The following is a 55771-nucleotide window of genomic DNA, read 5'->3' as shown; positions in this document are numbered from 1 at the left end:
AAGGCGACCGGACGATCACCGAGTGCCCGGCCAGCTCGACCCCGCTCAGGGCGTCCTCGTAGTGCATGACCCGCACCAGCCGGTGCCGGTCCACGGTGTACACGCGTACGGCGGTCAGCGTGCCGGGCAGCTGCCTGAAGCCCAGGGTGAGGTCGTCGCGGCCGTCGCCGGTCAGGTCGCGGTAGTACGGCCGCAGCACCGGGCAGCGGCCCTTGCCGGGGCCGTCCGCGCAGTCCGCCATCCGCCGGGCCGTCTCCCGGAACTCGGCCTTCTCCCCGGAGTACTGCTCGGGTTCGCCCTCGATCTCGGCCCGCACGATCGCCACGGGGTCGACCTCGTGGATGCCGCCGGTCACCCGCACGCCCTTGATCACCTTCGTCTCCGCCTCGTCGAAGTCGAAGGCCGGCGACGAGGCCGGCGCCAGCTCGGGCCACAGCCGGGCCGGCCCGACCGCGGTCGGCGTCTCCCCGGCACCGCGCAGCCCACCGGCGTCGCCGCAGGCCGTGACCACCGCCAGCACGGCGACGGCCCAGACGGCGAGAACAGCCCGCGAGGGGCGACGAAGGGGCGACGGCACGGGACTCCTGCGGATCAGGCGGCGATGGGACGTTGCCGCGGGCCCCGTAACTTTATTAACGCGGAACCGGGGGGTTCGCATGCGGGAGGCCGCTGAGGGCGTGCGTGGTCCGGGCGGGATCCGGGCGAAGGCCGCCGGCCCGCCCCTCATTCGGCCAGTTCCTCCAGCAGGCGCGCCGTCGGCAGGCCCGCGCGCAGGTAGTCCTCGAAGAGCTCGTTGTGCAGCGCCCACGGCGAGCGGCGGGTGCGGATCAGGCGGATGGCGTCGTCCGCGGAGCGGCCGCGCCGGACGAGGGCGTGGGCGACGACCAGGCCGGAGCGGTTGTAGCCGTGGAAGCAGCGGACCAGGACCCGGCGGCCCGCGTCCAGCGCGTCGCACGCGGCTTCCGCCAGCCGGATCACCCCGGCGAGCTGCGTGCCGTCCAGCGGCCCGTCCGGGATGGGCCACACCTGGTGGTCGACGCCCGGATCGGGCCCGTACCCCGGCAGCCGCAGCAGCGTCTGCACGAGGTCGAACTCGTCGCGCACCACCACGGTCTCCACCTGGCCGGTACGGCCCCGGACCTCGTGCCCGCCCATCCACAGACCGGGCACGACCTCGTCCCACCGGCGTTCGGGAGCGGGTACGTCGGGTTGCTTCCTGCGGGTACGCAACGGCGCCTCCCCAACCCCGGGACCTGCCCAACTGCTCTCCAACGTAACCGGGTTCTTGCCCCCGGAGCACCCCGCCTGTTCCCATGGTCATGGGGTGATGGTGCATGAGCGGACTGCGCGTCGTACCGACCCGGCGGCACGGCCGTGAGCGGCTCTACGTCTGTCTCACCGACGGCCGGAACATCGCCTGGTACGACAGGGAGAGCGGCCGGGTGAACCTGCTCAGCGAGGAGAGCAGGGCCGACGTACTCGAAGCCCTGCATCCCTACCTCACGGGCCCCGTCACGGTCGGCCCGCCCCCGCCGCCGACCCCCGCCGAACTGGCCCGGCTCGCCCTGCACCCGGACGACGACCTGGCGCCCAACCGCCCCGGCGAGGCCCTCCAGATCGCCCTCGACCGCGACCCGGGCCCGGCCCACCGGCTGCGCGGCGACCCGCGGCGGCGGGCGCTGCTGGCCGAGCGGGAGGTGGGGGAGGCACTGGACCGGCTGGACGGCGCAGGCTGGCACGCGCTGCACTCCCTCCCGCTGCCCGGCGGCGACCGCGTCCACCATCTGCTGATCGGCCCCGGCGGCCTGTTCGCCGTGCACACCGTCTACGCCCGCAGGCTGCGCGTCCTGATCGCCGACCCGATGGTGACCATCGGCCGCGCCGAGGCGACCCCGCTGCTGCGCCGCGTGCGCGCCACCGCCGACCGCGCCTCCTACGCGCTGACCGCCGAGGTCCGTCCCGTCCTCGCCCTGGCGGGCCCGACCGGCCGCGTCACCGTCACCGCCGAGCCCCGCGAGGTCCGCGTCCTGGAGCACTCCGAGCTCGACGGCCTCGCCCGGCTGGGCGGCGTACTCAAACCGGCGGACGTGGAGGCCCTGCACGCGATGGCGCGCGACCGGCACACCTGGGCCCGGGTCTGACCTCGTAGGGCAGCGGGGGTCACGGCAGCTCGCCGGCGTGGCCGGCGTCGAGCAGCGGCGCCAGCAGATCGCCGTAGTCCTGCAGCCGGGGCGCGAGGTCCGAGGGGCCGAAGGCCAGCTGGTCGGGGGCCCGGCACTGCTCGATCTCCGCCCAGGTCACCGGCGCGGACACGAACGGCCGCTGCCGGGCCCGCAGCGTGTAGGGCGTGGCCGTGGTCTTGCGCGCGGCGTTCTGGCTCCAGTCGACGAACACCTTGCCCGGCCGCAGGCTGCGCGTCATCCGGTGCAGCACCAGCCGGGGCATGGCCCGCTCCGCCTCCACCGCCAGCTCCTTGGCGTACTCCGACACCCGTTCGGAGGAGGCCCCGCGCACCGCCGCGAGCAGATGCAGCCCCTTGGAGCCGGAGGTCTTGGCGTACGCCTCGACACCGTCCGCGGCGAGCCGTTCGCGCAGCCACAGCGCGACCTCGCAGCACTCCACGATCGTGGCGGGCGGCCCGGGGTCGAGGTCGAAGACCAGCCGGTCGGCCTCGCCGGGGTCGTCGACGAGCCACTGATGCGTATGGAACTCGGTGACCAGGTTGGCGGCCCACATCAGCGACGGCAGATCCTGGATCACCACCATGCGGGCCGGGCCCTCGGAGCGGGGCACCGCGGCGGTGGTGACCCACTCGGGCGTACCCGGCGGGACGTTCTTGGTGAAGAACACCTGCCCGTCGGGCCCGTCCGGGTAGCGCAGGAAGGACACCGCCCGGTCGCGCAGATGGGGCAGCAGCGCGTCGGCGGTGGTCGCGTAGTAGTGCAGCACCTCGCCCTTGGTGAACCCGGTCGCCGGGTACAGCACCTTCTCCAGATTGCTGAGCGCGAGCCGCCGCCCCTCCACCTCTGTGATGGGCGTCATACGATGAGAATCACACGAAACCGGGTCAAACCACCGCGAAAGGTATGCGCACGTGCGATCCATATGGAACGGAGCCATCTCGTTCGGCCTGGTCAGCATCCCCATCAAGCTGGTGAACGCCACCGAGAGCCACTCGATCTCCTTCCGCCAGATCCACACCGAGGACGGCGGCCGCATCCGCTACCGCAAGGTCTGCGAGCTGGAGGACCGCGAGGTCAGCCAGGCGGAGATCGGCAAGGGCTACGAGGACGCGGACGGCTCGATCATCCCGATCACCGACGAGGACCTGTCCCACCTGCCGCTCCCGACGGCCCGGACCATCGAGATCGTGGCGTTCGTGCCGGCCGACCGGATCGACCCGCTCCAGATGGACGCCGCGTACTACCTCGCGGCGGGCGGCGCCCCCGCGGCGAAGCCGTACACCCTGCTGCGCGAGGCCCTCAAGCGCAGCAACAAGGTCGCCATCGCGAAGTACGCCCTGCGCGGCCGCGAACGCCTCGGCATGCTCCGGGTCGTCGGCGACGCCATCGCCATGCACGGCCTGCTGTGGCCGGACGAGGTGCGTGCCCCCGAGGGCGTCGCCCCCGACGCCTCCGTCACGGTCCGCGACAAGGAACTGGACCTCGCCGACGCCCTGATGGACACCCTCGGCGAGGTCGACCTCGACGACCTCCACGACGAGTACCGCGAGGCCGTGGAGGAGGTCATCGCCGCGAAGGCCGCCGGCGAGGCGCCCCCCGAGGCCCCCGAACCCGCCGCAGGCGGCAAGGTCCTCGACCTCATGGCCGCCCTGGAGAACAGCGTCCGCGCCGCCAAGGAGTCCCGCGGCGAGGCCCCGGCCGAGGTCACCCACCTCCCCCGGCGCGAAGCGGCCCGCGGCCGGCCGAAGGAACCGGCGGGCAAGAAGTCGACCGCGAAGAAGACGGCGGCGTCCAAGAAGGCGGCGGAGCCGAAGAAGACGACCGCAGCCGCGAAGAAGACGACGGCAGCGGCGAAGAAGACCTCCGCGACCAAGTCCACGGCGAAGTCGGCCACGAAGTCCACGGCGTCCGCCAAGAAGACCCCGGCGAAGAAGACCGCGGCCCGCAAACGCACCGCGTGACGACCCGGCGGATCAGCGCGCGTAGGGCCCCGCGGCAGCGTCCGGCTCCGGAACCCGCGCCCCCGGAACGAACGCCCGCGAGCCGGGCGGCCCAGGCTCCCGCGGCGCAGGCTTTCGAGGCGCAGGCGGCTCACCACCGGCCCGCACCTGAGCGAAGGCGGAGGTCAGGGAACGCTTCAACCGCCGGGACGCGGGCCGCTCCACCCACCGGTGCACCAGATGGGCCAGCACCAGCATGCCCACGACCGTCACACCGAGCAGCACCCACTGGTCGGCCGAGCCCTGGAAACGGTGGAAGATCTCCCAGCCGATGGACTCGTGCAGCAGATACAGCGGATACGTGAGCGCCCCCGCCGCGGGCAGCCACCGCCAGTCCACCCGCCGGAACCAGCCCAGCGAGACACCGGCCATCACGACGTAGAAGACGGTGATGAGCACGGCGACACCCCAGCCGGGGACGTTGTCGCCGACGCGGTCCAGCGTCCGCCGCCACGTCTGCATGACGGTCTGCTGCCCCATGACGAACGAGAGGCCGACGATGCCCCACAGCAGCAGGTTCGACCCGAAGCGGTGGATGAGGAAGAAGCCCAGCCCGGCGATGAAGAACCAGCAGTGCGGTACGACCAGCAGATGGTCGAGGGCACCCAGGTCGTAGCCGGTGGCCAGCAGCGCGGCGGTCGCCCACACACAACAGAAGGCGACCACCCGCCGGTACGTCACCCCGCGCCACACCACGAGCGCGAAGAGCAGGTAGAACCGCAGCTCGGCCCAGAGCGTCCAGTACACCCCGTCGACATGCTCGACCCCCATCGGCCACTGCAGCATGGTCAGGTTGACCAGCACGTCCCGCCAGGCCAGCGGATCGATCCCACCCGGCATCAGGGCGACCACCGCCGTCGTGGCGATCACCGCCAGCCAGTACGCGGGGAACAGCCGGATCACCCGGGAGACGAAGAACTCCGGGACGGTACGCCCCCAGCAGCTCATGCAGATGACAAAGCCGCTGATCATGAAGAACAGCTCGACACCCAGCCACCCGTAGGCGGACGGCCGGAACACCACGGGGAACAGCGGCGCCTGCGACCCTTCCCAGCCCTCCCCGAACGCCACGTAGTGATACGCGACGACCATCAACGCGGCCACAAGCCGCAACCCGTCGAGGACGACGACCCGCTCGCCGCCACCCCCCGACCGAACACCGGCCACCCTTTGACGGGCAGCCCTCTTGCCTATGCGCACTCAAGCACTCCAGGGACGCGATCACCGCCGGCCCTCGAGCACGGCCCGGTCATCCTAGATGCACACCACACCGTTCGAGCCTGGCCGGGCAGGGTCTACTGGCAATTGCCGAACACACTTGCCGAGCCGTCGTCGGCCGACCTGGGACTGGGGGCGGGCGTTCTCGGGCCGGGGGCCTGAGGGCGTTCTCGGGTCGGGGGCGCCGACCGGCGAGGGCCCGAGGGGGGGGAGGGGGCTGGGCTGGCCAGGCGAGGGCCCGAGGGGGGCGGGGGGCTGGGTCGGCCAGGCGAGGCCCCGAGGGGGAGGCGCCGGGCCGGCCAGGCGAGGCGGTGTCCGGCTGAGTCCGCCCCCACATACGCGAAGACCCCGGCCTCAGCGTTTCCGCTGGTGACGGGGTCTTTGGGCACCAAATCCAAGGTGCCCCCGGCAGGATTCGAACCTGCGCACACGGCTCCGGAGGGCGACTGCTTGTCTCGCATCTGCGCAGGTCAAACGCCTTGCGTCGGCAGCTTGGAGCATCTTGGTCCGCAGATAGTCCGCAGATCAGCTGACGAAGCCGCCCAAGATCCCCTAGCGTGCTGTGGTGCGTTGCCCAGCATCGCATAATCTGAGCTGCAGATGTCTGAAATGGTTGAGAATGTCTACAGATGGTTTTTTTGAGCTCGAACCGCTCCTGGCTTCCGCGAGTGGTGTCTCCCCGTGGAAGGGAGGGACATACTGCGCCGATACAGAGCTTCTGGAGCAGATGATTGGTATTCCGATTGGCCAGGGTGCTGATTCGCAGAGCGGCCGGCTCGCTAAGGCCTTGGATGCTTGGATAGCCCACGAGCTGAGGCGGGCTGGATTCGCTCCTGACGAAGTATGGCCTAGGCAAGAGGCGCCACGAGTTCTACCACACGAGGTCGCGACCTTCCTTAGTAATCTCCCTAAGGCGATGCAGGTCGAGCTGTACAAGCGTCTTTTGAAGGACAAAAAAACAGCGCCGAGTAGCGCCAAAGTGCTAGGTAGAGCATATGTAAAACAGGTCGACGTCGTGGTCGCGCAATGGGCGCGGGGTCCTGAAATCATGATCTCCACGAAGACGATGGGCTCTTCGTTCGGCAACAACATGGCAAATCGATTCGAGGAGTCTTATGGTGACGCCAAGAACCTGCGGGGGCGCCACCCTCTAGCGGCAATCGGGTTCGTTTTTCTTTTGAACTCTTCCATTCACTCGCATGAGTCCGCTTCTTACGAGCGTGCTGTCGACATGATGCGCAAACTCAAGGCAGAGTTTGACGTATATGACGCGACGGCCCTAATTATCGCTGACTGGACTCAAGGTAGCGCGGAAGGCATCAAGGCACGCCCTGACCTGGTCCCCGAAGACCTGTCGATAGACAAATTCTTTGAGGACATCGTAAGTGCTGTCCTGTCACGAACGCCGATCGATATGCATGTGGTGGTCCGGGAAAAGAGGGAGGCCAGGGAGATTCCCGTTCCGGAACAAGATCCGGCTGTCGATTCATCGCTTAGCGGACTGGAAGGCGGCTGATCCCGTAAGCGCGTAGTGCTGCCTGGGTGGCTCCATCTACGTCACGTAGCCTAAATGCTTCCACCAGATCTTTCTCGACCGCAGGATCCAAGGTCCCGGGTCGTGGTACGCGAATCCTCCTCAAGTACTGCGCTTGAAACCTAAGTGTCCCTCCGCGCATTCTTACTGCGTAAGCCTCAACGAACATTTGAGCCAAGCGTGAAAGGAGGATCCCGCCCAGAACTTCGAGGTCCCAGCAATCGGAGACCATATAGTAAAGGTTATGGTGCGGGTAGTAACCGCCGAGCTCCAGGGTCGGATGGATGTTGAGCTTCATATCCGGAAAAAGGAGCTTGGGTCGGTCTGTCAGGGCAGAATCGACTTTGTCGATGGTGCGATACCAGCGCTGCGGATTCTTCCTAGCAACATGCCGGCTCTGGAGGGTCGCTCGATTGCTCTCGAAATACGAGTTCAATCGTGGATAAGCCCTTAGGTCGACGAGATCTCCATCCTTAGTCCATGGGTTTACTAGATAGTGTCCCGTCCATTCGTAGCTACCCGTTTTTGCGTCTTTGACCATGGATAGAGGAAGCAGGCGGTCTTCCTCTACTAGATCATCACGCTTAGTCAAGAAAACGGAGTCCGCTCCCGTTGCTACTCCGATCCCTACCTTCACGCCCGATTCCTCGAGTGTTGGGTATCGGTCACTGAGGTCTTCTAGTAGAGCAAGGCGCTCAGGGCTGCCCATGGGCCACGAATCAGTGCCCTGGAACCAATGAGGAAGGCGCGCCGCTCGAAAAGCGACGTGCTCCTTGCTTGAACTCTCCGGATGCTTAATCCAAGAGACAAGTTCCTCGGAATGGCGCTGTTTAAGGGCCTTAGAAGTGTCTACGACTGCGGCACTGCGCTGGGGGCCATTACGGATGACGGTGATGGCTGGGTATGCCGCGACTTTGTCTTCGAATGCATCAACGTCATGCATGACGACCAGTGAGTCGACTGCATAGTTCTCAGAGATTAGCTTCCGCAGTTCACGACCGTACTGGTTACGCATCCACCGGTCAGCACAAATGAAACCCAGCTTTCCATCGGGTTTCAATGCCTTCAATCCTTGCTCATAAAATCCAATATAGACGTCAGACCTGCCGGTCATGGTTCTATTCCTGAGCCGGTATAGATCCATTCGGGACGCGGGAACCTCTTCGATGCGGATATAAGGAGGATTGCCCACTACCAGATCCGTAGGCACGTGCTGGTCCTGCAGTAGATAGTCTCCCGACTTGACCCATTGAGCCGCCAAACTTTGTGCCGTAAGACGTCCCCAACCCTCATCAACAAGCGTTGCTTCGATCTTGCGCCGGCTGGTCTCCACGTTACGTTCGAGGATGTCGAAAGCTTGGATGCCCGCCGCAGGAAGCTCACAGTCGAACTTGCGGCAAGACTGACTGAGTCGTTCGGCAATCGCGACGAGGAAAGCCCCGCTTCCGCAGGCGGGATCCGTGATGGTCAGGCCGGCAAGGTGGTGATCCGGTGTGTAGCCGACGAGATCGAGGATCATGTCAACGACCCAACGCTGTGTGTACACCTCGCCGTGGTTGACGGAGCCTGCGGGGATCTCACCGGCGGATGGCGTTTGCAGCGTCTGCGATGTCACGGTAGGAGCCTATCTTGGCAAGCTCGGGATCCACTGGGCGGATGGGTTACCGAGGCAGGCGCCGAGTCGGTGGAGTGCCATGACTGGCTCGGCGGAGTGGGAACGTCCTGGTCGGTGGCCTTTTATCCTACCCCGGCCCAAAGCCGCGCCTTGAACTGTGGAGAGGGCAGCGGTGTCGGCAACCGATGGGAAGCAGCGCTCATCTGTGAGCGTTGCCTCCCATCAGCCGGCGGCTTCTGCAAGTGCAGTGGTTTGTGGCATTGACGGTGAACCACTGCACGACGCGGTGCATGGGGGGCGAAGATCTCCCGCTAACCGGTCAGCGCTGCAGCTTGACTGTCGTCAGGGGCTCCACAAGCGACCGCTCGTCAAGGAATTCATAGCTGTTTCGACTTCTTCTGCCCGCGCACTGATGAATGCCTCGTAGTCGTTTTCCCTAAGTGGTTTCTCAGGAATGGCGTGTGTCTTGAGGCGAAAAACAATTTCATCATCACCGAGACTGCTTGCTTCCGCGCGATCTCGCATATAGACGAGCGGCTCTTTGTTGTGGATGGTCCTGTTCGTCTTCCAGGTAATGAGGGCGCAGTTGAGGGCCAGGTTTGAGGGTAGGGCTACCTTATGGTCCTTAAGATAGCCGTCCGGGAAGATGTGATGATATTCGCGACTGGTCGCGTTGAGCGTAGTAATGGCCTCGCCCTCGGCGAGATCAGTGGCTCCTCCTTGAAGGCTAACCAGGAGGATTGCCCGTGCAAGGCGGTCTTTTTTCTTGGGCCATCCCGCCTCTTGTAGATCTTCGAGGCTTGGGAGGTCTTCACTAAAAATGGGTGGCTTTGGATCAGGAGCCCCATCCCTGATGGCCTTGGTCAACTCTCGTACATCCTGAATCACTGCTGTGTGTGCGCTACTTTCATAGCGCTCCGTAAAGAATGCACGCCACATGAACTTACGTAGCAGCGTACGTGCTTCTCCTAGCCTGTCGGGACTCAGGTCGGTAGCGTGCGACCAAAGGCTTATCAGGGCGGGCACGGCCGTGAAAATCGGCAGCCTGGCAGAGTCTATTACCTTTTCAGCCTCCAAAAATTCCACTGCCTTTTCGGCTCCGGCGACCAGGCGAGGCCAAGTGGTAACAACCACATCCCAGTCCAAGTTGAGGATGCTAGGTCGGTCTGGCGTCTTGTCCTGCATTAGGGCCGCAGTCCGGAGAACGATGTCTTGAACGTCTCCATACCGAGACAACCCCGGAACACGGCCGTTCAGGTTTTCGAGTAGATCGTGTAGTGACTCTCCGACTGCTTGCTCAATGTCGGCAGTGATGATGTCGAAAATGGACAGCGGCGTCGACCCCGTATTGATTCGCGTGAAGACCTCCAGAACTTGAGCGGCGCTTGTATCTTTAGGTAGAGACAGGAAGGGAATGTTGAAGGCAGAAACTGTGGATCGCCATCCGTTGACCTTCTTTATGAGCTTAATGACATTGGCGTGATCATCGCCGCACGCCGTCTGGATCCATTCAATCGCCGCGTCGTTGGCGCCCTCCCCGGGTAGAAGTAGCCGCACAGGGACAAGGTCGCGCTCGAGCAATTTAGCGGGATCGTCTACCCAAAGAGGGTAGCGTTTACCGTCCCGCTCGCTAATCTTGATGCTTTTTACCGCAGTGCCAGCATAGTCTGTTTTCTCGATCATGCTGACAAAGAATTCGCGCTCGGGGTAACCTCCATGCAAACTCTTCCAAAGGGCCGTAACGCGCTGTTGGCCATCGAGCAGGAGTTCGCTGACCTTACCTTCCGCGGGAGCACTGTTGATGGGACGGGGATGAAAAGGGGGATTTCCTTCCACCTCGAGCAGAAACATAGCGCCGATGGGAAGGTCATTCAGTACGCTCTCAAGCAGGCCCTGAACTTGTGAGTAGCTCCAGGCCTCAAATCTCTGGAAGCGGGGAAGTTTCACTTGGCCGGACCTCACCGCAGAAAGCCACTCGCTCAAGCTTCGGTTCCTTGCTTCCATAGCCCCTCCCAGTTCAGCTCTGATGTCTGCAGGACGAAGGTACATGCTGGGGCTAGGGCATGACCGGTGAATGAGACCTCGCCTTCTGCCAACCCTGCACCGACTATCTCAGGTCGGCGGAGCGGCTTTGGGCTGGAGCTGCTTTGGCGCGAGTGATCATGGCCCCGTAAGCTTCCGGCGCGTCGGGCAGTCTGTGGACCTGCCCGGAGAAGCACGACGTTGGGGCCATGATCTTCGAGGCTCGCGCCAAAGTGGCTGCCTAAAGCCGTGGAGCCGACCGCCCCAGCCACAGCGGGGTTGTCCCCTCTCTCATGGCCTTGCCCGCCGTCCGGCCGGCGGGCTGGGTGCGTGGATCAGCGGGCCGTACGAACGCCCGCGCATCTGGCTGCGTCGGCCCGCAAGCCGCCGCCACCACGATCCGGCCTCTTTTGGTGACACAAAGCGTCTTTGACCTGCACCGTTGGGGATCACCGTTTGTCCCCGTGCCCGTGTCGGAATGTGGCCGCTGCGTGCGGCGACGGACGGGCGGCGACGTGCGGCCGGTGGCGAAGACAGTGAGGCGGCGCGGCGGCGACCGGCCGGCGCCGCCGCGCTTGGCGCGGCCCTCGGGTCTTGATCCGACCTACCGGAAGTAGGCAACCGGGTGGAAAGGGGTACGCGGTGGCCCCGGTAGCGGGTCGTTGGGGTGGAGCTGCTGTTGCGTCTTTCCCTTCCTGAGGCCGGATCGTGGTGGCGGTGGCGTGGGGGCCGGGCGTAGTCGTTGATGCGCTTGGGTGGAGTGTGCGGCGGTCGGGTTGGCGATGATCCGAGAGCGCCGTTGACCGCCGGACCAGCGAGCGAAGCGAGCCTTGATGAAGTAGGGAAAGTTTTACCGCGCCCATGATCGAACACGCTCGCTCGCGGCCTGTCGGCTCATCGCCCGTCTCGGCTACCGTTCCAACCATGCCTCTTGCACTGGACACGCCCCAGGGAGCGGCCGAACTCGCCGAGTCTCTGCTCCCCCAGCTCGGGAACCGCTGGCTGCACACTCAGGCGGTGGCTGCTCGGGCTCGCGAGGCTGCTGCGGCTGTGTCGGAGGCTGAGCGGGATCTCCTCGTCGCCGCTGCGTGGCTGCACGACATCGGGTACGCCCCCGAGCTGCGTGACACCGGATTCCATCCCCTCGATGGGGCCCGGTACCTGGAAACCCTGGGCGCGCCGGCGCGGTTGGTGCGGCTGGTCGCCCACCACTCCGGGGCCGTGTACGAAGCGGAACAGCGCGGCCTTTCGGCAGAGCTGGCCGTCTACGAGCGGGAAGACTCGCCCGTCCTTGACGCCCTGATCTTCGCCGACATGACGACCGGCCCCGCTGGACAGTCCTTCGCCTTTGACGCCCGGATCGACGAGATCCTGGTCCGGTACGAGCCGGGCAGCGAGGTGCACAACGCGATCAGCAAGGCGCGCCCGTACCTCCAGGCCGCCGTGGAGCGAACCCTCGACCGCATGGCCGCTCAGCCGATGTAGGGCTCTGCCCGGCCGGCCAACCCGTGCTCGATCCGCATCCGCATCGACGGGTGGATGTTCAGCTCGTCCAGCCTGCTCGGATCGACGAACGCCACTTCCTTGCTCTCGCTGCTCGTGCGCAGCTGGCCGCCGACGATGCGGGCGTGGAAGCAGATGGAGAACTGCTGGCGGACTTCGCCGTCGTCGTACGCCATCACATGCCCGGGGTTCGTGTAGATCCCGACCAGGCCGGTCACCTCGACGTCGAACCCGGTCTCCTCCTTGGTCTCGCGTACAGCCGCGTCGGGGGCTGACTCGCCAAGGTCGATGCCGCCTCCGGGCAGGGCCCACAGGTCGTTGTCGGTCTTGTGGATCAGCAGGACCTCTCCGGCCTCGTTGCGGGCAACGGCGGTCACGGAAGGAACGAGGCTGTTCGCCTTCGGGGCGTTCGGATCGTTGAAGTAGTCCACGCGTGCCATGCGTTCAGCGTCGCACGTCGGCAGGCGTTCACGCCGCCCTGCCCTGCTCCCATGCGTAGTCGAAGCTCCGCATGTAGTGCCGGAACGTCCGCGCTCCTGGCAGGTACTTGAAGTGCATCACCGGGTTCTGTCCGGCGGGAGCTCCCAGCACGTGAGGGTTCACCAGTACGTCCTCGTCGAACCGGTAGATCGAGTTGTAGAGGATCGTGTCGTGCAGCCGGATCTCGACGCCCGGCGTCGACATGGCGGGTTGCAAGTACCGGCGGGTGATCCGCGCTCGCGCGGCCAGGTCGTCGCCGATGCCTTCCTCCTCGCCGCGCTGGCGCACAGCCTCGGACTCCGGGTCGCCCAGGAGGATGCGGACCTGGGCGCCGGCCTTCGCCTTCTCGGCCAACTGGTCCGGGAGGTCTGGGTGACTGTCGAAGAGGAACAGCCCCGCGTAGACCAGGATGTCGACCTGGTCCGTGGCCCCTTCGATCAGGGAAGACCACAGCGGGGCAGGGACCGCACCACGGTGCGGGTAGTACGTGATCAGCTCCGACGCACTCGCCTTCTCGGCCTGCTTCTCGACCGACGGCCAGACGTAGACCTCGTCGACCCCAAGGAAGCTCGCAGCCTTCCAGCGGTGCCCCCGGTGCGGAGTCCGGTTCGTCGTGATCCAGCGCTCGACGCTCTTGGGATCGACCCCGACGTGCTCGGCAACGGACTGGATCGTCTCGCCCTTCGCCGAAATCGCTGCACGCAGACGCTCGTTCGCCATCGTGTTCCCTTCTCGGGACCCGTAGGGACGTTTTGACGGTAGCTCAGACGTCCCTAAACGTCCATACGGGCCGTGATGCGTCCACGCCCTCTCGCGGTCTCCTGGTCTCACCGTCGGGACGTCGGTCAAGAACCCACCACAGCAGGAGACAAGACGATGCGTCAGATTCCCGTGGACACCTCCGCCGCAACCGTGATGGTCGCCAAGACCCCCCAGCCCAAGGTCAAGGACCGTCGTACCGGCGAGATCGCCATGGACGCCGAGACGGGCGCGAAGCTGATGACGGTCGACGTGATGTTCGCGGCGAACGAAGAGGTGGAGATCCTCTCGATCACCGTGCCGGAACCCGGCATCTCCGGTGAGCTGACCATGGGCACGCCGGTCGCCCTCACGGGCCTGATCGCCCGGCCGTGGGAGAACGACTTCAATGGCCAGAAGCGGCACGGCATCGCCTTCCGTGCCGTCGCGGTCACGTCCCTCGTCGCCGCTTCCGCGAGCTCCAAGGCGGCCTGATCATGACCGCCCTCACGGTCGCGCTGGTGCTGGTCGTCGCCGCTGCGGGTCTCCTGCGGTGGCGGCGCCCCGCCTGGTACTGGCTGACCTTCGGTGTCACCTTCGCCGTACTGCGGGTCCTCGTCCGCTACGCCTCCGTCATGGAAGCCTGCGGTCTGACGGTCCCACCCTCGCGCTGGCGCCTGACCCTGGCCCGCGTCACCAACCGGCCCACGCCGAACCCACGCCCGCCGCGCATCCTGCGGCTCCGACCGACCCGAACGGGGCTGATTCTGCGGCTGGGTCTGCGGCCCGGACAGGACGCCTTCGACGTCGCCGCCGCCTCGGACCGACTGCGGCACTCGTTCTCGATGTACGGCGTCACCTCGCGCGAGCTGCGGTCCGGGGTCGTGGAAGTGCGGATGACCGGTTACGACGTCCTTGCGCGGGTGCAGATGCCGGCCAAGCTCGACACCCGCCCGATGCGGGTGCCGGTCGCCCTGCGGGAGGACGGCTCGGTGCACTACCGCGACTACCGCGCCGTCCCGCACGCCCTCACCCTTGGCGCCACGGAGTCGGGCAAGTCCGTCTACCAGCGCAACCTGGTCGCCGGGCTCGCCCCGATGGATGTCGCCCTGGTCGGCATCGACTGCAAGCAAGGGGTGGAGCTGTTCCCGCTGGCCCGCCGCTTCTCCGCGCTCGCCGACAACCCTGACACCGCCGCCGAGCTGCTCGATGCGCTCGTGTCCCGCATGGAAGGCGTCTACCAGCTCATCCGCGCCGAGCAGCGCATCTCCTCGGCCGTCCCGGACGCGGAGATAGCCGCCGACATCTGGGACCTGCCCGAGCACGTTCGGCCGGTGCCGGTCGTGGTCCTGGTCGACGAGGTTGCCGAACTGGCCCTCTACGCCAGCAAGGAGGAAGAGAAGCGGCGGGACCGGATCATCACCGCGCTGGTCCGCCTCGCCCAGCTCGGCCGCGCGGCCGGCATCTACCTGGAGATCTGCGGACAGCGCTTCGGCTCCGAACTCGGCAAGGGCATCACCATGCTCCGCGCCCAGCTCACCGGCCGCACCGCCCACCGCGTCAACGACGAGACCTCGGCAAACGTGGCCTTCGGCGACATCTCCCCGGACGCCGTCCTCGCGGCCATCCAGATCCCCGCCGAGACACGCGGACTCGCCATCGCCGGGGACTCCACCGGGGGCTGGCACCGCATCCGGGCACCGCACACCTCGCTGCGCCAAGCCGTGAACACCTGCAACCGATACGCCGACCGCACCCCGGCCCTGCCCGAACTGGCCCCCTTCCGGCCTGAGCTGACCGACGCCTCCGGGGTCCCGGTGCCGCTGAAGAAGGCCACTCCCGTCACGGCCTGACTGCCCCGTCCCACGGGTCGACGCGACCGCCCTTCGCGCCAGGTCCCTACCCCCCTCCATGCCTTCTGAAGGGAGAACCCCGCCATGTGCCCCGACTGCGAGGACTTCGCCCGCACCGTCCTGCTCCTGGGCCAGCTCGCCCTCTACGCCGACACCAACGGCGCAGACCTCGACTTCGTCGAAGCCGTCAGCCCATCCCTGGCCGTCTCGCTTCCGCAGCCACCGAACGGTGAGGAGTCCTGATGGCCGCCCGTCACGGCCTGCGCGTCGATGCCGTCCTGGTCCAGGCAGTCATCGCAGGAGCCCTGTCCTTCGCCCACCTTCACGACCTGGCCGCCGCTGCCGGACAGGACGGCTGGAAGGCGTGGGCCTACCCGGTGAGTGTCGACCTGCTTCTGGTCGCCGCCTGGCGACGACTGCGGAGCGAGGGCCCGTCCCGGCTCGCCTGGTGCTGGTTCCTCATCGCCCTGTTCGCCTCCCTCGGCGCGAACGTGGCCACTGCCGGTTTCCTCGACCTGGCCGACCCGCCCGCTCTGCTGCGCCTGGGCATCGCCGGATGGCCCGCGCTCGCCTTCCTCGGCGGCACCCTCCTCGCCCACTCCGCCGGCCACCGCACATCGACTGCGCCGACACCCGTCCCGGCCCCGAAGTCCGACACCGACTACGACCAGATACAGGCCCCCGAGCCCGTGCCCGCCCCGGCCTCGACCCCGGCAGAGGAATCGCCAGCGCTTCCGCCCGCCGACCAGGCCCCCGCAGCGCCCGCGGTCCCGGCCGCGCTCGTCGACCACGCCCGCAAGGTCGCCGAAGCCCACCGCGCCCGCACCGGCGCCCCGATCGACACCGACACCCTGCGCGCTCGTCTCGGCGTCCCGCCCCACCTCGCTGACGCGATCGCCGCCCAACTCGTCTGACTGGCAAGGAGACAAGTCATGCCCGCCCGCGACCACTTCCACTCCGTGATGCGCATCGGCCCCGTGCAGATCGGCACCCACCGCGACCGCCACGGCCAGACCAAACACGCCGCCGTCTGCACCGCCGACCGCTGCGGCTGGTCCGCCGACTACTCCAGCCAGTCCGCCGCCCAGCTCGCCGCTCGCACCCACCGCTGCCGCGTCCGCTAGGAGACACCGCCATGCAGGTCCCCCTCTGGTTCGCCCTCGCGGTCGTCGGCTACCTCGGCTGCAAGCTCTTCCGCCCGCCGCTCTGGCTGGTCCTGGTGCTGCTCCTCGGCGGCTACCTCATCGCCGACAGCCTGCTCGCCCCGGTCATCGACACCGCCCTCACCAAGTAGCCACGAAGGGAGAGCCGCCATGCTCCGCCCGAAGGTCCCCACCATGCCCGCCCCCACAGGCCTCGTCGCCCCGCCCACCGTCGTCGAGCCGACCGCCGTGATTCAGCACGCGCCCGCCCCGGTGCCAGCCCCGCAGGTCCCCGCCCGGCCCACCGTCCAGCTCACTCCGGGCGCCGTCCTCGCCCTCGTCGGCGGGGGCACGGCCGTGGTCCTGGTCGTCGGTGCCGTCCTCGTCTCCATGCTCCTGGCCGTCGCCATCACCGGCGCCTCAGTCGCCGTCTGCGCCGTCGTCCTGCGCTCCCTGCTCGCCTCGGACGCCAAGCGCCGCTGAACGGTCCTCGCGGGCGACGCACAAGCCGCCAAGCACGCCGCCGCCCCGCAGACCGCGCTCCGCCAGCCAACCGCCATCGTCAAGGAGAAGCACATGGACCTGCACATAGCCGCCAGCCTCATGCCCTTAGTCGGCTGGGCCGTGCACGGCGGCATCCTCGCCCGCCGTCTCGCCTCCGCCCGCCGCGACCCGCTCACCGGTCTGCACACCCGCGCCGGATGGACCGCCCGCGCCGAACACTGCATCCGCCGGCACCCCGACGCGGCCGTGCTCCTGGTCGACCTCGACCACTTCAAGACCCTCAACGACACCCACGGTCACGCCGCCGGGGACGCCGCCCTCATCGCCATCGCCGAACGGCTGGGTGCCTGGTGCGGCCGCAAGGGCATCGCTGGCCGCCTGGGCGGGGACGAATTCGTCGCCGTGGTCCAGGACCTGGCCGCCGCTGAGCTCGAAGCGCTCACCGCGGCACTGCACCGGCCGCTGCCCTACGCCGGAACATCGCTGCCCCTGGCCGCCTCGGTCGGCGTCTGCCACATCGCCGAGCTTCCCGTGCCCGTCCTCACCGACGCGCTCACCGCCGCCGACGCCGCCATGTACGCGGTCAAGGGCCGCACCCGCCGGGGCTCCCGCACCCCTCGCTGAAAGGCCGCCGGGTGGCGCACAAGCCGCCAAGCACGCCGCCACCCGGGGCCGTTCCTTCCAACCGCAATCGAAAGGAACCACCATCATGGCCCAGCCCACCCCGCCCCCGCCTAGGATCTGCCCGGCCTGCGACGGCTTCGCCTCCGTCGCCGTCACCCTCGGCGGCCGCGACCACCGTGGCCACCTGCGCACCATCACCGCCCACTGCCCGGCCTGCCAGGGCACCGGCACCATGCGCCCCACCCGCCGACAGGGGGTGAACGCCTGATGCCCCGCCGCTGGAGCCTCGGAGTCGACCGCATCCTGTCCGACGACCTGGACGGCGACTACGACCGCCTGAAGAAGACCGCCAAAGCCCACCAGCTGCACGACACCGACCGGGCCACCAAGCCCAACCGCCACGGCCGCACCTCCAACGCCGCCGCGAGCGAAGACGCCAACACCCCGCAGAAGCGAGGCTGGCGCCGTTGACCCCGAAAGCCCTGCTCGACCCGACCACCCTCGGCGACCTGCTGAGGGTGGCTTCGGCCCCCGACTACACCCGCTGGGCAGACCAGGTCCGCCGAACCGGCGGCTGCGCCGACCCCATCCACCTGACCGGCTGGACCCTTACCAAAGACAAGACCACCGGCGAGACCCTGCACCACTACTCCACCGAGGGCGAACCGGGCGGACGGCTCCGCCTCGCTTGCGGCAACCGCCGGGCCTCCCGCTGCCCCTCCTGCGCCTGGACGTACGCGGGCGACACCTACCACCTCATCCGGGCCGGGCTCGCCGGGGACGACCGCCGCGACATCCCCACCAGCGTCCGGGATCACCCCCGCGTCTTCGCCACACCCACCGCCCCCCCCGCTCGGCCGCGTCCACAACCGGCCCGACCATGGCGTCTGCCGCTGCGGCACCCGCCACGCCGCCGACGACCCCGCCCTCGGCACCGCCCTCGACCCGGACACGTACGACTACGCGGGCGCGGTGCTGTTCAACAACCACGCCGGACAGCTCTGGCAGCGCTTCACCAACCGGCTCCGCCGCGAGATCGCCGCCCGCGCCGGCCTCTCCCAGCGGGAGCTGAAGGAAGCGGCCCGGCTCTCCTACGGCAAGGTCGCGGAGTTCCAGAAGCGGGGCGCCCTGCACTTCCACGCGGTCATCCGTCTCGACGGGCCGGACGGCCCCGGCACCCCGCCGCCGGCCTGGGCCACGGTCGGCCTCCTCACCGACGCGATCCGGGCCGCCGCCGGGCATTCCTACACTTCGGTCTCCGTCCCGGCCGCCTCAGACCAACCCGCCCGGACCTTCCGCTGGGGCACCCAGCTCGACGTCCGCCCGGTCAAGGCCTTCGGGGACGGCTCCGAGATCACCGAACAGGCCGTCGCCTCCTACGTTGCCAAGTACGCCACCAAAGCCGCCGAGAACACCGGCACCCTCGACCGCCGCATAGGTGAGCTGTCCGAACTCGACCACCACGGCGTGCCCGACCACACCCGTCGCCTGATCGAAGCCTGCAAGCTGCTCGACCCGCTGTATCCGGACCGGCGCCTCTGGGCCTGGGCGCACATGCTCGGCTTCCGCGGCCACTTCTCCTCCAAGTCCCGCCGCTACTCCACCACCCTCGGCGCTCTCCGTCAGGCCCGCGCCGACTACCGAGCCGCCCAGGAACAAGCCGCTCTCGGGCTCGACGACCAGGAGCCGGACACCGTCCTGGTCCTGGCCGACTGGCAGTACGCCGGCCACGGCCACACCCCCGGCGAATCGGTCCTGGCCGCCACCATCGCCCGCGGCCTCCAACTCAACCGCGAAACCGTTCGCGAGGAACTCCCAGCCCGGAAAGGAGATTGAGGTGAAGGACGAGCTGATGACGGTCCCGCAAATTCTCGATGAGCTCGGTGGCGTTTCTAGGCGGACGTTCTATCGGTGGCGCGAGCTGGGACACGGACCCGACGCTTTCAAGCTCCCCAACGGTGAACTGAGGGTCTGGCGTAGCGACTTTAGGACGTGGCTGCGTCAGCTGGAGGAAGCCGCGTGAAGTCTCTCGATGTGAAGGTTTGGGGTGTCCGTAAGCGAGACACGAAAACACCGTCCTACGGGGTTCGCTGGTCTGTTGCGGGCAACGTCTTCTCGGAATCTTTCCGAACCAAGGCGCTTGCCGACCACTACCGCACGAAGCTCATGCGCGCGATGCGCGACGGCGAGGAATTCGACACGGCGTCGGGCCTTCCGGCCTCGATGCTAGAGAAGAAGTCGGCCGTGTCGTGGTACGCCTTTGCCCTCAGGTACCTCGCCATGAAATGGCCCCATGCCGCCCCCAACACACGGGACGGCATCAACGAAGCCCTCACCAGCGTGACGCTGGAACTCCTCGACGACCGCGCCGGACGGCCGTCCGACGAGACGATCCGCAAAGCGCTGCGCACCTGGGCCTTCGTGCTTCCGGGGCCCGATGACCGGGAAGTTCCGGAGGACGTGCGGAACGTTCTTCACTGGGTGTCCAAGGCGTCCCGGCCGCTCGCCGATCTCGCTGAACCGGCCACGGCTCGCGCGGTCCTCGACTCGCTGAAGCTCAAGCTCGACGGCACGGCGGCAGCGGCCGAAACGGTGCGGCGTAAGCGTCGGACGCTCGTCAATGCCGCGAATTACGCCGTTGACCTGGGGGAGCTGCGGGAGAACCCGATCACAGCTGTCCGCTGGCAGAAGCCGAAGGTGTCCAACCAGATCGATCCGCGGGTTGTCGCCAACCCGGAGCAGGCAAGGAACCTGCTGGCGGCGGTTTCCTATGTGGGCGGATACCGGCGTGCCCGGGGTCGCCGCCTCGTGGGTCTGTTCGCCGCCATGTACTTCGGCGGTCTCCGGCCGGCGGAAGCGGTCGGCCTCGTCGAGACGGACTTGAACCTTCCCGAGCAGGGCTGGGGCTCGGCACTGCTCCACCGGACTCGTCCGTCTGTCGGAAAGCAATGGACGGACTCGGGGGAGACCCACGACGATCGCGGGCTGAAGAACCGGCCGACCGAGGATGTCCGACGGGTGCCCACCCCGCCCCACCTCGTCGCGGTTCTCCGGGAGCACCTGGCCACCTTCGGCACGGCGGACGACGGGCGGTTGTTCTTCAGTGAGAAGGGCTCGGTCGTCCCGTCCTCGACCTACTACCGCGTGTGGCAGGAGGCCCGGCTCCTCGCGCTTCCGCCGGCCGTCGCGGCCTCGCCGCTCGCGAGTCGGCCGTACGACCTCCGGCACTCGGCGCTGTCCACGTGGCTCAACGCCGGTGTCGACCCCACCGAGGTGGCCGAGCGAGCCGGAAACAGCGTTGAGGTCCTGCTGACCCGCTACGCGAAGTGCCTCGACGGGCGCCAGGACGTCGCCAACCGGCGCATCGAGGAACTGTTACGAGAGTACGAGTGACGCTTTCCGCGCCACGCTGAGGCCCTGGACATCTGTCCGGGGCCCTTCTCGTGTTGAGGCCAACTCGCTGCGATGCTGCGAGCCAGAAGCAGAGGGGGCCTCGTGGATCTGAATGTCACGCGCTGGAAGCGGTACGGGCATGATCGCCTGTATGCCAATCTGCCCGACGGCACCGCGGTTGGTTGGGCGGACGTGAAGACGGGGGAGATCACGGTTCTACGTGCTGAGTATCGCGACGACGTGATCGCCGTACTGACCGAGCACTTACAGAGCCGCGAGCCAGCAGGCATCCCGGGGGAGACACCCCAGACGGAAGTGCGTCCGCTGCTGCCGCCGCTGACACCGGCCGACGATCTGGCCGGCACCCCTCCCGGTGACTCGCTCCGCGAGCTGCTTGATGGCTCGGGTCCAAGTTTGGCGGAGCGAGTCATCGCGCGACTCCTGCGGCGCCGCACGGAGTGGGACTCCTGGCGGAAAGGGCTGGCGGGGGAGAAGCGAGTCGGGGCCGAGCTGAACCGCTTGGCACGCCACGGTTGGCATGCCCTGCACTCCATCCGACTGGCGAACAATGTGGATGTTGATCACCTGCTCATCGGGCCCGGGGGAGTATTCAGCATTAATACGAAGCACCACCACAATCGGGCTGTGTGGGTTGGCGACGATTCCGTAAAAGTCGATCACGGCAAGCCAGCGCCCTACGCGCGCAAGAGCCGTGCGGAGGCAAAGCGGGTAGGCCGAGTGCTTGAGCGCTACTGTCCCTTTCCCGTACCTGTGGAGCCAGTCCTCGTCTTCGTCGGCGTCACCGATCTGAAGGTCGTGGCCACACAGCTCAGCGTGCGGGTGTACCGGGAGCGCGAAGTGGCAGCACTGGCGCCGCTCACGGGGGTGCTGACGGCCGCCCAGGTCGAGCAGGTGTACAGCATTGCCCGCCATCGGCAGGCTTGGATCCGGGCCTGAGCCTGGCCGTCTCGGCGATCCGCCGGCCGTTCCGGGCCTGTGTCGATTCCTGGATCTCACCTGCGGCGATTGCTCAAGATCCCGTCCACGCCTCGTCCACAGACCCAGGCATACGGCCGCTTCGGGCGGCACATGCCTGCACATACGCGAAGACCCCGGCCTCAGCGTTTCCGCTGGTGACGGGGTCTTTGGGCACCAAATCCAAGGTGCCCCCGGCAGGATTCGAACCTGCGCACACGGCTCCGGAGGCCGTTGCTCTATCCCCTGAGCTACGGGGGCGTGTCGGTGTGGAGCGTGTTGCTCGCGGCGACGGGTAGAACACTACCAGCTCTGACGGGGTGGTCAGGAACGGGTTTTGGGAGGTCCGCGGGGGCGTGTGTCCCCCGCAGGGGGCGGAAGTGGGGAAAAGCCGGACGGGATGGCCGGTCCGGACCTACTCTCAAGTTGTGCCAGGCGCGTCGGGCCGGGTGCTTGTTGTGGACGACAACAAGGTCATCCGGCAGCTGATCAGGGTCAATCTCGAGCTGGAGGGCCTCGAGGTCGTGACCGCGGCCGATGGTGTCGAGTGTCTGGATGTCATCCATCAGGTGCGGCCCGATGTCGTGACGCTCGATGTCGTCATGCCGCGCCTCGACGGACTGCGGACCGTCGCGCGGCTGCGGGCCGACCCGCGGACCCGGGATCTGCCCGTCGCCATCGTCAGCGCCTGCAACCAGTACGAGGTCGAGACCGGCCTCGACATCGGCGTCGACGCCTTCCTCGCCAAGCCCTTCGAGCCCACCGAGCTGGTCCGGCTGGTACGGCAGCTGATCGAGCGGCGCGAGGGCGGCGCGCCGGAGGACGGCGACCGGGGGGCGGCCGAGAACGGGGAACAGGCCCCCGCCTTCAGGGGCGCCTGGGGCGCTCCCGGGGGCACCCTCGGGGGCGGCGGCACGTAGCCCGCCCGCCCCGTGGGCCGCCCGGGCTCGTGCACATCCCGGACCGTCCCCGGGCACCCTCGGGGGCGGCGGCACGTAGCCCGCCCGCCCCGTGGGCCGCCCGGGCTCGTCCACATCCCGGACCGTCCCCGGGCACCCTCGGGGGCGGCGGCACGTAGCCCGCCCGCCCCGTGGGCCGCCCGGGCTCGTCCACATCCCGGACCGTCCCCGGGCACCCTCGGGGGCGGCGGCACGTAGCCCGCCCGCCGCGCGGGCCGCCCGGGCTCGTGCACATCCCGGACCGTCCCCGGGCACCCTCGGGGGCAGCGGCACGTAGCCCGCCCGCCGCGCGGGCCGCCCGGGCTCGTGCACATCCCGGACCATCCCCGGGCACCCTCGGGGGCGGCGACACGTAGCCCGCCCGCCCCCGCGGGCGACCCGGGTTCGTCCACATCCCGGACCATCCCCCAAACCGGCTCGCATACCCACCCCCCTCCTCCCATACGCTTGTCCCGTGACCCCCGTCGAGCTCTCCCGTACCGTCCTGCACGCGGTTCGCCGTGCCGTGGACGGCGGCGAGCTGAGCGTGGCCGTGCCCGAGAGGGTCGTGGTCGCGCCGCCGGGGCCCGGGGGGTGCGGGGACTACGCCACCAACGTGGCGCTGCAGCTGGCCCGCCCGGCCGGACGGCCCCCTCGGCAGGTCGCCGAGGTGCTGCTGCCCCATCTGGTACGGGCCGAGGGCGTCACCGACGTGGCCATCACCGGGCCCGGGTTCCTCAACATCAGCCTCGACCGGGACGCCGGCGCCGAGCTCGTACGCAAGGTGCTGCGGGAGGGCGCGCGGTACGGGCACTCCGACGCCCTCGCCGGGCAGGTGACCGAGCTGCGGGTGCCGTACGAGGTGCGGGCCGAGGTCGTCGCGGACGCCGTCGCGCGGATCGCCGCCTCCCAGGGCGGGCGCACGGAGGTCTCCCACGGCGAGCCCGCCGACCTGCGTCCGGTGCCCGCCCCCGAGGACCCCATGCCCCTCGGGCCCGACGCCGCCCGCTGGGCGCTGCTGCATCCCGCGCCGCACGACCGGCCCCGGATCACCGCCGATCACCTCGTGCAGCGGGAGAGCAACCCCCTCTTCCGCGTCCGCTACGCCCACGCCCGCACGCGGGCGCTCAGCCGCAACGCCGCCGATCTCGGCTTCGCCGCCGAGCCCGGTCCCGTCGGCGGCCACGACGTCGTGGCCCTTCTCGCCGACCACCCCCGCATCCTCGCCGCGTCCGCCGCCCACCGCGCTCCGGACCGGCTCGCGCGGCATCTCGTCACCGTCGCCGATGCCGTCCTCGCCCTGCTGCCCGGCGTGCTGCCCCGCGGTGAGGAGAAACCCTCGGCCGCCCACCGCGCCCGGCTCGCCCTCGCCGAAGCCGCCGGGACGGTGCTGGCCGGTGGCCTGTCCCTGCTCGGCATCGACGCACCCGACCATCTTTGAAAGAGCCACGATGAGCCGTTCCGCCCACCCCGCCGGGCCCCGTCACGCCGATGTCCTGCCCGAGGGCCACTACAGCGCCCCGCCCGCCGATCTGAACTCCCTCGACCCGAAGGTGTGGGCGCAGACCGTGGACCGGGACACCGACGGTGTGCTCACCGTCGGCGGCATCCCCGTCACCCGGCTCGCCGAGGAGTTCGGCACGCCCGCCTACATCCTCGACGAGACCGACTTCCGGGCACGGGCCCGGGCCTGGCGCACCGCCTTCGGGCCCGACGCCGACGTCTTCTACGCCGGCAAGGCGTTCCTGTCCCGGGCCGTCGTGCGCTGGCTGCACGAGGAGGGGCTCAACCTCGACGTGTGCTCCGGCGGTGAGCTCGCCACCGCGCTGTCCGCCGGGATGCCCGCCGACCGGATCGCCTTCCACGGCAACAACAAGTCCCCGCAGGAGATCCGCCGCGCGATCACCGAAGGGGTCGGCCGTATCGTCCTCGACTCCTTCCAGGAGATCGTGCGCGTCGCCCACATCGCCCAGGAACTCGGCAAGCGGCAGCGGGTGCAGATCCGTATCACCGTCGGCGTCGAGGCGCACACCCACGAGTTCATCGCCACCGCCCACGAGGACCAGAAGTTCGGCATCCCGCTGGCGGGCGGGCAGGCCGCCGAGGCCGTACGGCGGGCCCTGCAGCTCGACGGCCTGGAGCTGATCGGCATCCACTCGCACATCGGGTCGCAGATCTTCGACATGTCCGGCTTCGAGGTCGCCGCCCACCGGGTGGTCGGCCTGCTGAAGGACATCCGCGACGAGCACGGCGTCGAGCTGCCCGAGATCGACCTCGGCGGCGGCCTCGGCATCGCCTACACCAGCGACGACGACCCCCGCGAGCCCCACGAGATCGCCAAGGCGCTGAGCGAGATCGTCACCCGCGAGTGCGAGGCCGCCAGGCTGCGCACGCCCCGCATCTCCGTCGAGCCCGGCCGCGCCGTCGTCGGCCCGACCGCCTTCACGCTCTACGAGGTCGGCACCGTCAAGCCGCTGGACGGGCTGCGCACCTACGTCTCCGTCGACGGCGGCATGTCGGACAACATCCGCACCGCGCTGTACGACGCCGAGTACAGCGTCGCCCTCGTCTCGCGCACGAGTGACGCCGAGCCCATGCTCTCCCGGGTGGTCGGCAAGCACTGCGAGAGCGGTGACATCGTGGTGCGGGACGCGTTCCTGCCCGCCGACCTGGCGCCGGGCGACCTGATCGCCGTCCCCGCGACGGGTGCCTACTGCCGGTCCATGGCCAGCAACTACAACCACGTCCTGAGGCCCCCGGTCGTGGCCGTGAAGGACGGGGAGGCCCGCGTCATCGTCCGCCGTGAGACCGAGGAGGACCTCCTCCGGCTCGACGTCGGGTGACCGAGGGAAACCGCAGGTGGAAGATCTTCGGTCCGCCACCCCCGCATAAATGAAATAGATGTCTCACGATCCGGACCAGGGGCAGAAACTCCGGTCCGGTGAGTGAGACTGGACCAACCGAGACGGTATGAGGAAACGAGGTCGGATGATGCGTACGCGTCCGCTGAAGGTGGCGCTGCTGGGCTGTGGAGTGGTCGGCTCAGAGGTGGCGCGCATCATGACGACGCACGCCGACGACCTCGCCGCCCGCATCGGGGCCCCCGTCGAGCTCGCCGGTGTCGCCGTACGACGGCCCGACCGGGTCCGCGAGGGCATCGCGCGGGAGCTGATCACCACCGACGCCACCGCCCTGGTCAAACGCGGCGACATCGACGTCGTGGTCGAGGTCATCGGCGGTATCGAGCCCGCCCGCACCCTCATCACCACCGCCTTCGAACACGGCGCGTCCGTCGTCTCCGCCAACAAGGCGCTGCTCGCCCAGGACGGCGCCGCCCTGCACGCGGCCGCCGAGGAGCACGGCAAGGACCTCTACTACGAGGCCGCCGTCGCAGGCGCCATCCCGCTGATCCGCCCGCTGCGCGAGTCGCTGGCCGGCGACAAGGTCAACCGGGTGCTCGGCATCGTCAACGGCACCACCAACTTCATCCTCGACAAGATGGACTCGACGGGGGCCGGCTACCAGGAGGCCCTGGACGAGGCCACCGCGCTGGGCTACGCCGAGGCCGACCCGACCGCCGACGTCGAGGGCTTCGACGCCGCCGCCAAGGCCGCCATCCTCGCCGGGATCGCCTTCCACACGCGTGTGCGCCTCGACGACGTCTACCGCGAGGGCATGACCGAGGTGACCGCCGCCGACTTCGCCTCCGCGAAGGAGATGGGCTGCACCATCAAGCTGCTCGCCATCTGCGAGCGCGCCGAGGACGGGGCCTCCGTCACCGCGCGCGTGCACCCCGCGATGATCCCGCTGACCCACCCGCTGGCCTCGGTGCGCGGCGCCTACAACGCCGTGTTCGTGGAGTCGGACGCCTCCGGGCAGCTCATGTTCTACGGCCCCGGCGCGGGTGGCTCGCCCACCGCCTCGGCCGTGCTCGGCGACCTGGTCGCCGTGTGCCGCAACCGGCTCAGCGGGGCGACGGGGCCCGGCGAGTCGGCGTACGCCGCCCTGACCGTCTCGCCCATGGGCGAGGTCGTCACGCGCTACCACATCAGCCTCGACGTGGCGGACAAGCCGGGTGTGCTCGCCCAGGTCGCGACCGTCTTCGCCGAGCACGGGGTGTCCATCGACACCGTGCGCCAGCAGGGCAAGGACGGCGAGGCCTCCCTCGTCGTCGTCACCCACCGCGCGTCCGACGCCGCCCTCACCGGGACCGTCGAGGCGCTGCGCAAGCTCGACACCGTGCGCGGTGTCGCCAGCATCATGCGGGTTGAAGGAGAGTAACCAGCAATGACCCACCAGTGGCGCGGAATCATCGAGGAGTACCGGGACAGGCTGCCGGTGTCGGACACCACGCCGGTCGTCACCCTCCGCGAGGGCGGTACGCCGCTCGTGCCCGCGCAGGTGCTCTCCGAGCGCACGGGCTGCGAGGTCCACCTCAAGGTCGAGGGTGCCAACCCGACGGGGTCCTTCAAGGACCGCGGTATGACGATGGCCATCACCCGGGCCAAGGAGGAGGGCGCCAAGGCGGTCATCTGCGCCTCCACCGGCAACACGTCCGCCTCCGCCGCCGCGTACGCGGTGCGCGCGGGCATGGTCTCCGCCGTGCTCGTCCCGCAGGGCAAGATCGCGCTCGGCAAGATGGGCCAGGCCCTCGTGCACGGCGCGAAGATCCTCCAGGTGGACGGCAACTTCGACGACTGCCTCACCCTCGCCCGCGGTCTGAGCGAGAACTACCCGGTGGCACTGGTCAATTCGGTCAACCCGGTACGTATCGAGGGCCAGAAGACGGCCGCGTTCGAAATCGTGGACATGCTGGGCGACGCGCCCGACATCCACGTCCTGCCGGTCGGCAACGCGGGCAACATCACCGCCTACTGGAAGGGCTACACCGAGTACGCCGCCGACGGCGTCGCCTCCAGGACCCCCCGGATGTGGGGCTTCCAGGCCTCCGGCAGTGCCCCGATCGTGCGCGGCGAGGTCGTCAAGGACCCGTCCACCATCGCCACCGCCATCCGCATCGGCAACCCGGCGTCCTGGCAGTACGCGCTGGCCGCGCGTGACGAATCGGGCGGTCTCATCGACGAGGTGACGGACCGTGAGATTCTGCGCGCCTACCGTCTGTTGGCCGCGCAGGAGGGCGTCTTCGTCGAGCCCGCCTCCGCCGCGTCGGTCGCCGGTCTGCTGAAGGCCGCCGAGCAGGGCAAGGTCGACCCGGGCCAGCGCATCGTCTGCACCGTCACCGGCAACGGTCTGAAGGACCCCGACTGGGCCGTCGCCGGCGCCCCGCAGCCGGTCACCGTCCCGGTCGACGCGGCCACCGCGGCCGAGCGCCTCGGCCTGGCCTGACCCGACCCCGGGGTCCGCACGGGTAATCCCGGCAGGAACGGGTAATCCCGGTAAGGGATGCACAGGGGGCTCGCGACACGCATCGTGCGCCTCCTGTGCGCCCTATGTCGCCACAGAACCTTCCTTCGATAGGCTGTACCGAACCCGCCTGCCGCATATGCCCGAGCGTTGCGCGCGGCGCCGCGCCTCCGCCGCGGCCCGAGGGGTTCCTCGCACGTCGTCGAATGTCTGTCGAGCGACTTCCGACAGTCACCGCAGCTCAAGGAGAGTCATCGAGCGATGGCCGGTCCAGCCTTCCGCGCCGCCGCCGTCAGGGTGCGCGTCCCCGCCACCAGCGCCAACCTCGGCCCGGGCTTCGACGCCCTCGGCCTCGCGCTGGGGCTGTACGACGACGTCGTCGTCCGGGTGGCCGACTCCGGGCTGCACATCGACATCGCGGGCGAGGGCAGCGAAACGCTCCCCCGCGACGAGAAGCACCTCCTCGTCCGCTCCATGCGCACCGCCTTCGACGTGCTCGGCGGGCAGCCGCGCGGCCTGGAGATCGTGTGCGCCAACCGCATCCCGCACGGCCGCGGCCTCGGCTCCTCCTCCGCCGCCATCTGCGCCGGCATCGTCGCCGCCCGGGCCGTGACCATAGGCGGCGAGTCCAAGCTGGACGACGCGGGCCTGCTGGAGCTGGCCACCGAGATCGAGGGCCATCCCGACAACGTGGCGCCCTGTCTGCTCGGCGGGTTCACCATCGCCTGGATGGAGTCCGGCGCCGCCCGGGCGATCCGGCTCGAACCCAAGGATTCCATCGTTCCGGTGGTTTTCGTGCCCGGTAAGCCGGTGCTGACCGAGACCGCCCGCGGCCTGCTCCCGCGCTCCGTGCCGCACGTCGACGCCGCCGTCAACGCGGGCCGTGCCGCGCTGCTCGTCGAGGCCCTCACCCGGCGCCCCGAGCTGCTGCTGCCGGCCACCGAGGACCGGCTCCACCAGGAGTACCGCGCCCCGGCCATGCCGGAGAGCGCCGCACTGGTGGAGCGGCTGCGCGCCGACGGCGTACCCGCCGTGATCTCCGGCGCCGGGCCCACCGTGATGGCCCTGGCCGACGCCGGGACCGCCGACAAGGTCGAGGCCCTGGCCGGTCCGGAATGGGCCGCCAACCGGCTGCCCCTGGACCTGCGGGGAGCGAGCGTCCTGCCGCTCGCATCGGCCGGGGAGTAGGGCACGCGGTTGCCGGATTTGGAGAGGGGGAATGTTTGTTGGATCCGGTAGTGTTAATCTCAAGTCTGCACCCGACCCCACCATGGCGAGGTGCCTCGTGTCCCCGTCCGGGACAGACATTCTTCCGGGAGCCCCCCAAGCCGCACTGTGTTCCGTACGTCATACGCGGGCAGTACGCCGTATGCGGACACTGAGCGGTCCGCCGGGCACGCTCCGGAATCGGTGCGACCACGCCACGTGACACTGGGTGCCACGGCTCGAGGAAGCGCCATCACCAGATATCTCTTCCGCCGCTCCGGCGGATTACCGCCCCGGCCGGTCCACAGCAAGGACCGAAGCCGGACAGCACAACCGGTCGCCGAGCCAGACAGGCCGACGTCCGCTCCAGGGAAGGACCCTTCGTGAGCGACACCACCGATCTGATGGGCGCACGTGTCGAGGAGACCGCTGCCGCGCCCGCCACGGACGCCTCCGCGCCTGCCACCGGTGCCGGCTCCCGGCGGCGCCGCGGTACCGGCCTCGAGGGCATGGTGCTGGCCGAGCTGCAGCAGGTCGCCTCCGGCCTCGGCATCAGGGGCACCGCGCGGATGCGCAAGAGCCAGCTGATCGAGGTCATCAAGGAGGCGCAGGCGGGTGGGGGTGCGCCGGCCGCGAAGGCCGAGGCCGCCACCGAGACCAAGCCCAAGCGCCGCGCCACCTCCAAGGCTCGTACGGGTGACGACACCGCCGCGAAGAAGGCGGACGCCAAGGCCGAGGCCCCCGCCGAGAAGGCCGTGGCCCAGCAGCAGATCGAGATCCCGGGCCAGCCCGCCTCCGACGACGCGCCCACCGAGCGCCGCCGTCGCCGTGCCACCGCCGAGGCCGGCAGCCCCGAGACGGTCGCCGTCGAGGCCAAGAGCGAGCCCAAGGCCGAGACGCCCGCCCCGCAGGGTGACGCCAAGTCCGACGCGGACGGCGGCGAGGGCCGCCGCCGCGACCGCCGTGAGCGCGGCCGGGACCGCGACCGGGGCGACCGCGACCGTGGTGAGCGCGGCGACCGTGGTGACCGCCGCAAGGGCGACGACCAGCAGGGCGGCCAGCGCGGCCAGCAGCAGGGCCAGTCCCAGGGCGGCGGCCGTCAGGACCGCGACCGGGACCGCCAGCAGCAGGACGACGACGACTTCGAGGGCGGCCGGCGTGGCCGTCGCGGCCGCTACCGCGACCGCCGTGGCCGTCGCGGCCGCGACGAGATGGGCGCCACCGAGCCGCAGATCGCCGAGGACGACGTCCTGATCCCCGTCGCGGGCATCCTGGACATCCTCGACAACTACGCCTTCATCCGTACGTCGGGCTACCTCCCGGGCCCGAACGACGTGTACGTCTCCCTCGCCCAGGTCCGCAAGAACGGCCTGCGCAAGGGCGACCACATCACCGGCGCGGTCCGCCAGCCCAAGGAAGGCGAGCGGCGCGAGAAGTTCAACGCGCTGGTCCGCCTGGACTCCGTCAACGGCATGGCGCCCGAACACGGCCGCGGCCGCCCGGAGTTCAACAAGCTGACCCCGCTGTACCCGCAGGACCGCCTGCGCCTGGAGACCGACCCGGGCGTGCTGACCACCCGCATCATCGACCTCGTGTCGCCGATCGGCAAGGGCCAGCGCGGTCTGATCGTGGCCCCGCCGAAGACCGGCAAGACCATGATCATGCAGGCGATCGCCAACGCGATCACCCACAACAACCCCGAGTGCCACCTGATGGTCGTCCTGGTCGACGAGCGTCCGGAAGAGGTCACCGACATGCAGCGGTCGGTCAAGGGCGAGGTCATCTCCTCGACCTTCGACCGTCCGGCCGAGGACCACACCACGGTCGCCGAGCTCGCCATCGAGCGCGCCAAGCGTCTCGTCGAGCTGGGTCACGACGTGGTCGTCCTGCTGGACTCGATCACCCGTCTGGGCCGCGCCTACAACCTGGCCGCCCCGGCCTCGGGCCGCATCCTGTCCGGTGGTGTCGACTCCACGGCCCTGTACCCGCCGAAGCGCTTCTTCGGTGCGGCCCGCAACATCGAGGACGGCGGCTCGCTGACCATCCTCGCCACCGCCCTGGTGGACACCGGGTCCCGCATGGACGAGGTGATCTTCGAGGAGTTCAAGGGCACCGGCAACATGGAGCTCAAGCTCGACCGCAAGCTCGCCGACAAGCGCATCTTCCCGGCGGTGGACGTCGACGCGTCCGGCACCCGCAAGGAAGAGATCCTGCTCGGCAACGAGGAGCTCGCCGTCGTCTGGAAGCTGCGCCGGGTGCTGCACGCCCTCGACCAGCAGCAGGCGATCGAGCTGCTCCTCGACAAGATGAAGCAGACGAAGTCGAACGTCGAGTTCCTGATGCAGATCCAGAAGACGACGCCGACGCCGGGCAACGGCGACTGACGGTTGTTCGTCCGCAAGGTCTGAAGGGGCCGCCCCTTTCACCGGGGGCGGCCCTCTTCTTGTACAGCTTTCACCCCTGAGGGGACTGGAGTGGAGAAGTCCACGTCCGAGGGTCGCAGGCGCCGCATGCGGATCGCCCTGCCCGTCGCCGCGGCCGCGGTCGCAGCCGCCGTCGCCGCCGCGGTGTTCACGCGCGTCGCGGGGGCCGCGCCCGCCGTGCCCGAGCCGACGCTGACGCCGCCCGGGTACACCACCGTGGCCTCCGGCGAGCTGGAGCGGCGCGTGGCGGGCGCGCTCGGCGACTCCGCCTCCCCGAGCACCGGCGCCGAGAACGGCACCGACGGCAGCGCCCCCTGGCTGGCCCAGCTCTGGTACCACGACGACCGCGGCACCGCCGCCCCGGGCGACGACGTGCGCTTCTCCTGCGCCGGCACCGTCGTCGCGCCGACGAAGGTCCTCACCGCCGCGCACTGCGTCAAGGGCTACAACTGGTACGTGTTCGGCGCCGTCGTCACCGGCACCGCCGACCTCCCCACCCCCGGCAGCGGTGGCGCCGACCTGCACGGCGGCACCGCCTCGCTGCCGCTGCGCCAGTTCTACGACCCGGCGTACGACCCGGACACCGCCGACAACGACATCGCGGTCCTCACCCTGGACGCCCCCGTACGGGTCCCCCCGATCCGTCTGACGACGTCCACGGACACCGCCTCCTACGCGCCCGGCACCGAGGCCAGGACCTACGGCTGGGCCCGCAGCCGCGCGGCCACGCTGTTGATCCGGCCGGACGCCGACTGCGCGCGGCAGCAGGGCTTCGTCCCCGGCCACATGGTGTGCACCGGTGCCGCCCGGCCCGACCCGGGCGCCCCGCTCGTCGTCGGCGACCGTGTCGTCGGGGTCGCCGCCGAGAACGGCCGGTTCCTCGACGTCCGGCACTACCTCGGCCCGGTCACGGCGCGCATCGACGACACCAACTTCAGCCGCGACCACCGGGCCGATGTGTTCGTCCGCCTCTCCGAGGACGGCATGGGCTTCGTCAAGTCGTCCAAGGGCAGCACCCTCGACAACCGCGACGAGATCGGCGACTGGCGAGCGGCGGACCTGCTGCTGCAGACGGACCTGGACCGCGACGGCTTCCAGGACCTCATCTGGCGCCGCGCCGACGACCGCGCGGTCTTCGAGGCGCACTACGTGCCCGCCGAGCAGGCCTGGCGGACCACGGAACTCCCCGGCGACTGGACCTCGCGCACCCACCTCGTCGCCCCCGGTGACGTCACCGGCGACGACCTGCCCGACCTGCTGTCCGTCGACGGCGCCGGTGTGCTGTGGATCCACCCCGGCGACGGCGACGGCACCTTCACCGCGCCCGTGAAGACCGGGCCCGGCTGGGGCCGGTACGACGCCGTCGTGGGGCACGGCGACTTCACCGACGACGGCAAGCCCGACCTGATCACCCGGAGTGAGGGCGACCACCACCTCTACCTCCACCCGGGAACCGGCACGGCGGGCCCGGACGCCTTCGCCCCGCGCGTGAAGGTGCGCACCTGGCCCGACTACGACCTCCTCGACGCGGTCGGCGACGTCAACGGCGACAGCAGGGCCGACCTGCTCGCCCGCGACCACGACGGCACGCTCTGGCTGTACAAGGGCACCGGCAAGGCGTCGCCGGAGATCTTCGCCACACGCGTCCCGGCGGCCCCGGACTTCGACCAGTACGACCTCCTCGGCTGAACCGCTGGTGAGCGCGGGCAGCTCGGCGACCTCGGTCACAGTGGGTGACGGACCGGCCCACAGGGTGGCCACAGAACACCGTGCAACCCTGTCCCCGGTTCCCCCGTCCGGCCGTTTGGAGTGACGATGGAGCGGTGCGGGTCGAAATGACCTGGCCTGTCCGCCGACCCAGGGGGTAACCGACCGGACGAGAGCCGAGGAGCACATGTCTGCCGACAGCACGCCGGGACCCGGCATACCGGGCACACCCGGTTCCAGCGCCCCGCGCGGCCGCGCCAGGGGCCGCCGCCGCAAGCCCGGCGGCAGACGCCGCACGGGCCTGACGATCGCGGCCTGGACCGCGGCGGGCGTCGTCGTCCTCGGCGGCACCGGGGCCGGCTACGTGTACTTCAAGCTCAACGGCAACCTCGACAGCATCGACATCAACGAGGCGCTGGGCACCGACCGCCCCACCAAGGCCGACAACGGCTCCGAGAACATCCTGGTGCTCGGCTCGGACACCCGCTCCGGCGGCAACCGCGAGCTCGGCGGCGGCACGGACGACGGCAGCGCCCGCTCCGACACGGCGATGATCGTCCACGTGTACCGCGGCCACAAGAAGGCCAGTGTCGTCTCCATCCCGCGCGACACCCTCATCGACCGCCCCGAGTGCACCGACACCGACGGCGTCACCCATGACGCGGCGAGCGGCGTCATGTTCAACTCGGCCTATTCCACGGGCGGCGCGGCCTGCGCCGTGCGGACCGTCGAGTCGATCACCGATCTGCGCATGGACCACTACCTCGAGGTCGACTTCGCCGGCTTCCGCGAGCTCGTCGACGAACTGGGCGGCGTCGAGGTCACGACCCATAAGGACATCAAGGACGCCGAGAGCCATCTGAACCTCGCGGCCGGCACCCACCAGCTGACCGGCGAACAGGCCCTCGGCCTGGTCCGCACCCGGCACGGCGTCGGCGACGGCTCGGACCTCGGCCGCATCCAGCTCCAGCAGGCCTTCATGAAGGCCCTGGTCGCCCAGCTCAAGGACGTGGGCGTGTTCACCAGCCCCAAGAAGCTCTACGACCTCGCCGACACGGCCACCAAGACCGTCACGACCGACTCCGACCTCGGCTCGGTCAACTCCCTGCTGTCCTGGGCCAACGGCCTCAAGGGCATCAGCCCCTCCCACATGACCATGATCACCATGCCGGTCCAGTACGACCCGGCGGACATGAACCGCGTACTGCTGGACGAGGACAAGGCGCAGATGGTCTGGACGGCCCTGAAGAACGACCGGCCGATCCCGAAGGCGGCGACGACAGGTACCGCCACAGGCCAGGCGAAGTCGGTCGTGAGCTGACCCGGGGGCGCGCCGCGTCGGCGCGAGAAGCGACCACGGTCCGCACGGAATAGATGACAGCAGGCCCCGGTTTTGGGAGATGGCCCCAGTCCTGGCAGACTGGTACGTCGGCTCCGGTTCACGTCCCCGCACCCCGCGGCGGACGACCCGGCGCCCTCCCGAAACCTAGGAGACACCTTGAAGCGCGACATCCACCCCGAGTACGTCGAGACGCAGGTCAGCTGCACCTGTGGCGCGTCGTTCACCACCCGCAGCACGATCGAGAGCGGCACCATCCGCGCCGAGGTCTGCTCCGAGTGCCACCCGTTCTACACGGGCAAGCAGAAGATCCTCGACACCGGTGGCCGTGTGGCCCGCTTCGAGGCCCGCTTCGGCAAGGCTGCCGCCGGCTCCAAGAAGTAGCGAGCCCCATATCGCCGGTCCACGGTCGCTCCCTCCCGGGGGTGCGCCCGGGACCGGCGTTTTTGGTCGCCCGCCCTTCACCCCGTACACCCCCACAGGAGCCCAAGATGTTCGAGGCCGTCGAGGAACTGGTCACCGAGCACGCCGATCTGGAGACGAAGCTTTCGGACCCCTCGGTCCACGCCGACCAGGCCAACGCGCGCAAGCTGAACAAGCGCTACGCCGAGCTCACTCCGATCGTCTCGACGTACCGCTCCTGGAAGCAGCTCGGCGACGACATCGACACCGCGCGTGAGTTCGCCGCCGACGACCCCGACTTCGCCGCCGAGGTCAAGGACCTCACCGCGCAGCGCGAGGAGCTCACCGAGAAGCTGCGCCTCCTGCTGGTCCCGCGCGACCCGAGTGACGACAAGGACGTCATTCTGGAGATCAAGGCCGGTGCCGGCGGCGACGAGTCCGCCCTGTTCGCGGGCGACCTGCTGCGCATGTACCTGCGCTACGCCGAGCGCGTCGGCTGGAAGACCGAGATCATCGACGCCACCGAGTCCGAGCTGGGCGGCTACAAGGACGTCCAGGTCGCCGTGAAGACCAAGGGCGGCAACGGCGCGACCGAGCCCGGGCAGGGCGTGTGGGCGCGGCTGAAGTACGAGGGCGGTGTGCACCGCGTGCAGCGCGTGCCGGCGACCGAGTCGCAGGGCCGTATCCACACCTCCGCCGCCGGTGTGCTCGTCACGCCCGAGGCCGAGGAGGTCGACGTCGAGATCAACCCGAACGACCTGCGCATCGACGTCTACCGGTCCTCCGGCCCCGGCGGCCAGTCCGTCAACACCACCGACTCGGCCGTGCGCATCACGCACATTCCGACCGGAGTCGTCGCCTCCTGCCAGAACGAGAAGAGCCAGCTGCAGAACAAGGAGCAGGCGATGCGTATCCTGCGCTCCAGGCTGCTCGCCGCGGCGCAGGAGGAGGCGGAGAGGGAGGCCGCCGACGCCCGCCGCAGCCAGGTCCGTACCGTCGACCGCTCCGAGAAGATCCGTACGTACAACTTCCCGGAGAACCGCATCTCGGACCACCGTGTCGGTTTCAAGGCGTACAACCTCGACCAGGTCCTGGACGGCGACCTCGACGCGGTGATCCAGGCCTGCGTCGACGCCGACTCGGCCGCCAAGCTCGCAGCCGCGTAAAGCCCGGGACGTACGAGTACCACCCACGGAGGACGAGCGTGAACCTGCTGCTCGCAGAGGTGGCCCAGGCCACTCAGCGGCTGGCCGACGCCGGCGTGCCCTCGCCGCGCACCGACGCGGAGGAGCTGGCCGCGTTCGTGCACGGCGTCAAGCGCGGCGAACTCCACTCCGTGAAGGACTCCGACTTCGACGCCCGCTACTGGGAGGTCGTCGCCCGGCGCGAGGCGCGTGAGCCGCTCCAGCACATCACCGGGCGGGCCTTCTTCCGCTACCTGGAACTCCAGGTCGGACCCGGCGTGTTCGTGCCGCGGCCGGAGACGGAGTCCGTGGTCGGCTGGGCCATAGACGCCGTACGCGCGATGGACGTCGTCGAGCCGTGCATCGTCGACCTGTGCACGGGCTCCGGCGCGATCGCGCTCGCCCTCGCCCAGGAGGTCCCGCGCTCGCGGGTGCACGCCGTGGAGCTGAGCGAGGACGCGCTGGTGTGGACCCGCAAGAACATGGAGGGCTCGCGCGTCGACCTGCGCCAGGGCAACGCGCTGGACGCCTTCCCCGACCTCGACGGCCAGGTCGACCTGGTGATCTCGAACCCGCCGTACATCCCGCTCACCGAGTGGGAGTACGTCGCCCCCGAGGCCCGCGACTACGACCCGCAGATGGCGCTGTTCTCCGGCGAGGACGGCCTGGACCTGATCCGCGGCATCGAGCGCACCGCGCACCGGCTGCTGCGCCCGGGCGGTGTCGTCGTGATCGAGCACGCCGACACCCAGGGCGGCCAGGTCCCGTGGATCTTCGCCGAGGAGCGGGGCTGGGCGGACGCCGCCGACCACCCGGACCTCAACAACCGCCCCCGCTTCGCGACCGCCCGCAAGGCGCTGCCGTGAGCACGCGCCACACTTCACCCCTGAGTTACGTGCCCGAGGAGGACCGCTAGACATGGCCCGGCGATACGACACCAACGACGCGACCGACCGCGTGACCGGTCTGCGTGAGGCCGCGTCCGCCGTCCGCCGTGGTGAGCTGGTGGTCCTGCCCACCGACACGGTGTACGGCATCGGCGCCGACGCGTTCTCCGCGGAGGCCGTCGCCGACCTGCTCGCCGCGAAGGGCCGGGGCCGCAACATGCCCACGCCCGTGCTCATCGGCTCGCCCAACACCCTGCACGGCCTCGTCACGGACTTCTCCGAGATGGCCTGGGAGCTGGTCGACGCGTTCTGGCCGGGTGCCCTCACCCTCGTCGCCAGGCACCAGCCGTCCCTCCAGTGGGACCTCGGCGACACCCGCGGCACCGTCGCGGTGCGCATGCCGCTGCACCCGGTCGCGATCGAGCTGCTCACCGAGGTCGGCCCGATGGCCGTGTCCTCGGCGAACCTGACCGGCCACCCGGCGCCGGAGACCTGCGACGCCGCCCAGGGGATGCTCGGCGACTCCGTCTCGGTGTACCTCGACGGCGGGCCCACCCCGGGCAACGTGCCGTCCTCCATCGTCGACGTCACCGGTCCTGTGCCCGTCCTGCTGCGTGAGGGAGCCCTCTCCCCGGACGAGCTGCGCAAGGTCGTCCCCGACCTCGAGGTGGCCAATTGACAGCCCCTGACGCGGGGCGTGGCATAGGCGGCATCGGGGAGGAGACGACCACCTTCGGCTTCCCCCGGGACTCCTTCCGCATCCTCCACGTCAGCACCGGGAACGTCTGCCGCTCGCCGATCACCGAGCGGCTGACCCGCCATTTCGTCAGCCAGCGGCTCGGCGTGCTGGGCGTCCCGCTGATAGTGGAGAGCGCGGGCACCTGGGGCCACGAGGGCGCGCCGATGGAGGCCAACGCCGAGACGGTGCTGGCCGACTTCGGCGCGGACGCCTCCGGCTTCACCGGCCGTGAGCTGCTCGACGAGCACGTCATCATGGCGGACCTCGTGCTGACGGCCACCCGCGACCACCGTGCCCAGGTCATCTCCATGGGCCACTCGGCGGGGCTGCGCACCTTCACGCTGAAGGAGTTCACCCGCCTGGTGAAGGCGATAGACCCGGCCACGCTGCCTCCGCTGGAGGACGGCGTGGTCACCCGCGCCCGTGCCCTGGTCCGTGCCGCGGCCGCTCTACGCGGGTGGCTTCTGGCGCCCACCGCCGAGGCCGACGAGGTGCACGACCCGTACGGGGCGCCGCTGACGTTCTTCCGCTCGATCGGCGAGGAGATACACGAGGCGCTGGACCCGGTCGTGACGGCCCTGACGGGTGTACCCGCACGGATGTAGCGGCCGCGCGCACCGCGCGTCCCGGCCCTACATTGGAGTCACGTCAACGCCGACGCGTACGCCCGGAGCCCACCATGACGGTCACTCCCGCCCTAGAGGCCGACGTCCTGCGCCGCCAGGACCCCGAACTGGCCGACGTGCTGTACGGGGAGCTCCAGCGCCAGTCCACGACGCTCCAGCTGATCGCCGCCGAGAACTTCTCCTCGCCCGCCGTGCTGGCCGCGCTGGGCTCACCGCTGGCCAACAAGTACGCCGAGGGCTATCCGGGCTCCCGCTACCACGGGGGCTGCGAGATCGTCGACGTCGCCGAGCGGATCGCCGTGGACCGGGCCAGGGCGCTGTTCGGCGCCGGGCACGCCAACGTCCAGTCGCACTCCGGCTCCTCCGCCGTCCTCGCCGCCTACGCGGCCCTCCTGCGCCCCGGTGACACCGTCCTCGCCCTCGGGCTGCCGCACGGCGGGCACCTCACCCACGGCTCGCCCGCGAACTTCTCCGGCCGCTGGTTCGACTTCGTCGGCTACGGCGTCGACGCCGAGACCGGTCTGATCGACTACGAGCAGGTCCGCGCCCTGGCCCGCGCCCACCGCCCGAAGGCGATCGTGTGCGGCTCGATCGCCTATCCCCGGCACATCGACTACGCCCTGTTCCGGGCCATCGCCGACGAGGCGGGCGCCTACCTGATCGCCGACGCCGCCCATCCGATGGGCCTGGTGGCCGGGGGAGCGGCGCCCAGTCCGGTGCCGTACGCGGACATCGTGTGCGCGACGACCCACAAGGTGCTGCGCGGGCCGCGCGGCGGGATGCTGCTGTGCGGGCAGGAGCTGGCCGAGCGGGTGGACCGGGCGGTGTTCCCGTTCACCCAGGGCGGCGCGCAGATGCACACCATCGCCGCGAAGGCCGTCGCGTTCGGCGAGGCGTCCACCCCGGAGTTCGCCGCGTACGCCCATCAGGTGGTGGCCAACGCGAAGGCGCTGGCCGCCCGGCTCGCTGACGAGGGTCTGGTCGTCACCACGGGTGGCACCGACACCCACCTGATCACCGCCGACCCGGCGCCGCTGGGCGTGGACGGCCGGGACGCGCGCGGCCGGCTCGCCGCGGCGGGCGTGGTGCTGGACTGCTGCGCCCTGCCGCACGGCGACGCCCGCGGGGTGCGGCTCGGCACGGCCGCGGTGACCACGCAGGGCATGGGGGAGCAGGAGATGGCCCGGATCGCCGCACTGCTGGTCGCTGTCCTGCGCGACGAGCTCGACAGCCGCGCGGCCCGCGAGGAGGTACGGCGGCTGGTGGCGGACTTCCCGCCGTATCCGGGCTGATCCTGGGTAGGCGGTTCCCGCGTGCCGTTCCAGGGTGTGTGAACCGCCGCACAGCCACACGTGCAACCATCGTCGCTACCCGGAAGTCCCCACACATATGCGTCGCGTATGCGACCGTCGCTAGGGTGTGGGGCTGTGATGGCCAGCGAGACCTGTGGGGAAGCCCGTGCGTGAATACCTGCTGACGCTCTGCATCACGGCCGCGGTGACGTATCTGCTGACAGGGCCGGTACGGAAGTTCGCGATCGTGGCCGGGGCGATGCCGGAGATCCGGGCCCGGGACGTGCACCGGGAACCGACTCCGCGGCTCGGCGGTATCGCCATGTTCTTCGGGCTGTGCGCGGGCCTGCTGGTGGCCGCACACCTGGCGAACCTCAGCGCGGTCTTCGAGACGTCCAACGAGCCGCGGGCGCTGCTGTCCGGGGCCGCGCTGATCTGGCTGATCGGTGTCCTGGACGACAAGTTCGAGATCGACGCGCTGATCAAGCTGGGCGGCCAGATGATCGCCGCGGGCGTGATGGTCATGCAGGGTCTGACGATCCTGTGGCTGCCCATCCCCGGCTTCGGCAACGTGGCGCTGACCCAGTGGCAGGGCACCCTGCTCACGGTCGCGCTGGTGGTCATCACCATCAACGCCGTGAACTTCGTCGACGGCCTGGACGGCCTGGCCGCGGGCATGGTGTGCATCGCCTCGGCCGCGTTCTTCCTCTACGCCTACCGGGTGTGGGTGTCGTACGGCATCGAGGCCGCCGCCCCGGCGACGCTGTTCGCGGCGATCCTGATGGGCATGTGCCTGGGCTTCCTGCCGCACAACATGCACCCGGCGCGGATCTTCATGGGCGACTCGGGCTCGATGCTGATCGGCCTGGTACTGGCGGCCGGGGCGATCTCCATCACGGGCCAGGTCGACCCGGACGCGCTGAAGCTGTTCGCCGGCTCGGAGAAGGAGGCCGTGCACCAGACGGTGCCGGTGTACATCCCGCTGCTGCTGCCGCTGACCATCATCGCGATCCCCGCGGCCGACCTGATCCTGGCGATCGTCCGCCGCACCTGGCGCGGCCAGTCCCCGTTCGCCGCCGACCGCGGCCACCTCCACCACCGCCTGCTGGAGATCGGCCACTCCCACAGCCGGGCCGTGCTGATCATGTACTTCTGGTCCGCGCTGATCGCCTTCGGCGCGCTCGCCTACTCCGTCAACTCGGCGTCCATGTGGATCGTCCTCGGTGTGGTGGGCCTGAGCGCCATCGGCCTGGTGCTGCTCCTGCTGCCGAGGTTCCGGCCGCGCGTACCGGTCTGGGCCCAGCACCTCGTGCCGCCCCGCTACCGGCGCCGCGGTGCCGCGGAACCCGCCGGGGACCCCCTGCCGCAGGCCCCGGAGCCGGCCACGGAGGAACCACGCACCCCGGTCACCGTCGGCGCCCGCACGGTCAACGGGGCGACGGCACTCAGCGCCCGTACGCATGTCTCGGACCGGAGCAAGGCGGGCACCTCGCGCTGACGCGAAGGTAAGAATCTGACTAGAGCATTGCCAATTCATGGGGGAGCGAACCGGGCGAATAGCACACAAGCTGCCCCGGTTTCTGCACAGACGCGCGCTTTCACTCTCATGTGTGACTGCGAGCACACCAGGCAGGTAAAGACCTCATCAAATAGTTTGTGATACCGTTCACGAGAACCCGGGATAGAGCCGAAGGACCTCACTGCGACGGTCCGATCGGACGTGAGGTTCTCTCTCGCCCCGGGACTACGCTCGTCCATGACGACACCCTGCCCCCTTTGAAAGCGGAGTTGCCGCCATGCCGTCCAATGACGTCCGGATCCTGGCCCAAGCTGCTGTCCCCACAGCGGTTGTCGGCGCCGTGGCGGCCGTCGTCGGCGGTGTCGTGGCCGGCGGGGACGGCGTGATCGGTGCGGTCGTCGCGACGCTGGTGGTGATCCTCTTCATGGGGATCGGCCTCTACGTCCTGCAGCGCACTGCCAAATCGCTTCCGCATCTCTTCCAGGCCATGGGCCTGATGCTCTACGCGGCGCAGATCCTGCTGCTGTTCGTCTTCGTCGCGGCGTTCAAGAACACCACGTTGTTCCACCCGAAGGTCTTCGCGCTCACGCTCGTCGCCGGCACCCTCACGTGGATCGCCGCGCAGACGCGTGCGCACATGAAGTCCAAAATTCTCTACGTCGAACCCGATTCGGCCACCTCCTCGACCGGCGACAAGCCCGGAAACTCGGGGCATTCGTCGTGAGGGGTAGGGCCGGGATAAAGACGTCAGAGAGATCCTGCTATCGTCCGGTGCCAACTGCGGCATCGCGGGCGCGGGCATCCGAGCTGACGCCTGCTCGATCGCGAGGCGAGATGCCCCACAGCCGCCCCCACATCCGTAACACCAGTCCCGTGCCGAACCGCGGCCGCACGCCGCGCCGACACAACGAGGTTGCCGTACCTATGCGCCACGATGAAGGAGCCCGCGGTGAGTGCTGACCCGACGCAGGTGCTCGCCTTCGAGACCGATTGCCACCTGTTCGACGGATGTGGCTTCCCGGCTCCCGGCCTGCACTCGTTCCTCTTCGAGCCGCTCTGGGGCGACGCAGACGGCAACGGCTTCTACTTCAACAAGCCGATGCTCCTCGCGCTGCTCGGCTCGATCATCGTGATCGGCTTCTTCTGGGCCGCCTTCGCCAAGCCGAAGGTCGTCCCGGGCAAGCTCCAGATGGTCGCCGAGGCCGGCTACGACTTCGTACGCCGCGGCATCGTCTACGAGACGATCGGAAAGAAGGAAGGCGAGAAGTACGTACCGCTCGCCGTCTCGCTCTTCTTCTTCATCTGGATGATGAACCTCTGGTCCATCATCCCCGTGGCCGCCTTCCCGGTGACGTCGATCATCGCCTACCCCGCGATCCTGGCCCTGATCGTCTACGTCACCTGGGTCTCCCTGACCTTCAAGCGGCATGGTTTCGTCGGCGCCTTCAAGAACTTCACGGGCTACGACAAGTCGCTCGGCCCGGTGCTCCCGCTGGCCATGACCATCGAGTTCTTCTCGAACCTCCTGGTCCGCCCGTTCACGCACGCGGTCCGACTCTTCGCGAACATGTTCGCCGGCCACACGCTGCTGCTGCTGTTCACCATCGCCAGCTGGTACATGCTGAACGGCATCGGTATCGCCTACTCGGCGGTCTCGTTCGTGATGGTCATCGTCATGACCGCGTTCGAGCTCTTCATCCAGGCGGTCCAGGCGTACGTGTTCGTCCTGCTGACCTGCACCTTCATCCAGGGCGCGCTCGCCGAGCACCACTGAGCACCCCCGCTTTCGAACCCCCAGCCGTCCGGTGGCCAACCCCCACCGGTCCGTAAAGAGAAGGAAGAACTGGCATGTCCCAGACCCTCGCTGCTGTCACCGGTGACCTCGGCTCCGTCGGTTACGGTCTCGCTGCCATCGGCCCCGGCGTCGGCGTCGGCATCATCTTCGGTAACGGCACCCAGGCCCTCGCCCGCCAGCCCGAGGCGGCCGGTCTGATCCGCGCCAACCAGATCCTCGGCTTCGCCTTCTGTGAGGCGCTCGCCCTCATCGGTCTGGTCATGCCCTTCGTCTACTAAGACGAGCGCTGACGACCGTTTTCGACGAAAGGCACTGATGTGAACGCCCTGGTTTTGCTGGCGTCTGAGGGTGAGAAGGAGAATCCCCTCATTCCGCCGTGGCCGGAAGTTGTCATCGGCCTGATCGCCTTCGTCATCGTCTTCGGTTTCCTCGCCAAGAAGCTTCTTCCGACCATCAACAAGGTTCTGGAAGAGCGGCGTGAGGCCATCGAGGGCGGTATCGAGAAGGCCGAGGCCGCGCAGACCGAGGCCCAGAGCGTCCTCGAGCAGTACAAGGCCCAGCTCGCCGAGGCCCGGCACGAGGCCGCGCGTCTGCGCCAGGAGGCGCAGGAGCAGGGTGCCGCGCTCATCGCTGAGATGCGTGCGGAGGGCCAGCGCCAGCGCGAGGAGATCATCGCCGCCGGTCACGCCCAGATCGAGGCCGACCGCAAGGCCGCCGCGTCCGCGCTGCGCCAGGACGTCGGCAAGCTCGCCACCGACCTGGCCGGCAAGCTCGTCGGTGAGTCCCTCGAGGACCACGCCCGCCAGAGCCGTGTCATCGACCGGTTCCTGGACGAGCTCGACGCGAAGGCCGAGGCCGCGCGATGAACGGAGCGAGCCGCGAGGCCCTGGCAGCCGCACGCGAGCGTCTCGACGCGCTGACGGACGCCACGTCCGTGGACGCGGCGCGGCTCGCCGACGAGCTGGCCGCCGTCACCGCGCTGCTCGACCGCGAGGTGTCGCTGCGTCGGGTCCTGACCGACCCGGCGCAGGCCGGAGAGGCCAAGGCCGTGCTGGCCCAGCGCCTGTTCGGCGGACAGGTCGGCGGCGAGACCGCGGATCTGCTGGCCGGCATGGTGCGCTCCCGCTGGTCGCAGTCCCGCGACCTGGTGGACGCGCTCGAGGAGCTGGCGAACACCGCCGACCTCACCGCAGCGCAGAAGAACGGCTCGCTGGACGACGTCGAGGACGAGCTGTTCCGGTTCGGCCGGATCGTCTCCGGCAGCACCGAGCTGCGTGCCGCGCTGACCGACCGGGCGGCCAGCACCGCGGCCAAGAGCGAGCTGCTGCGCAGCCTGCTCGGCGGCCGTGCCAGGGCCACCACCGAGCGTCTGGTGACGCGCCTTGTGACCGCGCCCCGGGGACGTAGCCTGGAGTCGGGACTGGAGTCCCTGTCCGAGCTCGCCGCCGAGCGCCGGGACCGCATGGTCGCCGTCGTCACCTCGGCGGTACCGCTGAGCGACGGCCAGAAGCAGCGCCTGGGCGCCGCACTGGCGAAGCTCTACGGGCGTCAGATGCACCTCAACCTCGACGTGGACCCCGCGGTTCTCGGCGGGATCCGGGTGCAGGTCGGTGACGAGGTCATCAACGGCTCCCTCGCCGACCGCATCGAGGACGCCGGCCGCCGCCTGGCGAGCTAGCCGCAACTGAAAACGCAGTACGTACTTACGGCCCATGTTGGGCCGTGCAGAGGATTCCTGGGGGTCGCCCCCAGACCCCCAAAGTGAAACTTCGGGCCCAACAAGGAGAGCAGGGAACCCAGATGGCGGAGCTCACGATCCGGCCGGAGGAGATCCGGGACGCGCTGGAGAACTTCGTCCAGGCGTACAAGCCGGACGCGGCCTCGCGCGAGGAGGTCGGTACGGTCACCGTCGCCGGCGACGGTATCGCCAAGATCGAGGGTCTGCCCTCGGCCATGGCGAACGAGCTGCTGAAGTTCGAGGACGGCTCCCTCGGTCTCGCGCTGAACCTGGAAGAGCGCGAGATCGGTGCCGTCGTGCTCGGTGAGTTCAGCGGTATCGAGGAGGGTCAGCCGGTCACCCGCACCGGTGAGGTCCTGTCGGTCGCCGTGGGCGAGGGGTACCTCGGCCGCGTCGTCGACCCGCTCGGCAACCCGATCGACGGCCTCGGCGAGATCGAGACCAGCGGTCGTCGTGCCCTCGAGCTGCAGGCCCCCACGGTCATGCAGCGCAAGTCGGTGCACGAGCCGATGGAGACCGGCTACAAGGCCGTCGACGCGATGACCCCGATCGGCCGTGGTCAGCGTCAGCTGATCATCGGTGACCGCCAGACCGGCAAGACCGCCCTGGCCGTCGACACGATCATCAACCAGCGCGACAACTGGCGCACCGGCGACCCGAGCAAGCAGGTCCGCTGCATCTACGTCGCCATCGGGCAGAAGGGCTCCACCATCGCCGGCGTGCGCCGCGCGCTGGAGGAGAACGGCGCCCTGGAGTACACGACCATCGTCGCCGCCCCGGCGTCCGACCCGGCGGGCTTCAAGTACCTCGCGCCCTACACCGGCTCGGCCATCGGTCAGCAGTGGATGTACGAGGGCAAGCACGTCCTCATCATCTTCGACGACCTGTCCAAGCAGGCCGACGCCTACCGCGCCGTGTCGCTGCTGCTGCGCCGTCCGCCGGGCCGCGAGGCCTACCCGGGCGACGTCTTCTACCTGCACTCCCGTCTGCTGGAGCGCTGCGCCAAGCTCTCCGACGAGATGGGCGCCGGCTCGATGACCGGTCTGCCGATCGTCGAGACCAAGGCCAACGACGTGTCGGCGTTCATCCCGACCAACGTCATCTCCATCACCGACGGCCAGTGCTTCCTGGAGTCCGACCTGTTCAACGCCGGTCAGCGCCCGGCCCTGAACGTCGGTATCTCGGTCTCCCGAGTCGGTGGCTCCGCCCAGCACAAGGCGATGCGCCAGGTGTCCGGCCGTCTGCGCGTGGACCTCGCCCAGTTCCGTGAGCTGGAGGCGTTCGCCGCCTTCGGTTCCGACCTGGACGCCGCGTCGAAGGCGCAGCTGGAGCGCGGTCAGCGCATGGTCGAGCTGCTGAAGCAGGACCAGTACCAGCCGATGGCCACCGAGTACCAGGTCGTCTCCGTCTGGGCCGGCACCAACGGCCGTATGGACGACGTCCCGGTCGCCGACATCCGCCGCTTCGAGCGCGAGCTGCTCCAGTACCTGAAGGACCAGCACAAGGGTCTGATGACCTCCATCAAGGAGGGCGCGAAGATGTCGGACGACACCATCGCCGCCATCGACTCGGCCGTCGCGGAGTTCAAGAAGCAGTTCGAGACCTCCGACGGCAAGCTGCTCGGCGAGGACGCTCCGGCCGCTGCCGCCAAGTGACGTAAGGAAGGGACCTGACTCATGGGAGCCCAGCTCCGGGTCTACAAGCGTCGCATCCGATCCGTCACCGCGACCAAGAAGATCACCAAGGCGATGGAGATGATCGCCGCCTCGCGCGTCGTCAAGGCGCAGCGCAAGGTGGCGGCCTCCACGCCGTACGCGCAGGAACTGACCCGCGCGGTCACGGCGGTCGGTACCGGGTCGAACACCAAGCACCCGCTCACCACCCAGGCCGAGACGGTCACCCGGTCCGCAGTGCTGCTGCTGACCAGCGACCGCGGTCTGGCCGGTGCGTTCAACTCCAACGCCATCAAGGCCGCGGAGCAGCTGACCGCGCGCCTGGAGGGCGAGGGCAAGCAGGTCGACACGTACATCGTCGGCCGGCGCGGTGTGGCCCACTACAACTTCCGTGAGCGCAAGGTCGCGGGGTCGTGGACCGGCTTCACCGACGAGCCCACGTACGCGGACGCCAAGAAGGTCGCCGCGTCCCTGATCGAGGCCATCGAGAAGGACACGGCGGACGGCGGCGTGGACGAGCTCCACATCGTCTACACCGAGTTCGTGTCGATGATGACGCAGACGGCGATCGACAGCCGGATGCTGCCGCTCAGCCTCGAAGAGGTCGCGAAGGAAGCAGCCCCCAAGGGCGAGATCCTTCCGCTGTACGACTTCGAGCCCTCGGCGGAGGACGTCCTCGACGCCCTGCTGCCGCGGTACGTCGAGAGCCGGATCTACAACGCGCTGCTGCAGTCGGCCGCTTCCAAGCACGCCGCCACCCGGCGCGCGATGAAGTCGGCCACCGACAACGCGGGCGAGCTGATCAACACGCTCTCCCGTCTTGCCAACGCGGCCCGCCAGGCCGAAATCACCCAGGAAATCAGCGAGATCGTCGGTGGCGCGAGCGCCCTGGCCGACGCGACCGCGGGGAGTGACAACTAATGACCACCACTGCTCAGACGGCCACGGCGACGGGCCGCGTCGCGCGGGTCATCGGCCCGGTCGTCGACGTGGAGTTCCCCGTCGACGCGATGCCGGAGATCTACAACGCCCTTCACGTCGAGGTGGCCGACCCGGCCAACGCCGGCGAGAAGAAGACGCTGACCCTGGAGGTCGCCCAGCACCTGGGTGACGGCCTGGTCCGCACCATCTCCATGCAGCCGACCGACGGTCTGGTCCGCCAGGCCGTGGTCGTCGACACCGGCAACGGCATCACCGTCCCGGTCGGCGACTTCACCAAGGGCAAGGTGTTCAACACCCTCGGTGAGGTGCTGAACGTCGACGAGTCCTACGAGGGCGAGCGCTGGTCCATCCACCGCAAGGCCCCGAACTTCGACGAGCTCGAGTCGAAGACCGAGATGTTCGAGACCGGCGTCAAGGTCATCGACCTTCTCACCCCGTACGTCAAGGGTGGAAAGATCGGTCTGTTCGGTGGTGCCGGCGTCGGCAAGACGGTGCTCATCCAGGAGATGATCTACCGCGTCGCCAACAACCACGACGGTGTGTCGGTGTTCGCCGGTGTCGGTGAGCGCACCCGTGAGGGCAACGACCTCATCGAGGAGATGTCGGACTCCGGCGTCATCGACAAGACCGCGCTGGTCTTCGGCCAGATGGACGAGCCCCCGGGCACCCGTCTGCGCGTGGCCCTGGCCGGTCTGACCATGGCGGAGTACTTCCGCGATGTGCAGAAGCAGGACGTGCTGTTCTTCATCGACAACATCTTCCGCTTCACCCAGGCCGGTTCCGAGGTGTCGACCCTGCTCGGCCGTATGCCCTCCGCGGTGGGCTACCAGCCGAACCTGGCCGACGAGATGGGTCTCCTCCAGGAGCGCATCACCTCGACCCGTGGTCACTCGATCACCTCGATGCAGGCGATCTACGTCCCCGCGGACGACCTGACCGACCCGGCCCCGGCCACCACCTTCGCCCACCTCGACGCGACGACGGTTCTGTCCCGTCCGATCTCGGAGAAGGGCATCTACCCGGCCGTGGACCCGCTGGACTCCACGTCCCGGATCCTCGACCCGCGCTACATCACGCGTGAGCACTACGACGCGGCGATGCGCGTGAAGAACATCCTGCAGAAGTACAAGGACCTGCAGGACATCATCGCGATCCTCGGTATCGACGAGCTCGGCGAGGAGGACAAGCTCGTCGTCCACCGGGCCCGTCGCGTGGAGCGCTTCCTGTCCCAGAACACCCACGTCGCCAAGCAGTTCACCGGCGTGGACGGTTCGGACGTGCCGCTGGACGAGTCGATCGCCGCGTTCAACGCGATCTGCGACGGCGAGTACGACCACTTCCCGGAGCAGGCGTTCTTCATGTGCGGTGGTCTCGAGGACCTGAAGAAGAACGCGAAGGAGCTGGGCGTCTCCTGACCCGGGCAGCTGCCTGAGTCGTGAGGGGGCGGGCACGTCCCGCCCCCTCTCTCACGCCTACTAGACTTGTAACCAACACCCGGCAGAACCGCCGGGTGGTGACCCGAGGAGCCACCTTGGCTGCTGAGCTGCACGTCGCGCTGGTCGCGGCCGACCGAGAGGTCTGGTCCGGCGAGGCCACCCTGGTCGTCGCGCGCACCACGTCCGGCGACATCGGCGTCATGCCCGGTCACCAGCCGCTGCTCGGTGTGCTGGAGTCGGGCCCGGTGACCATTCGTACGAGTGACGGCGGGACCGTGATCGCCGCGGTGCACGGCGGTTTCATCTCGTTCGCGGACAACAAGCTGTCGCTGCTGGCCGAGATCGCCGAGCTGTCGGACGAGATCGACGTCCAGCGCGCGGAGCGGGAGCTGGAGCGCGCGAAGGCGGAGGGCGACGCCGCCGCCGAGCGGCGTGCGGACGTCCGTCTGCGGGCGGCGGCGCGCTGACACAGCGCTCGCACGCGATGATGTAACTCAGCCGCGGCCGGCACCGGAAGTCTCCGGTGCCGGCCGCGGCTGAGGCAGATCTGGGTGTTTTTTACGTTCCGTTACCTAGGAGACGAGGAGGTCGGTGTCGATGGTCCTCGCTCTGACTGTGTGCGGAATCGTCGTCGCGCTCGTGGTGCTGGGGTTGTTCGTCTTCGGTCTGCGCCGCAGGCTGATCCAGCGCTCCGGCGGCACCTTCGACTGCTCCCTGCGCTGGGACGTCCCCGAGGGCGGTGACACCAGCGGCAAGGGCTGGGCGTACGGCATCGCCCGCTACAACGGCGACCGTGTCGAATGGTTCCGCGTCTTCTCCTACGCCCCTCGCCCGCGCCGTGTGCTGGAGCGCGCCTCGATCGAGGTGGCCGGCCGCCGCGTCCCGGAGGGCGAGGAGGAGCTGGCCCTGCTGTCCGACGCGGTGATCCTGGCCTGTCTGCACCGGGGCACGCGCCTGGAGCTCGCCATGAGCGAAGACGCGCTGACCGGTTTCCTCGCGTGGCTTGAGGCAGCCCCGCCCGGTCAGCGCGTCAATGTCGCTTAGTGCTTGATCTTTACTTCAGGCCGTTGCTGATCGCGGTCACCAGCTCACCGTTGCTGGTGTCGCCGGAGAACTCCCAGAAGAAGGCGCCGCCCAGGCCCTGGTTCTTGGCCCAGGTCATCTTGGTGCCGATGGTGGCGGGGGTGTCGTAGGACCACCAGTTGGTGCCGCAGTGGGCGTACGCCGTGCCGCCGACGGTGCCGGTGGCGGGGCAGGAGCCCTTGAGGATCTTGTAGTCCTCGATGCCGGCCTCGTAGGTGCCGGGCGCCGGGCCCGTGGCCGTGCCGCCGGGGGCGGACTGGGTGACGCCGGTCCAGCCGCGGCCGTAGAAGCCGATGCCGAGCAGCAGCTTGGACGCCGGGACGCCCTTGGCCCTCAGCTTGGCGATGGCGTCGGCCGAGTTGAAGCCGGCCTTCGGGATGCCGGAGTACGAGGTCAGCGGGGAGTGCGGGGCCGTCGGGCCGGTCTTGTCCCAGGCGCCGAAGTAGTCGTACGTCATCACGTTGTACCAGTCGACGTACTGGCCGGCGCCGCCGTAGTCGGCCGCGTCGATCTTGCCGCCGTCGCTGGCGTCGGCGGTGATGGCCGCGGTGATCAGGTAGTTCGGGCCGAACTCGGCGCGCAGCGCCTGCATGAGGTTCTTGAAGGCCGCGGCGCCGGAGGTGTCGCAGGACAGACCGCAGGCGTTGGGGTACTCCCAGTCGATGTCGATGCCGTCGAAGACGTCGGCCCAGCGCGGGTCCTCGATCACGGCCTTGCAGGACTTGGCGAAGGCGGCGGCGTTGGCCGCGGCCTGCCCGAAGCCGCCGGAGTAGGTCCAGCCGCCGAAGGAGTACAGCACCTTGATGTGCGGGTACTTCGCCTTCAGCTGGCGCAGCTGGTTGAAGTTGCCGCGCAGCGGCTGGTCCCAGGTGTCGGCGGTGCCGGAGACGGACTGGTCGGCGGTGTACGCCTTGTCGTAGGCGGCGTAGGTGTCGTCGACGGTGCACTGACCGTTCTTGACGTTGCCGAACGCGTAGTTGATGTGGGTGATCTTCGAGGCGCTGCCCGAGGTCACCAGGTTCTTGACGTGGTAGTTGCGGCCGTAGACGCCCCACTCGGTGAAGTAGCCGAGGTTGACCTTGGCGCCGGGCTGCGGGCCGGGGTCGGTGCCTCCGCCGCCGGTGGTGCGCACGGCGACCGAGCCGCTGGCCGGGCCGGTCTGGTCGGCGGTGTCACGGGCCTGGACGGAGTAGGAGTAGTCGGTGCCGGCGGTCAGGCCGGTGTCCGTGTAGCTCGTTCCGGTGACGGTGGCGACCTTGGTGCCGCCGCGCAGGACGTCGTAGTTCTTGATGCCCTTGTCGTCGGTGGCCGCGCTCCAGGTGAGCTTCACCGAGGTGTCGGTGATGTCGGAGGCGGTGGGGGTGCCCGGCGCGGAGGGCGCCGTGTCGCCGGGGACGGTGGTGCCGTCGCAGGAGCCGCCGTTGAGCTTGCAGCCCGTGGGGGAGCCGGTGCCGGTGCCGTTGAAGCCGAAGGTGACGGAGGCGCCGGGGGCGAGGGAGCCGTTCCAGGACTTGTTCTTGGCGGTCCAGTGCAGACCGGAGGAGCTGAAGTCGGCGTCCCAGCCGGACGTGACGGAGGTTCCGGAGGGGAAGTCCCACTCGACGGTCCAGGAGCTGATGGTGGTGGTGCCGGTGTTCTTCACCGTCCACCGGCCCTCGAAGCCGGTGCCCCAGTCCGAGGCCTTGGTGTAGCTGGCGGTGGCGCTGGTCGCGGCCTCTGCGGGGCTCGCGAGTCCGACCATGCCGGCCACGGGGAGGAGGAGCGTGGCGAGTCCGGCCGCCGCTTTGTGTCTGAAGCGCATGCAGCGCCTCCTTTGTCGACAGGGGGTGTGGGGCGTGACTGAGCCTTCACGCCCACGGTGCGGCGAGGATAGGAAAGGTCTGGACCATAGGTCAATAGGTCTGGACCACTTCTCCCGAGGTGCCCTCAGAGCCCCAACTCCTGAGCCAGCACCGCCGCTTGCACCCGGCTGCGCAGCTCCAGCTTGCCCAGCAACCGGCTGACGTGCGTCTTCACCGTCGCCTCGGCCATGTCCAGACGGGCCGCGACGTCCGCGTTGGACAGCCCCTCGCCGAGACACGCCAGCACCTCGCGCTCCCGCCGGGTGAGAACGTCGAGGACGGCAGGATCGGCCTTCGGCTGCCGTACGGGACGGGCGGCGAACTCGGCGATCAGCCGCCGGGTCACCGCCGGGGCCACGATCCCCTCGCCGCACGCGACCGTCCGCACGGCCTCGATCAGGTCCCGCGCCTCGGTGTTCTTCAGCAGGAATCCCGAAGCCCCGGCCCGGAGCGCCCCGAACACATACTCGTCGAGGTCGAAGGTGGTCAGCACCAGCACATCGGCGAGCCCCTCCGCGACGACCTTCCGCGTCGCCGACACCCCGTCGAGCCGCGGCATCTGAACGTCCATCAGCACCAGATCGGGCCGCAGCTCCCGGGCCCGCTCCACCGCCTGCTCGCCGTCGGCGGCCTCACCGACCACCTCGATGTCGGGCGCGCTGCGCAGGATCAGCACCAGCCCCGCCCGTACGGCCGACTGGTCCTCCGCCACCAGCACCCGGATCATTCCCGCTTCCCTTCCTCGATGTCCGCGATCGGCAGAGTGGCCCGTACGGCCCACACCTTGCCGTCGGCCGAATCCTCCGGGCCGGCCTCGAACGTGCCCCGCAGCAGGGCCACGCGCTCCCGCATGCCGATGAGCCCCGCCCCGGACCCAGGCGCCCGCGGCCCGTCCCGGTCACCGAACGGGCTCGTCACCGCGAGGGCCAGCGAGCCGCCCTGCTGCCGCAGCCGTACGGTGACCCGGCCGGGCCCCGCGTGCTTGAGGGCGTTGGTCAGCGACTCCTGCACCAGCCGGTAGGCGGCCAGTCCGACCGGCGCGGGCAGCCCCTCGCCGCGGTCGGCGTCCACGGTGACGTCGAGGCCGTTGGCGCGGGCGCCCTCCACCAGCGAGCCCAGCCCGTCGAGCGTCGGTGCCGCGGCCGGCTCCAGGTCGCCGCTGCTGTCCCTGAGGATGCCGATCAGGCGGCGCATCTCGGCAAGCCCCTGGACGCTGTTCTCCCGGATGACCCCGAGGGCCTCACGGGAGGTCGCCGGGTCGTCCAGGGACAGCGCCGCCGTGGAGTGGATCGCGATCGCCGAGAGGTGGTTGGCCACCATGTCGTGCAACTCCCGCGCCATCCGGGCCCGTTCGGCGGTCACGGCCTGGGCGCGGTCCATCTCGGCCAGCAGCGCGGTCTGTTCGGCCCGCAGCCGGGCCGCTTCGGCGGCGTCGCGGTGGTTGCGCACGATCGCGCCGGTGGCGGCCGGGCCGAAGGAGACGATGGCCGCGCCGAGACCGACCAGCAGCGCCTCCGGCTCGCGCCACCAGATCAGGAAGCCGAGGGTGATGCCGATGCTGATCAGCCCGGTGGTGACCGGGATACGGCGGACCGCGGCCGGGGTGCCGTACAGCACGGCCGCGTAGGCGAGGTCCGTGAACATCAGGATGGTCGCCGGGTTGCCCGGGGTCAGGGCGTCGGCGAACAGCGCGGCGGTGCCCACGACCAGGGCCGCCTGCGGCCGCACGCGGCGCAGGGTCTCCATGGCCGCCGTCACGGCCAGCGGGATCAGCGCCCAGTCGTACGACACCAGCCCGCTGCCCGCGATGTCCAGGCCGAGCAGCCACATCACCAGACCGCCGAGCAGCCCCGCGACGGCGAGGTACACGTCGAAGCGGTGCGGGCGGGGGAGCGCGAGCGGCATGCCCTCATCCAACACCGCCGCCCGGCCCGGCGCGTGCATCCCGGGAAGGGTCCTGGACTGCATCTTTCGATGTACCCGCGGTTCCTCACCGGCGACGACGAAACCGGCCCCGCGCCGGGCGAGCCTGGAAGGGTGACCGAGAGGAGCGAACCGTGATCGTCGGACTGATCGTCGCCTGCGAGGTGGCCTTCTGGGCGCTGCTGGCCGCGGGACTGTCCTTCCGCTATCTGCTGCGGATGCCGCGTGTGGGCCTGGCGCTGCTGCTGTGCGAGCCGCTGCTGGAGGCCGTGCTGTTCACCGTCACCGCGATCGACCTGAAGAACGGGGCGCAGCCCGACTGGAAGCACGGCCTGGCGGCGGTGTACATCGGCTTCACCGTCGGCCTCGGCCACTCCACCGTCAAGTGGGCCGACGCCCGCTTCGCCCACCGCTTCGCGGGCGGCCCGCCACCGGTGCGGCCGCCGAAGTACGGCACCGCCCGCGCGGTCCACGAGTGGAAGGTCGCCGCCCGCTGGGTCCTCGCGGCCGCGGTGGCCCTGACCCTGCTCCAGTGCGCCGTCTGGTACGTCGACGGCGACGGCGACACCAGCTCCCTGCGCGCCTGGCAGCAGCGCATGCTCTGGGTGATCGGCATCAATCTGGTGATCGCCGCGAGCTACACACTGTTCCCCAAGCGGCAGAAGGTGGGCTAGCGCTCCCCGCCGGGGACCCAGAGCACGTCGCCCTGCTGCTGGTTGGCCGCGCGCGCCAGGATGAACAGCAGGTCCGACAGCCGGTTGAGGTAGGTCGCCGTCAGCGGGTTCATCGCCTCGCCGTGCACCTCCAGCGCGGCCCATGTCGAGCGCTCGGCCCGCCGTACGACCGTGCAGGCCTGGTGCAGCAGGGCCGCGCCCGGGGTGCCGCCGGGCAGGATGAAGGAGCGCAGCTTCTCCAGGCGCTCGTTGAAGCGGTCGCAGTCCGCCTCCAGCTTGTCGACGTAGAACTGCTCCACCCGCAGCGGGGGGAACTCGGGGTTCTCCACCACCGGCGTCGACAGGTCCGCGCCCACGTCGAACAGGTCGTTCTGCACCCGGGTGAGGACCTTGACGATGTCCTCCTCCAGGCCGCCCAGCGCGATCGCCGTGCCGATGACCGCGTTCGCCTCGTTGGCGTCGGCGTAGGCGGCGATCCGCAGATCGGTCTTCGGCACCCGGCTCATGTCACCGAGGTTCGTGGTGCCCTTGTCGCCGGTCCGCGTGTAGATGCGCGTCAGATTGACCATGAGGTCAGGGTAGTTATGCCCCGCCGCCTCCACCGGTGTGATGTCCGTCATGTGAGACGTGACGCGCATTACTAACCGGTCACACAGCGGCTCACGCCCGCTAGTGTCCGCCGTGAGCAAACGTAAACAGCGTGTATGCACACAAGGGGAGTCGGAGTGGCACGGAAGCTCGCCGTCATCGGGGCCGGTCTCATGGGTTCCGGCATCGCCCAGGTCTCCGCGCAGGCGGGCTGGGACGTCGTCCTGCGCGACGTCACCGACGAGGCCCTGGCGCGCGGCACGGACGGCATCAAGGCGTCGTACGACAAGTTCGTGAGCAAGGGCAAGCTGGACGCGGCCGACGCCGAGGCCGCCCTCGGCCGGATCACCGCGACCACCGACCTGGACGCGGCCGCCGACGCGGACGTCGTCGTCGAGGCCGTGTTCGAGAAGCTGGAGGTCAAGCACGAGATCTTCCGCACGCTCGACAAGATCGTGCGCCCGGAGACCGTGCTCGCCTCCAACACCTCCGCCATCCCGATCACCAAGATCGCGGCCGTCACCGAGCGGCCCGAGCGGGTCGTCGGCGTGCACTTCTTCTCGCCGGTGCCGATGATGCAGCTCGTCGAGCTGGTCCGCGGCTACAAGACCAGCGACGAGACCCTCGCCGCCGCGCGGGAGTTCGCCGAGTCCGTCGGCAAGACCTGC

57 protein-coding genes, 1 tRNA gene and 1 pseudogene (2 of these 59 only partly in view) are annotated in these 55771 nt (G+C 69.4%); 46 read left to right on the top strand and 13 right to left on the bottom strand.

Annotation, left to right across the window (positions count from 1 at the left end; all coding sequences use genetic code 11):
• On the bottom strand, positions 1–577 hold the 5' portion of the coding sequence (locus tag ACIGXJ_RS15905; protein WP_399645074.1) for a hypothetical protein. It extends 233 nt beyond the left edge of the window; only the first 577 of its 810 coding nucleotides appear in the window; it begins with the start codon at positions 575–577; its stop codon lies off the left edge, out of view.
• Between the two features lie 146 nt (positions 578–723).
• Complete coding sequence (locus ACIGXJ_RS15900; RefSeq protein WP_399645072.1) at positions 724–1230, bottom strand: dual specificity protein phosphatase family protein; 507 nt, start codon at positions 1228–1230, stop codon at positions 724–726.
• A gap of 104 nt (positions 1231–1334) precedes the next feature.
• On the opposite strand from ACIGXJ_RS15900, the gene ACIGXJ_RS15895 reads away from it, so the two are divergent.
• The gene (locus tag ACIGXJ_RS15895; RefSeq protein ID WP_399645070.1) at positions 1335–2141 is read left to right on the top strand and encodes a nuclease-related domain-containing protein; all 807 of its coding nucleotides are present in this window, start codon (positions 1335–1337) and stop codon (positions 2139–2141) included.
• A gap of 19 nt (positions 2142–2160) precedes the next feature.
• Here ACIGXJ_RS15895 and ligD read toward each other — a convergent pair whose 3' ends face one another.
• A complete protein-coding gene (gene ligD / locus ACIGXJ_RS15890; protein WP_399645068.1) occupies positions 2161–3042 on the bottom strand; it encodes a non-homologous end-joining DNA ligase in 882 nt (293 codons plus the stop codon).
• 52 nt (positions 3043–3094) lie between these two features.
• Here ligD and ACIGXJ_RS15885 point away from each other — a divergent pair, with 52 nt between their 5' ends.
• Positions 3095–4144, top strand: coding sequence for a Ku protein (locus tag ACIGXJ_RS15885; protein WP_399645066.1), 1050 nt, complete (start codon positions 3095–3097; stop codon positions 4142–4144).
• Between the two features lie 12 nt (positions 4145–4156).
• Here ACIGXJ_RS15885 and ACIGXJ_RS15880 read toward each other — a convergent pair whose 3' ends face one another.
• Entirely contained in the window at positions 4157–5350 is a 1194-nt protein-coding gene (locus ACIGXJ_RS15880; RefSeq protein WP_399645064.1) for an acyltransferase family protein, read from the bottom strand.
• Between the two features lie 967 nt (positions 5351–6317).
• On the opposite strand from ACIGXJ_RS15880, the gene ACIGXJ_RS15875 reads away from it, so the two are divergent.
• On the top strand, positions 6318–6917 hold the full coding sequence (locus ACIGXJ_RS15875) for a hypothetical protein (RefSeq protein WP_399645062.1): 600 nt from the start codon (positions 6318–6320) through the stop codon (positions 6915–6917).
• Here the strand turns inward: ACIGXJ_RS15875 and ACIGXJ_RS15870 are convergent.
• Positions 6895–8550 (bottom strand): Eco57I restriction-modification methylase domain-containing protein, encoded by a 1656-nt coding sequence (locus ACIGXJ_RS15870; protein WP_399645060.1) that lies wholly within the window; start codon positions 8548–8550, stop codon positions 6895–6897. The two genes, ACIGXJ_RS15875 and ACIGXJ_RS15870, sit on opposite strands and share 23 nt — an antisense overlap.
• A 342-nt stretch (positions 8551–8892) precedes the next feature.
• Positions 8893–10533 carry a DUF262 domain-containing protein gene (locus tag ACIGXJ_RS15865; protein WP_399645058.1) on the bottom strand — a complete coding sequence of 547 codons (1641 nt, stop codon included), beginning with the start codon at positions 10531–10533 and terminating at the stop codon, positions 8893–8895.
• Positions 10534–11496: 963 nt separating this feature from the next.
• On the opposite strand from ACIGXJ_RS15865, the gene ACIGXJ_RS15860 reads away from it, so the two are divergent.
• Positions 11497–12057 carry an HD domain-containing protein gene (locus ACIGXJ_RS15860; protein WP_399645056.1) on the top strand — a complete coding sequence of 187 codons (561 nt, stop codon included), beginning with the start codon at positions 11497–11499 and terminating at the stop codon, positions 12055–12057.
• On the opposite strand, the gene ACIGXJ_RS15855 is transcribed toward ACIGXJ_RS15860, so the two are convergent.
• Complete coding sequence (locus ACIGXJ_RS15855; RefSeq protein ID WP_399645054.1) at positions 12045–12515, bottom strand: NUDIX hydrolase; 471 nt, start codon at positions 12513–12515, stop codon at positions 12045–12047. The two genes, ACIGXJ_RS15860 and ACIGXJ_RS15855, sit on opposite strands and share 13 nt — an antisense overlap.
• A gap of 28 nt (positions 12516–12543) precedes the next feature.
• Positions 12544–13275: an XRE family transcriptional regulator gene (locus ACIGXJ_RS15850; RefSeq protein ID WP_399645052.1), complete on the bottom strand. Its 732-nt coding sequence runs from the start codon at positions 13273–13275 to the stop codon at positions 12544–12546.
• A 156-nt stretch (positions 13276–13431) separates the two neighbouring features.
• Here ACIGXJ_RS15850 and ACIGXJ_RS15845 point away from each other — a divergent pair, with 156 nt between their 5' ends.
• The 14 genes and pseudogenes from ACIGXJ_RS15845 to ACIGXJ_RS15780 all read left to right on the top strand — a co-directional run bounded on the left by ACIGXJ_RS15845 (position 13432) and on the right by ACIGXJ_RS15780 (position 21766).
• Positions 13432–13788: a hypothetical protein gene (locus ACIGXJ_RS15845; protein ID WP_399645050.1), complete on the top strand. Its 357-nt coding sequence runs from the start codon at positions 13432–13434 to the stop codon at positions 13786–13788.
• Between the two features lie 2 nt (positions 13789–13790).
• Entirely contained in the window at positions 13791–15146 is a 1356-nt protein-coding gene (locus ACIGXJ_RS15840; RefSeq protein ID WP_399645048.1) for an FtsK/SpoIIIE domain-containing protein, read from the top strand.
• An 84-nt stretch (positions 15147–15230) separates the two neighbouring features.
• Positions 15231–15389, top strand: coding sequence for a hypothetical protein (locus tag ACIGXJ_RS15835; protein ID WP_399645046.1), 159 nt, complete (start codon positions 15231–15233; stop codon positions 15387–15389).
• On the top strand, positions 15389–16060 hold the full coding sequence (locus ACIGXJ_RS15830; protein ID WP_399645044.1) for a DUF2637 domain-containing protein: 672 nt from the start codon (positions 15389–15391) through the stop codon (positions 16058–16060). The genes ACIGXJ_RS15835 and ACIGXJ_RS15830 overlap by 1 nt, the downstream gene beginning before the upstream one ends.
• Before the next feature lie 18 nt (positions 16061–16078).
• Entirely contained in the window at positions 16079–16270 is a 192-nt protein-coding gene (locus tag ACIGXJ_RS15825; RefSeq protein WP_399645042.1) for a mobile element transfer protein, read from the top strand.
• 11 nt (positions 16271–16281) lie between these two features.
• Positions 16282–16440 carry a hypothetical protein gene (locus tag ACIGXJ_RS15820; RefSeq protein ID WP_319278400.1) on the top strand — a complete coding sequence of 53 codons (159 nt, stop codon included), beginning with the start codon at positions 16282–16284 and terminating at the stop codon, positions 16438–16440.
• Between the two features lie 19 nt (positions 16441–16459).
• Entirely contained in the window at positions 16460–16771 is a 312-nt protein-coding gene (locus ACIGXJ_RS15815) for a SpdD-like protein (RefSeq protein WP_399645040.1), read from the top strand.
• A gap of 93 nt (positions 16772–16864) precedes the next feature.
• Positions 16865–17416, top strand: coding sequence for a GGDEF domain-containing protein (locus ACIGXJ_RS15810; protein ID WP_399645038.1), 552 nt, complete (start codon positions 16865–16867; stop codon positions 17414–17416).
• Positions 17417–17501: 85 nt separating this feature from the next.
• Complete coding sequence (locus ACIGXJ_RS15805; protein ID WP_399645036.1) at positions 17502–17684, top strand: hypothetical protein; 183 nt, start codon at positions 17502–17504, stop codon at positions 17682–17684.
• Positions 17684–17887 carry a hypothetical protein gene (locus tag ACIGXJ_RS15800; RefSeq protein ID WP_399645034.1) on the top strand — a complete coding sequence of 68 codons (204 nt, stop codon included), beginning with the start codon at positions 17684–17686 and terminating at the stop codon, positions 17885–17887. Before ACIGXJ_RS15805 ends, ACIGXJ_RS15800 begins: the two co-directional genes overlap by 1 nt.
• Before the next feature lie 47 nt (positions 17888–17934).
• Positions 17935–19252, top strand: a pseudogene (gene repSA, locus ACIGXJ_RS15795) (replication initiator protein RepSA).
• Positions 19253–19268: 16 nt separating this feature from the next.
• Positions 19269–19439 carry a helix-turn-helix transcriptional regulator gene (locus ACIGXJ_RS15790; RefSeq protein ID WP_399645966.1) on the top strand — a complete coding sequence of 57 codons (171 nt, stop codon included), beginning with the start codon at positions 19269–19271 and terminating at the stop codon, positions 19437–19439.
• Positions 19436–20809, top strand: coding sequence for a tyrosine-type recombinase/integrase (locus ACIGXJ_RS15785; protein ID WP_399645032.1), 1374 nt, complete (start codon positions 19436–19438; stop codon positions 20807–20809). Before ACIGXJ_RS15790 ends, ACIGXJ_RS15785 begins: the two co-directional genes overlap by 4 nt.
• A gap of 72 nt (positions 20810–20881) precedes the next feature.
• Entirely contained in the window at positions 20882–21766 is an 885-nt protein-coding gene (locus tag ACIGXJ_RS15780; protein ID WP_399645030.1) for a nuclease-related domain-containing protein, read from the top strand.
• Positions 21767–21973: 207 nt separating this feature from the next.
• Here ACIGXJ_RS15780 and ACIGXJ_RS15775 read toward each other — a convergent pair.
• Positions 21974–22045: transfer RNA gene (locus tag ACIGXJ_RS15775), tRNA-Arg, on the bottom strand.
• 197 nt (positions 22046–22242) lie between these two features.
• Between ACIGXJ_RS15775 and ACIGXJ_RS15770 the strand changes: the two genes are divergently transcribed.
• From ACIGXJ_RS15770 to ACIGXJ_RS15645, 26 genes are all read left to right on the top strand, one after another.
• The gene (locus tag ACIGXJ_RS15770) at positions 22243–22704 is read left to right on the top strand and encodes a response regulator (RefSeq protein ID WP_399645028.1); all 462 of its coding nucleotides are present in this window, start codon (positions 22243–22245) and stop codon (positions 22702–22704) included.
• 493 nt (positions 22705–23197) lie between these two features.
• Positions 23198–24163, top strand: coding sequence for an ArgS-related anticodon-binding protein NrtL (nrtL, locus tag ACIGXJ_RS15765; protein WP_399645026.1), 966 nt, complete (start codon positions 23198–23200; stop codon positions 24161–24163).
• Positions 24164–24173: 10 nt separating this feature from the next.
• Complete coding sequence (gene lysA, locus ACIGXJ_RS15760; RefSeq protein WP_399645024.1) at positions 24174–25565, top strand: diaminopimelate decarboxylase; 1392 nt, start codon at positions 24174–24176, stop codon at positions 25563–25565.
• Between the two features lie 145 nt (positions 25566–25710).
• Positions 25711–27003, top strand: a complete 1293-nt coding sequence (locus ACIGXJ_RS15755) for a homoserine dehydrogenase (RefSeq protein ID WP_399645022.1) — start codon at positions 25711–25713, stop codon at positions 27001–27003.
• Between the two features lie 6 nt (positions 27004–27009).
• Entirely contained in the window at positions 27010–28068 is a 1059-nt protein-coding gene (gene thrC, locus ACIGXJ_RS15750; RefSeq protein ID WP_399645020.1) for a threonine synthase, read from the top strand.
• 279 nt (positions 28069–28347) lie between these two features.
• On the top strand, positions 28348–29274 hold the full coding sequence (gene thrB, locus ACIGXJ_RS15745) for a homoserine kinase (RefSeq protein ID WP_399645018.1): 927 nt from the start codon (positions 28348–28350) through the stop codon (positions 29272–29274).
• Positions 29275–29675: 401 nt separating this feature from the next.
• Positions 29676–31676 carry a transcription termination factor Rho gene (gene rho, locus ACIGXJ_RS15740; protein ID WP_399645016.1) on the top strand — a complete coding sequence of 667 codons (2001 nt, stop codon included), beginning with the start codon at positions 29676–29678 and terminating at the stop codon, positions 31674–31676.
• Positions 31677–31766: 90 nt separating this feature from the next.
• A complete protein-coding gene (locus ACIGXJ_RS15735; RefSeq protein ID WP_399645014.1) occupies positions 31767–33404 on the top strand; it encodes a trypsin-like serine protease in 1638 nt (545 codons plus the stop codon).
• Positions 33405–33609: 205 nt separating this feature from the next.
• Positions 33610–34743 carry an LCP family protein gene (locus ACIGXJ_RS15730; protein ID WP_399645012.1) on the top strand — a complete coding sequence of 378 codons (1134 nt, stop codon included), beginning with the start codon at positions 33610–33612 and terminating at the stop codon, positions 34741–34743.
• A 177-nt stretch (positions 34744–34920) separates the two neighbouring features.
• Positions 34921–35145, top strand: coding sequence for a 50S ribosomal protein L31 (gene rpmE / locus ACIGXJ_RS15725; RefSeq protein ID WP_019326867.1), 225 nt, complete (start codon positions 34921–34923; stop codon positions 35143–35145).
• A 107-nt stretch (positions 35146–35252) separates the two neighbouring features.
• A complete protein-coding gene (gene prfA, locus ACIGXJ_RS15720; protein WP_399645010.1) occupies positions 35253–36329 on the top strand; it encodes a peptide chain release factor 1 in 1077 nt (358 codons plus the stop codon).
• Between the two features lie 38 nt (positions 36330–36367).
• Complete coding sequence (gene prmC / locus ACIGXJ_RS15715; RefSeq protein WP_399645008.1) at positions 36368–37213, top strand: peptide chain release factor N(5)-glutamine methyltransferase; 846 nt, start codon at positions 36368–36370, stop codon at positions 37211–37213.
• 52 nt (positions 37214–37265) lie between these two features.
• Positions 37266–37913, top strand: coding sequence for an L-threonylcarbamoyladenylate synthase (locus tag ACIGXJ_RS15710; RefSeq protein ID WP_399645006.1), 648 nt, complete (start codon positions 37266–37268; stop codon positions 37911–37913).
• On the top strand, positions 37910–38578 hold the full coding sequence (locus ACIGXJ_RS15705; RefSeq protein ID WP_399645004.1) for a protein-tyrosine-phosphatase: 669 nt from the start codon (positions 37910–37912) through the stop codon (positions 38576–38578). Before ACIGXJ_RS15710 ends, ACIGXJ_RS15705 begins: the two co-directional genes overlap by 4 nt.
• Positions 38579–38652: 74 nt before the next feature.
• Entirely contained in the window at positions 38653–39891 is a 1239-nt protein-coding gene (gene glyA, locus ACIGXJ_RS15700; protein WP_399645002.1) for a serine hydroxymethyltransferase, read from the top strand.
• 166 nt (positions 39892–40057) lie between these two features.
• On the top strand, positions 40058–41389 hold the full coding sequence (locus ACIGXJ_RS15695) for an MraY family glycosyltransferase (RefSeq protein ID WP_399645000.1): 1332 nt from the start codon (positions 40058–40060) through the stop codon (positions 41387–41389).
• Between the two features lie 298 nt (positions 41390–41687).
• The gene (locus ACIGXJ_RS15690) at positions 41688–42134 is read left to right on the top strand and encodes a hypothetical protein (RefSeq protein WP_399644998.1); all 447 of its coding nucleotides are present in this window, start codon (positions 41688–41690) and stop codon (positions 42132–42134) included.
• A gap of 210 nt (positions 42135–42344) precedes the next feature.
• Positions 42345–43184: a F0F1 ATP synthase subunit A gene (atpB, locus tag ACIGXJ_RS15685; RefSeq protein ID WP_399644996.1), complete on the top strand. Its 840-nt coding sequence runs from the start codon at positions 42345–42347 to the stop codon at positions 43182–43184.
• Positions 43185–43258: 74 nt separating this feature from the next.
• The gene (gene atpE / locus ACIGXJ_RS15680) at positions 43259–43483 is read left to right on the top strand and encodes an ATP synthase F0 subunit C (protein WP_018521144.1); all 225 of its coding nucleotides are present in this window, start codon (positions 43259–43261) and stop codon (positions 43481–43483) included.
• A gap of 39 nt (positions 43484–43522) precedes the next feature.
• A complete protein-coding gene (locus ACIGXJ_RS15675) occupies positions 43523–44071 on the top strand; it encodes a F0F1 ATP synthase subunit B (RefSeq protein ID WP_399644994.1) in 549 nt (182 codons plus the stop codon).
• Entirely contained in the window at positions 44068–44883 is an 816-nt protein-coding gene (locus ACIGXJ_RS15670; RefSeq protein WP_399644992.1) for a F0F1 ATP synthase subunit delta, read from the top strand. Before ACIGXJ_RS15675 ends, ACIGXJ_RS15670 begins: the two co-directional genes overlap by 4 nt.
• Before the next feature lie 122 nt (positions 44884–45005).
• Positions 45006–46598: a F0F1 ATP synthase subunit alpha gene (gene atpA / locus ACIGXJ_RS15665; protein ID WP_399644990.1), complete on the top strand. Its 1593-nt coding sequence runs from the start codon at positions 45006–45008 to the stop codon at positions 46596–46598.
• Between the two features lie 21 nt (positions 46599–46619).
• The gene (locus tag ACIGXJ_RS15660; protein WP_399644987.1) at positions 46620–47537 is read left to right on the top strand and encodes a F0F1 ATP synthase subunit gamma; all 918 of its coding nucleotides are present in this window, start codon (positions 46620–46622) and stop codon (positions 47535–47537) included.
• Positions 47537–48973: a F0F1 ATP synthase subunit beta gene (gene atpD, locus ACIGXJ_RS15655; protein WP_399644985.1), complete on the top strand. Its 1437-nt coding sequence runs from the start codon at positions 47537–47539 to the stop codon at positions 48971–48973. Before ACIGXJ_RS15660 ends, atpD begins: the two co-directional genes overlap by 1 nt.
• A gap of 116 nt (positions 48974–49089) precedes the next feature.
• Positions 49090–49461 carry a F0F1 ATP synthase subunit epsilon gene (locus tag ACIGXJ_RS15650; protein WP_399644983.1) on the top strand — a complete coding sequence of 124 codons (372 nt, stop codon included), beginning with the start codon at positions 49090–49092 and terminating at the stop codon, positions 49459–49461.
• 130 nt (positions 49462–49591) lie between these two features.
• A complete protein-coding gene (locus ACIGXJ_RS15645) occupies positions 49592–50038 on the top strand; it encodes a DUF2550 domain-containing protein (RefSeq protein WP_399644981.1) in 447 nt (148 codons plus the stop codon).
• A gap of 10 nt (positions 50039–50048) precedes the next feature.
• Here the strand turns inward: ACIGXJ_RS15645 and ACIGXJ_RS15640 are convergent, their stop codons facing one another.
• From ACIGXJ_RS15640 to ACIGXJ_RS15630, 3 genes are all read right to left on the bottom strand, one after another.
• Positions 50049–51878 carry a glycosyl hydrolase family 18 protein gene (locus ACIGXJ_RS15640; protein WP_399644979.1) on the bottom strand — a complete coding sequence of 610 codons (1830 nt, stop codon included), beginning with the start codon at positions 51876–51878 and terminating at the stop codon, positions 50049–50051.
• A gap of 125 nt (positions 51879–52003) precedes the next feature.
• Entirely contained in the window at positions 52004–52645 is a 642-nt protein-coding gene (locus ACIGXJ_RS15635; protein WP_399644977.1) for a response regulator, read from the bottom strand.
• Positions 52642–53823: a sensor histidine kinase gene (locus ACIGXJ_RS15630; protein WP_399644975.1), complete on the bottom strand. Its 1182-nt coding sequence runs from the start codon at positions 53821–53823 to the stop codon at positions 52642–52644. Before ACIGXJ_RS15630 ends, ACIGXJ_RS15635 begins: the two co-directional genes overlap by 4 nt.
• 152 nt (positions 53824–53975) lie before the next feature.
• Here ACIGXJ_RS15630 and ACIGXJ_RS15625 point away from each other — a divergent pair, with 152 nt between their 5' ends.
• Entirely contained in the window at positions 53976–54515 is a 540-nt protein-coding gene (locus ACIGXJ_RS15625; protein WP_399644973.1) for a hypothetical protein, read from the top strand.
• Here the strand turns inward: ACIGXJ_RS15625 and ACIGXJ_RS15620 are convergent.
• Positions 54512–55084, bottom strand: a complete 573-nt coding sequence (locus ACIGXJ_RS15620; protein WP_399644971.1) for a cob(I)yrinic acid a,c-diamide adenosyltransferase — start codon at positions 55082–55084, stop codon at positions 54512–54514. The two genes, ACIGXJ_RS15625 and ACIGXJ_RS15620, sit on opposite strands and share 4 nt — an antisense overlap.
• A gap of 156 nt (positions 55085–55240) precedes the next feature.
• Between ACIGXJ_RS15620 and ACIGXJ_RS15615 the strand changes: the two genes are divergently transcribed.
• Positions 55241–55771: the 5' portion of a 3-hydroxyacyl-CoA dehydrogenase family protein gene (locus ACIGXJ_RS15615; protein ID WP_399644969.1), read on the top strand. The gene runs 318 nt beyond the window's last position; the window shows 531 of its 849 coding nt (coding positions 1–531); it begins with the start codon at positions 55241–55243; its stop codon lies beyond the right edge, outside the window.

It is taken from the genome of Streptomyces sp. NPDC053367, from assembly GCF_044545925.1.
GTDB lineage: Bacteria > Actinomycetota > Actinomycetes > Streptomycetales > Streptomycetaceae > Streptomyces.
Note: the sequence above shows the minus strand (reverse complement) of the source record. Positions and strands in the feature narration are given on the sequence as shown.

What these genes read in the sequence shown, in the direction of transcription:
- ACIGXJ_RS15895 (WP_399645070.1), top strand. Translation starts at nt 1,335, where the DNA reads ATGAGCGGACTGCGCGTCGTACCGACCCGGCGGCACGGCCGTGAGCGG.
- ligD (WP_399645068.1), bottom strand. Translation starts at nt 3,042, where the DNA reads ATGACGCCCATCACAGAGGTGGAGGGGCGGCGGCTCGCGCTCAGCAAT.
- ACIGXJ_RS15875 (WP_399645062.1), top strand. Translation starts at nt 6,318, where the DNA reads ATGCAGGTCGAGCTGTACAAGCGTCTTTTGAAGGACAAAAAAACAGCG.
- ACIGXJ_RS15860 (WP_399645056.1), top strand. Translation starts at nt 11,497, where the DNA reads ATGCCTCTTGCACTGGACACGCCCCAGGGAGCGGCCGAACTCGCCGAG.
- ACIGXJ_RS15855 (WP_399645054.1), bottom strand. Translation starts at nt 12,515, where the DNA reads ATGGCACGCGTGGACTACTTCAACGATCCGAACGCCCCGAAGGCGAAC.
- ACIGXJ_RS15850 (WP_399645052.1), bottom strand. Translation starts at nt 13,275, where the DNA reads ATGGCGAACGAGCGTCTGCGTGCAGCGATTTCGGCGAAGGGCGAGACG.
- ACIGXJ_RS15845 (WP_399645050.1), top strand. Translation starts at nt 13,432, where the DNA reads ATGCGTCAGATTCCCGTGGACACCTCCGCCGCAACCGTGATGGTCGCC.
- ACIGXJ_RS15840 (WP_399645048.1), top strand. Translation starts at nt 13,791, where the DNA reads ATGACCGCCCTCACGGTCGCGCTGGTGCTGGTCGTCGCCGCTGCGGGT.
- ACIGXJ_RS15835 (WP_399645046.1), top strand. Translation starts at nt 15,231, where the DNA reads ATGTGCCCCGACTGCGAGGACTTCGCCCGCACCGTCCTGCTCCTGGGC.
- ACIGXJ_RS15830 (WP_399645044.1), top strand. Translation starts at nt 15,389, where the DNA reads ATGGCCGCCCGTCACGGCCTGCGCGTCGATGCCGTCCTGGTCCAGGCA.
- ACIGXJ_RS15825 (WP_399645042.1), top strand. Translation starts at nt 16,079, where the DNA reads ATGCCCGCCCGCGACCACTTCCACTCCGTGATGCGCATCGGCCCCGTG.
- ACIGXJ_RS15820 (WP_319278400.1), top strand. Translation starts at nt 16,282, where the DNA reads ATGCAGGTCCCCCTCTGGTTCGCCCTCGCGGTCGTCGGCTACCTCGGC.
- ACIGXJ_RS15815 (WP_399645040.1), top strand. Translation starts at nt 16,460, where the DNA reads ATGCTCCGCCCGAAGGTCCCCACCATGCCCGCCCCCACAGGCCTCGTC.
- ACIGXJ_RS15810 (WP_399645038.1), top strand. Translation starts at nt 16,865, where the DNA reads ATGGACCTGCACATAGCCGCCAGCCTCATGCCCTTAGTCGGCTGGGCC.
- ACIGXJ_RS15805 (WP_399645036.1), top strand. Translation starts at nt 17,502, where the DNA reads ATGGCCCAGCCCACCCCGCCCCCGCCTAGGATCTGCCCGGCCTGCGAC.
- ACIGXJ_RS15800 (WP_399645034.1), top strand. Translation starts at nt 17,684, where the DNA reads ATGCCCCGCCGCTGGAGCCTCGGAGTCGACCGCATCCTGTCCGACGAC.
- ACIGXJ_RS15790 (WP_399645966.1), top strand. Translation starts at nt 19,269, where the DNA reads ATGACGGTCCCGCAAATTCTCGATGAGCTCGGTGGCGTTTCTAGGCGG.
- ACIGXJ_RS15780 (WP_399645030.1), top strand. Translation starts at nt 20,882, where the DNA reads ATGCTGCGAGCCAGAAGCAGAGGGGGCCTCGTGGATCTGAATGTCACG.
- lysA (WP_399645024.1), top strand. Translation starts at nt 24,174, where the DNA reads ATGAGCCGTTCCGCCCACCCCGCCGGGCCCCGTCACGCCGATGTCCTG.
- ACIGXJ_RS15755 (WP_399645022.1), top strand. Translation starts at nt 25,711, where the DNA reads ATGATGCGTACGCGTCCGCTGAAGGTGGCGCTGCTGGGCTGTGGAGTG.
- thrC (WP_399645020.1), top strand. Translation starts at nt 27,010, where the DNA reads ATGACCCACCAGTGGCGCGGAATCATCGAGGAGTACCGGGACAGGCTG.
- thrB (WP_399645018.1), top strand. Translation starts at nt 28,348, where the DNA reads ATGGCCGGTCCAGCCTTCCGCGCCGCCGCCGTCAGGGTGCGCGTCCCC.
- ACIGXJ_RS15730 (WP_399645012.1), top strand. Translation starts at nt 33,610, where the DNA reads ATGTCTGCCGACAGCACGCCGGGACCCGGCATACCGGGCACACCCGGT.
- prfA (WP_399645010.1), top strand. Translation starts at nt 35,253, where the DNA reads ATGTTCGAGGCCGTCGAGGAACTGGTCACCGAGCACGCCGATCTGGAG.
- ACIGXJ_RS15710 (WP_399645006.1), top strand. Translation starts at nt 37,266, where the DNA reads ATGGCCCGGCGATACGACACCAACGACGCGACCGACCGCGTGACCGGT.
- glyA (WP_399645002.1), top strand. Translation starts at nt 38,653, where the DNA reads ATGACGGTCACTCCCGCCCTAGAGGCCGACGTCCTGCGCCGCCAGGAC.
- ACIGXJ_RS15690 (WP_399644998.1), top strand. Translation starts at nt 41,688, where the DNA reads ATGCCGTCCAATGACGTCCGGATCCTGGCCCAAGCTGCTGTCCCCACA.
- atpB (WP_399644996.1), top strand. Translation starts at nt 42,345, where the DNA reads ATGAAGGAGCCCGCGGTGAGTGCTGACCCGACGCAGGTGCTCGCCTTC.
- atpE (WP_018521144.1), top strand. Translation starts at nt 43,259, where the DNA reads ATGTCCCAGACCCTCGCTGCTGTCACCGGTGACCTCGGCTCCGTCGGT.
- ACIGXJ_RS15670 (WP_399644992.1), top strand. Translation starts at nt 44,068, where the DNA reads ATGAACGGAGCGAGCCGCGAGGCCCTGGCAGCCGCACGCGAGCGTCTC.
- atpA (WP_399644990.1), top strand. Translation starts at nt 45,006, where the DNA reads ATGGCGGAGCTCACGATCCGGCCGGAGGAGATCCGGGACGCGCTGGAG.
- ACIGXJ_RS15660 (WP_399644987.1), top strand. Translation starts at nt 46,620, where the DNA reads ATGGGAGCCCAGCTCCGGGTCTACAAGCGTCGCATCCGATCCGTCACC.
- atpD (WP_399644985.1), top strand. Translation starts at nt 47,537, where the DNA reads ATGACCACCACTGCTCAGACGGCCACGGCGACGGGCCGCGTCGCGCGG.
- ACIGXJ_RS15645 (WP_399644981.1), top strand. Translation starts at nt 49,592, where the DNA reads ATGGTCCTCGCTCTGACTGTGTGCGGAATCGTCGTCGCGCTCGTGGTG.
- ACIGXJ_RS15640 (WP_399644979.1), bottom strand. Translation starts at nt 51,878, where the DNA reads ATGCGCTTCAGACACAAAGCGGCGGCCGGACTCGCCACGCTCCTCCTC.
- ACIGXJ_RS15635 (WP_399644977.1), bottom strand. Translation starts at nt 52,645, where the DNA reads ATGATCCGGGTGCTGGTGGCGGAGGACCAGTCGGCCGTACGGGCGGGG.
- ACIGXJ_RS15630 (WP_399644975.1), bottom strand. Translation starts at nt 53,823, where the DNA reads ATGCCGCTCGCGCTCCCCCGCCCGCACCGCTTCGACGTGTACCTCGCC.
- ACIGXJ_RS15620 (WP_399644971.1), bottom strand. Translation starts at nt 55,084, where the DNA reads ATGGTCAATCTGACGCGCATCTACACGCGGACCGGCGACAAGGGCACC.